The sequence below is a fragment of the Pollutimonas bauzanensis genome, from assembly GCF_900129885.1.
GTDB lineage: Bacteria > Pseudomonadota > Gammaproteobacteria > Burkholderiales > Burkholderiaceae_B > Pollutimonas > Pollutimonas bauzanensis.
In genome coordinates this window covers 1-43,479 of record NZ_FQXE01000025.1, presented here as the reverse complement: position 1 = coordinate 43,479, position 43,479 = coordinate 1, and the positions used below count along the sequence as shown (strand labels likewise).

At 66.3% G+C, this 43,479-nt stretch carries 18 protein-coding genes; 2 read left to right on the top strand and 16 right to left on the bottom strand.

The genetic code is table 11. From position 1 onward, the window contains the following. From BUB23_RS27215 to BUB23_RS25540, 15 genes are all read right to left on the bottom strand, one after another. On the bottom strand, positions 1-202 hold a 202-nt coding region (locus BUB23_RS27215; protein WP_218599164.1), incomplete at its 3' end, for a hypothetical protein. A 293-nt stretch (positions 203-495) separates the two neighbouring features. Continuing rightward, positions 496-14,145: a filamentous hemagglutinin family protein gene (locus tag BUB23_RS25605; RefSeq protein WP_073110093.1), complete on the bottom strand. Its 13,650-nt coding sequence runs from the start codon at positions 14,143-14,145 to the stop codon at positions 496-498. Positions 14,146-14,326: 181 nt separating this feature from the next. After that, positions 14,327-15,481 carry a substrate-binding domain-containing protein gene (locus BUB23_RS25600; RefSeq protein WP_073110090.1) on the bottom strand — a complete coding sequence of 385 codons (1,155 nt, stop codon included), beginning with the start codon at positions 15,479-15,481 and terminating at the stop codon, positions 14,327-14,329. Between the two features lie 172 nt (positions 15,482-15,653). Next, the gene (gene gspK, locus BUB23_RS25595) at positions 15,654-16,688 is read right to left on the bottom strand and encodes a type II secretion system minor pseudopilin GspK (RefSeq protein ID WP_084136265.1); all 1,035 of its coding nucleotides are present in this window, start codon (positions 16,686-16,688) and stop codon (positions 15,654-15,656) included. 29 nt (positions 16,689-16,717) lie between these two features. Beyond that, entirely contained in the window at positions 16,718-17,923 is a 1,206-nt protein-coding gene (gspF, locus tag BUB23_RS25590; RefSeq protein WP_073110085.1) for a type II secretion system inner membrane protein GspF, read from the bottom strand. Between the two features lie 11 nt (positions 17,924-17,934). Further along, a complete protein-coding gene (gene gspE, locus BUB23_RS25585; RefSeq protein ID WP_073110082.1) occupies positions 17,935-19,395 on the bottom strand; it encodes a type II secretion system ATPase GspE in 1,461 nt (486 codons plus the stop codon). Continuing rightward, positions 19,392-22,106: a type II secretion system secretin GspD gene (gene gspD, locus BUB23_RS25580; protein WP_084136264.1), complete on the bottom strand. Its 2,715-nt coding sequence runs from the start codon at positions 22,104-22,106 to the stop codon at positions 19,392-19,394. The genes gspE and gspD overlap by 4 nt, the downstream gene beginning before the upstream one ends. Before the next feature lie 32 nt (positions 22,107-22,138). Beyond that, a complete protein-coding gene (gspM, locus tag BUB23_RS25575; RefSeq protein ID WP_073110079.1) occupies positions 22,139-22,750 on the bottom strand; it encodes a type II secretion system protein GspM in 612 nt (203 codons plus the stop codon). Then, on the bottom strand, positions 22,747-24,012 hold the full coding sequence (gene gspL / locus BUB23_RS25570) for a type II secretion system protein GspL (protein WP_073110076.1): 1,266 nt from the start codon (positions 24,010-24,012) through the stop codon (positions 22,747-22,749). Before gspL ends, gspM begins: the two co-directional genes overlap by 4 nt. A gap of 12 nt (positions 24,013-24,024) precedes the next feature. Continuing rightward, positions 24,025-24,483 carry a type II secretion system major pseudopilin GspG gene (gene gspG / locus BUB23_RS25565; protein WP_073110073.1) on the bottom strand — a complete coding sequence of 153 codons (459 nt, stop codon included), beginning with the start codon at positions 24,481-24,483 and terminating at the stop codon, positions 24,025-24,027. Between the two features lie 61 nt (positions 24,484-24,544). Then, the gene (locus BUB23_RS25560) at positions 24,545-24,745 is read right to left on the bottom strand and encodes a hypothetical protein (RefSeq protein ID WP_073110070.1); all 201 of its coding nucleotides are present in this window, start codon (positions 24,743-24,745) and stop codon (positions 24,545-24,547) included. 474 nt (positions 24,746-25,219) lie between these two features. Next, on the bottom strand, positions 25,220-38,023 hold the full coding sequence (locus BUB23_RS25555) for a filamentous hemagglutinin family protein (RefSeq protein ID WP_073110068.1): 12,804 nt from the start codon (positions 38,021-38,023) through the stop codon (positions 25,220-25,222). Between the two features lie 211 nt (positions 38,024-38,234). Then, entirely contained in the window at positions 38,235-39,227 is a 993-nt protein-coding gene (locus BUB23_RS25550; protein WP_073110065.1) for a FecR family protein, read from the bottom strand. A 94-nt stretch (positions 39,228-39,321) separates the two neighbouring features. Then, the gene (locus tag BUB23_RS25545) at positions 39,322-39,855 is read right to left on the bottom strand and encodes an RNA polymerase sigma factor (RefSeq protein ID WP_073110063.1); all 534 of its coding nucleotides are present in this window, start codon (positions 39,853-39,855) and stop codon (positions 39,322-39,324) included. Next, complete coding sequence (locus BUB23_RS25540; protein ID WP_143161141.1) at positions 39,852-40,559, bottom strand: STN domain-containing protein; 708 nt, start codon at positions 40,557-40,559, stop codon at positions 39,852-39,854. The genes BUB23_RS25545 and BUB23_RS25540 overlap by 4 nt, the downstream gene beginning before the upstream one ends. A 364-nt stretch (positions 40,560-40,923) precedes the next feature. Here BUB23_RS25540 and BUB23_RS25535 point away from each other — a divergent pair, with 364 nt between their 5' ends. Further along, positions 40,924-41,406 (top strand): hypothetical protein, encoded by a 483-nt coding sequence (locus BUB23_RS25535; protein WP_073110058.1) that lies wholly within the window; start codon positions 40,924-40,926, stop codon positions 41,404-41,406. A gap of 263 nt (positions 41,407-41,669) precedes the next feature. Further along, positions 41,670-43,130, top strand: a complete 1,461-nt coding sequence (locus BUB23_RS25525) for a Do family serine endopeptidase (RefSeq protein ID WP_245801392.1) — start codon at positions 41,670-41,672, stop codon at positions 43,128-43,130. Positions 43,131-43,197: 67 nt separating this feature from the next. Here the strand turns inward: BUB23_RS25525 and BUB23_RS25520 are convergent. Beyond that, the coding region (locus BUB23_RS25520) for a DUF4351 domain-containing protein (protein ID WP_143161140.1) at positions 43,198-43,479 on the bottom strand (282 nt) is incomplete at its 5' end.

Genomic DNA, 43,479 nt, shown 5'->3' with positions numbered 1-43,479 from the left:
AGCGCACGGCATTGATCAGGTCGGATAGCAGATGCGGGTGAAGGCTGAATAAGGTCTTGAAAACCACGTCGTTGCACAATGATAAGCGGCGCGGCGCTTGCGCCGCACCGCGCCCCTGTGCGTGGCCAGGCGACGGCCCGGAACCGGCCTTCGCCACATCGGCAAGCGGCCCGGACTGTGAAGAAGGGTTGGAGGAAGACACGCCTGCCGTTCCAAAAAATGGTTTGCCAGCAAGCACTCTAGAATAAACCGGCAGGAATGACGATTAGGCGGAATTGTCCGGGTGGACAAGCCCGCGTCGCGTGAAGTGCCGTATTGCCGCCTGCACGCGGCACAAGTTCAGTTTGATAAGGATCACGGAGAATATTGGCGGCCTCCGCCGCGCATGCTGGCGCCCATGGGGCACCCCATCCATGCGGACGATAGCGCCAAGCTGCCACGCTATCGTCCGCCAGCCCTCCCGGCACGCACGCCAGAATCTCTTGCACCACAACACTACACCGCTTCCTCGTTGCCGAAGCCCAGTATCTGCACGCTGAAGATGGACGGCTGGTTCTGGCGGGCTTCATTGCGGGCGCGCGACACGGTTTCCTGCGCCGCCGCGGCCGCCGAAGCCGAGGCCGAACTGGCCGAGGCCAATGCCCCGGTATTGACCACGGCCGCCATCGGAATGCCCACCGAATCCCCCTTCACCTGGATGTTGGCCGCATTGACCACGTGCAGCGCCGCGATGTTCACATTGCCCGAGACGCGGATGCCGGCTTCGCCCGCGTCTATCGTGCCTTCGGGCGCGATCAGGTCCATATTGCCCGGCGGCACATCGGCGATCGGCGCCAGCGTGGCTATCCCCGCGCCCGTGGTCGGCACGTCGGACGACAGCCCGACATTGCCCCACTGGTCGTAGACGCGGCGCGGCGGCGTGTAGACCACGGTGGTCTTGGAGCCGCGCCCGGCGTTGATGTCGCCCTGCGCGGCCCACGCCAGGACATCGCCGCCGAAGGTGGTCATGATGCGGCTCTGGCCCAGCAGGATGCTGCCCAGCGAATACAACTGGATGTTGCCGAAGCCCTGCGTAATCACGCCAGCCGTCGAAGGCGGCGCGGCGCCCTCGATGCCGAACAGCTGGCGGCCGCCAGGCGTGAGCATCTGAATGTCGCCGCCCATGCGCGTATGGATGCCGGCGCCGCCGTACATCGTGATGTCGCCCTGATACACGTTAGGCTCGCCCGACGCGGAATTCGACGGGAACAGCGCCGCGATGGCGTTGCGCCCGCGCAGGTAGCTGCCGAAGCGCGGTCCATCCGCGTCGTTGTATTCGCGCCCGCCCTCGCGCAGCTCCGCAAAGTACACCTGGCGCGCAAAGATGCGCTGCTGCTCGGGGGCCAGCGCTGCAAAGACCGCCAGCGCTTCCTCAACAGTGCCCTCGAAACCGTAGCGCTCGGCCAGCCAGGCGGCCAGTTCCTCTTCGTAGCTCTTGGCCACCTTGCCCGGCTGGTCGGCCAGCGCAACGCCAGTCACCAACAGGTTGCCGGGATTCAGGTACTGATCCAGGAATCCTGCGTAGTTCACGCCGGCGCCCATGCCCGCCTGCATCACGATGCTCGCGCCGGGGCGCTTGTCGGCCGCGCTTACAGGCCCCAGGCTGGTCACGTAGTTCTGATCGTCCAGGCGAATATCGCCGCCGGCGCTGATCTCCAGCGTGCCGGGGCCGGCGATGCTGAAGCTGCTGAACAGGATGTTGCCGCCCGCAGACACCACCGACACATCGTTGGCGTCGTTGTGGACGATCAAATTCCCGATCGAGACAATATTGTTTGCATTGAGGCTGTCCTGGGCCAGATAACGCAGGCTCCCTAATGGATCACCGGACCCTACAATGTCCCGTCCCGCCTGCATTTTTAGGGGGCCGGCCGCGGCATGCAAGACCGAACCCGCCAAATCCCCACGTGTGAACTCCAAAAGCTCACCCGTGCGCAGCCCCACGATATCGCCTTCCCTTGCGTAGAAATGCGCCGCCGTCAAGGGCGGGGCATCCCACAACGCATTGCCGATATCCCCAAAAGCATCGAGAGAATTGGTTCGTGCCAGATCCATGCCGATCGCATAGACCGAGGGGTAGTTTTTCGTCGCCAGCGGAATCTCGAAACGATCCCATGCGGAAAATCGCGGCTGAAAAGGCGTCGCCAAAACGGAGGGATCCGCTCCGGACCGATCGATGGTGTAGCCTCCCGCATAAATGGATTTCCCGGCGATGAGATCCAGATACCCTGTGCCAGTGGCGCTCGGCGCCAGCATCAATGGATAGCTGTCATTAAACTTCGTGGCCCTGGCGATGCCCGAATGCCCCATATAGAGATTGCCTGCCGTTGCAGACATTGCAAACCGGGAGGGCAAGGCAAAGCTGCCATCGGTAGGCGAAGTATCGCGATAAAGGACGGGATTATTCTGTTGATACTCGAGTTCGCCCAACTGTGTCGAGAGGACGGCATCCCCTCCAACCGAATGCATACTGACGGCGGTATTGTCCGTCCACAAACTGAAACCGGTCAGGCCGCCGCCTTCATAGGGTTGGCCGTCCACCTGATAAGGCGTCGTACTCACTTGCGGGCTGCGGCCCGGGTCGGTCACCGCCCCCAGAACCATATCGCCCGCGACCGCGATACGCACTGTCGCATCGCCCGGCGCCAAGACTATGCCAGCCGTCGCGTTCGCCGCGGTCGGAGTAAAGGGATCGGCCGCCCGGCTGTCGCTGCGGTCCTTGAACTGGCTGTTATATTCTTGCGCAATCCGTCCGATGTAAGCCGCCTGGATGTCCATGCTCCCGCGCAGATTGATGATGGCGCCCTGCAATTCATGTCTAGGCGCCTGCCAGGCCTGCGCCGGATCAGCCTGCACCCGATTGATGCCGCCGCCGATACGCATCACCAGATCACCGCCGCCAGTCAGCGCCATCTGGCCATCCGCCAGCACCTTGCCGGTGCCGCCGATCGCCACGACCAGCGCGTCGCTATGTTCGGTGTTCACACCCAAATCCGATACGACCCCGGCATGGCGGCCCACGTCCACCATCACGTTCCCGCCACCCAGCGCGCCAATGCCGGTGAACCCCACTAAATGCGGCTGTCTCTTGGCATCGGAAAACTCGGGCTGCATGAATGGCTCATGCGCATAAGTGCCGAAATTCACCCACCAGGCGGTCGGCACGTCATCGGCGGAACTGCCGGCGCCTGTCCCCTGGCGCCAGGACCAATTGCCCACCCCGGCGCTCGGCAACAGCGCTGGGGCCGGACCGTCGCCCACTTGAGCGGCCCATACCGACCCGAGCAAATCGCGTCCCGCGGCAATCACGACATTGCCGCCCTGATCCGGATACCAGGCCCGGTACAGATTGGTATCGCTCTTCTCATCTACGAGCCGTTCATAATCGGCGCCGTCTGTTTTACCCTGACTACCAAGAATGGAACCCGCCAGGTCGCTGGAACGCCCTCGAGGCTGATAAAAATCCTGTGAAGAAAAACCGCCCTGCCCTACAGTGTCCGATCCCGCCGTGTAGACGCCATAAGCCGACTGCATCCACACGTCGCCCGAGGCCAGTAGTTCCAGATCCCCCGTCCCCGTGCGTACAACGCTGAAGTGAAGGCTGCTTGGCGTGCTTTCATTGCGGCCTGGGCCTGCGACGCAGTAACCCGGGTCGTAACTGCAAGCAGCTTCCGCATTCGGCTCGCCAATAGCCCCAAGGTAATCCGCCACCGGCTTGCCGACCGCGGATGGGTCCAAGCCAAAGTCCGAGGCTCCGAACTCGGTCCAGACCAGTGGACCGCCTCCCATCGCGCAATAGCCAGGATCGTATCCGCATGCCGCCTCGACACTCGGTTCACCGATTTCATCAAGATAATCCGCCACCGGCTTGCCCACCGCCGAGGGGCTCAAGCCAAAGTCCGAGGCTCCCACCGCGGTCCAGACTAGCGCGCCCCCCGCCTTGGAGTACATCACATAATGCGTGTCGGCCAGGGTCAGATTGCCCGCCTGATCACGCGGCTTCAGCAGCCGGCTGTCGGCCGCATCAGTATCCGCACCGGCCACCAGGCGCATGGACCACGACAAGGAACCTGCCTCCAGCATGGGCGCCACCGCCCAGTTCTTGCCTTGGTTTCCTCCACCCGCCGCCCGTAAGGGGATGGAAAGCTCGCCTTCGGGCAAGTCCAGCACCAGACTGGCGTTCGCCGGAATGAAGGCCCCCATGGCCAGGGTCTTGTCCTCGCCCAGTGTGATGGCGGTGGCCAAGGGCACGCCCTTGGGCCAGGCCAGCCCGTTGACCTTGGCCGCCACCGGCAGCACCGCGCCGGCGCCCAGCGCCGTGCCGCTGTTCAAGGTCAGCGCTTCGGGGAAGGGCTTGCCCGCCGGCACCGTGACGTCCCGGCCATCGGCCGCGCGCCCGGTCACCGCATCGGGCAGCACCGTGCCGGCCCCGAAGGTGGTGTTGGCGGCCAGCGTGGCCGCAGCCGGCAACTGCGCGCCGGCCGGCAGGTTCACGCCATCGGTGGCCGGCAAGTCGTAGTTCAAGGTGCTGCCCGCCGGCAGCGTCGTGCCCGCCTTGAGCACAATGCCATAGCGCGGCGTGACCACGTCGATGTCGAAGGCCTGCTTGCCCGGCGTCAGCACCCAGCCGTTGTCGTCCGGCGTGGCCACCACCTCGCCCGTATCCGGGTCTATGGGCAGCGCAAAGCCGTCGTTGATGCTGCCGTAGACATCCAGATCGCCGCCAGTACGAAGCACCAGCGAACCCGGCTCGCCCGAGCCGTAGCCCGCGTCGCCCGCTTGGGCCGTGGGCGTGTACCTGGCCTTGACCAAGGGGTTCAGGCTGTCGTAGCGATGGCCGGACAGATCCAAGTCGCCGTTGACGACCATATCCCGGTCGGTCACGATCTCCACGCCCGGGCGCAGATGCAGCACGTCGCGGTAGCTGTCATTGTTCAGCCCCGCCAGCTTGCCGTTGATCAAGCTGCTATTGCCCAGCGCGTTGTTGATGAAGGCCTGGCTTTGTGTGTCCTTCTTGTCCAGGTAGTCTTGGGTAATCTCGCGATATGGCCGCCCGCTGGCCGCCTGGCTGCCGTCGCGCAGCAGCGCATCCGGGTCGGCGTCGTCATAGCGCCAGGCGCCGATCACGGCAATGGACTTCGCGCCTTCGATCGTCACCGGCCGGCTCGCGTCGATCGCCACGTCGCCCACCGCCGGGTCCGCGCCCAGGCGCGGCGCATACAGCTCCAGCGTGCCGCGCGCCTGGCCGTCGTGCAGCGCCGGGTCGGCCTGCACGCGCGCGTCGTCCGTGCCGTGGCGCAGGTCGATGCGCGCGCCTTCGGCCAGGGTCAGCAGGCCCTGCCCGGAATTGAGTTCGACGATGGCCCGGTTGGGCGCATCGATGATCTTGCCGTAGCTGTCCAGGCGCAGCAGGCGGCCGTGCGCGTCCAGCAGCGCATTGCCGCCTATCGTCAGGCCATCGCGGGCGGCCAGCCGTATGCTGCCCACGCGCTCGCCGCCGGCATCGATGATGCCCGCCACCGTCAGGCTGCCGCCGTCGATGGAGACATTGACCTGGTTCGCCTTGAGCAGCGCGCCGGCCCCCCCTTCGGAATCCGGGTCATTGCCTATCGTCAGGCTGCCCTGCTTGATCTGGAAGCTGCGCCCCCCAAAGACGCCGCCGTCGTTCAGGCGCCGGTTCAGGCTGGCAAAGTAGCCGCTCAGGTCGCCGCTGCCGCCCAGGTTCGTGGAGTGGATGTCGACGAAGCCCGCCAGGTAGGGCACATAGGTGCCGCCCGCGTCATAGTAGCCGCTGGCCCCGCCCAGGATGCGGCCTTGCAGGTCGACCACCCCGGCGCCGGCATCGGTGGCCGCCACCGTCAGCCTGCCCGCCTGGTTGTACTCGGCCGACAGGTCGATGACGGACCCGCCCGCCTGGCGGATATTGCCCGCCTGGCTTTCCAGGATGACCTCGCCGCCCCAGCTGTACTGGGTCAGATCGAAGGTGTCGATGCTGCGGCCCGAGACGTCCAGTAAGGCCCGCTCGCCCAGGATCACGTCATCGTGCGCCGAGACCGTCAGGCGCCCGCTGGGCAGCATGACGGCGCTGTCCAGCACGATGCCGCCGCGTCCTTCGAGCGTCAGCGTGGCGCCCAAGGCATCGGAGACTGGCTGCGCCTGGCCTTCGGCCAGCGGGGAGCGGATGTCGATCGCCCCGCCCGCCGCGATGCGGTTGACCGAGCCCGCCTCGCCCGTTAGCAGCGGGGTGCTGATCAGCAGGCTGCCGCCCTGGTAATCGTAGCCCTTGCCGGGCACGTAGACGCCCTGGGTCTGGTAGACCGACAGCGAGCCTTCGTGGTTGGCCGTCACGCGGTCGGTGGCCGAAAGCTGCACGCCGGCAAAGCCCAGCGCCAGCCGGCCCACCTCGGTCACGCCGTCCGGCTGGGTCCAGGGGCCGTAGCCGAACTCGATGCGCTCGGCCTCGACGCGCAAGGCGCCCGAGCCGCTGCCCGCGCCCTGGGCTATGGCGGCGGGCGCCTTGCCGGCGCTGCCGTTCCAGACCAGGGTGCCGGTCTGGATCAGAGCCACGTCCTGCGCGCCGCCATAGCCGTAGATGGCCGGGGTGGTCAGCACCAGGTTGTTCAGGCGCGAGCGGCCCGTGGCCGGATCGAGGGTGTTCAGGGCGACCGACTCGAAGAAGTTCATCGAGCGGCCCGCGGTCAGGAAGAGGTTCTCCAGGGCCGGGGCGCCATAAGCCTGGTCGCCCCGCAGCAGGCGGTCGAGCACCTGCTGGTTCAGCGTCAGGCCGTCGGTCAGCACGCCGCGCTCGCGCGCCGCGTCCAGCGCCGGGACGCCGCCGACATTGATGCCGGCCACCGCCAGCAGGAGATTGCGCGTGCCGTAGCGGGCGCTCTCGTCGATGCGAAGGTCGCTGTGCGTCGCCAGGGCGATGGTGCCTTCGGAATACAACTGCGCCGAATTGAGCGCCAGGGCGGCGCTGGAACAATCCGCAGCACCCGCCGGGCAGGCGCCGATCTCGATGCGGCCACCGCCTGCCGAAGCGGATGGCGCCAGCAGGTTCGCCCATCCGTTGGAAACGGCCAGCACACTGCGGTCAGCCGGCGTATAGACAAGTTCATTGCCCGCCCCGAAGGCCGGTAATCCCATGCCTATCGTATTGATGCCGGCGCCCGACTCCACCGTGATGCTGCCCTCTGAACGGGTGACCAGCATCACCTCCGGCGCGCGAAGCACCGCCCCTTCGCGCAGCGTCACGTTCAGCAGGCCACGAGAGGTGGATCCGCTATCCATGAACCTCACATCATTCGTCCCGTACCGTTGGTAGGGCGCGCCGCCAATGGCGATCCGGCCAGCGCCCATGGCATTCAGATCGCTGGCGCGCACGCTGATGCCCCCGAAGTCCCGGGTCGCCGCAGCCGCATCGGAGAGGACCTCCAACTGCGCAGTGTCACCGACGAACGCAGTCGCGCCAGTCAGCACAACGCTACCGTCATCGCCATCCTTGGCCGGCTTGAAATTGACGCTGCCATCGAATTCGAACACGACCCGGCCGTCTTCCTCGGCGATCCATTGCGTGCCGTCCCACCGATAGCGCGGGTTGAAGCGCAGCAGCAAGGAGCGCGCGTCGTCCGGCGACAGGCCGCGCACAATGCCTTTGCGCGCGGCATCGGCCAGGACGAAGTCGGCGTAGCTCGTTTCGTTGTACTGCGCGTAGCGTTTCATCGTCTGCGCCGGGGTCAGGATGACCTGATAGGCGTCGCTGTCCACCATCCCGCCGCTGTTGGCCACGCCCAGGCGGCCTGCGGCCGACCACGAGCCGTTGCGCATCGGCGCCGCCGCTTGCGCAACAGGCATCGCGGACTGCGCCCCCAAGGATGTAAACCCGAGCGCCAGCCTGCCGTTCAGCTCCACCCGGAAAGCCCCGGGCAGCAGCGCGTAATCGGCCGGCATCAGGGTATAGGCCACGCCCGGCACAATACCGTCAGGCAAGCCGCTGCCGTTTTCGAAACGTATGGTCTGGCCCACCATGGGATCCAGCGCGGCCGAGCCATTGCCCGCGGGCGCGTAGCCGGCGTAATCCGGCACCAGGGCATAGACCGCATTGCTTGATCGCGACGGCGCCCTTACCACGCCGTCGCCATCCAGTTGCAGCAGCGGGCTGTAGCGCACATCGGTCGACCCCCCTCGTCCCGATACAAAGCCAAAGCCCAGCACGTCGCCCCCTCCACTCAGATCGATGCGCGCATCCGCGCCCACGGTAATCGTGCTGCCGGTCAGCGCCACGCCTGAAGTCAGGTTGGTCGAGTCTGTCGCTCCCAGCCCCTGGGGCGTGTAAGCGCTGCCCGCCGGCGTCTGCCAATCGATGCCGTCCACGGTGCCGCCATAGGGCATGACCAGGCCCGCGGCGCTGACCGAGGTCACGCTGTCGGCGCCCAGCATCACCCGTTCAGTCAGTCCCGAGGAATCCGCCGTGCCCAGGTTGATCAAGCCCAATGGCGCCAGGACGACGCCGTCCTGCCGGACTTCGGCGGCGCCGAACGACAGTTGGCCGTAAAGGGAATACGGCGCCAGCGCGGACAAGGCCGGATCGGCGCGGGACGAACGCGCCACGCGTATCAGGCTTTGCGGGTCATACATCGTGTCGCCGCCGCCAGGTCTTATCTTTGTCCCCCACGCATTTCCCGCCACAATACGCGCCCGTACACCGGTCGCGGGATACACGCGCGAGGCCAGCAGTTCCAGGCGCTGCGGAACGTACAAATCCATGGTCAGCGTTCCCTCAAGGAGCCCGCTGTTGCTGCCCAGGAAGCGGATGTCGCCGGCGCTGTCGAGCACGACATCGGTAAAGCCGCGCCGGTCGAGCGCAGGGCCCATGAAGCCGCTGCCATCGGAGTGCAGGCCTATCCGCAGCTGGTCGCGCAGGTCGATCAGGTCCGCCGAGACGCTCAGCGCGCCGCTGGCGCCGCGCGCATCCTGGGACATTCCTCCAACAGAATCGGGGTTGGCCCGCGCCTGGTATACGTCACCTAACTCGCGAAAGTTCGCGCCGGCCAGCCGCACATAGGGCGCGCGGATCACGCTCTCGCCCTGCCCCTGCGCGCCATCGGACCAGCCTATGCCGATGCTGTACAGGCGGATGCTCTGGCCGCGCTCGCCCAGGTCCAGCGCCACGCCATCGGCAAAGCTGATCATGCCATTGCTCAGCAGCGCCAGGTTGGCAAAGCCGCCCGCGGCGATCTGCTCCACGGAAAGGTAACCCTGTCCAAAGGCCACGTCGCCCGCCGCCCGGAGGTCCGCGTCGCGCTGATAGAGGGTAATTTCACGCTGAGTCAAGACGTCCATGAGATAGGCGCCGCCATTGCCGCGCCGCGTGTCGTAGACCGGGCTTTCGAGCGCCAGCGACAGGGTGCCGCCGGCGGCATTGCCGCCGCCCGAGGCGGCCACCATGCGCCCGTCCAGCGCCCAGCCGTTGTGGGTGGCCAGGCTGATCACGCCGCCCGCGCTGGCATGGCGCAACTGGCCGTTCTGATCAAAAGCCGCGCCGCCGGAGGCGTCGAGCAGCGCCCCTTGCCGGATGTCGATGAACAGGTGCGCGGCCGACGCCTTGCCCTGCTCTTCATCGATGACGCCGCCCAGGATGATCTGGCCGCCCGCGTAGCTGTAGCCAAACGCCTCGTCCAGGCCGTTGCGCGCCACGACCGCGCCGCCCGACGCATCCAGCACGGCACGCTCGCCTATCAGCATGGACAGGCGCTTGGCCGGGTCCGCATCGGCAGGGTTGGCCAGGGACGCGGTCAGTTCGCGCAATTCGATCGTGCCGCCCTTGGCCGTCAAGCGGCCCTCCACGGTGATCCCTCCTATCGAATTCAGGGCAATGCTCTGTAAGGGATCCACGGTAATGGCCCCGTTTTCGGCGATATGCACGCCTATGCCTTCGCGCCCGCCCGAGGTCGTCTGCCCCGCATTGCCGGCGGTCAGGGACAGGCTGGCGCCACGGCGCTGTGTGATCGACTGCGCAACAGGATCGACGGTGTAGAGCGGGATGTCCTTCCACAGCTCCAGTATCGGGTCGCCGTTTGCCGCCACCCCCTGCTGACGCAGGATGGGCATCATGACGTCGATGGACTCGTCCTGCGCCGACTGGCTCACGACCACGCCCTGCGCGCCACGCACATCGTAGTGTGAAAAGCCGCGCTGGAAATCCTCGGCATTCAACTGGAGTATCGGGGCGACCTTGGCGTCCCGGCTCAATTGCGTACCGGTCGGGACCAGCGCGCCCACGGGAATGGTGATCGAGGATGCGCCGACCTGGGCGAGGGATTTTTCAGTGAGGAGTGTGCCCGCCGGCAGCATGGCTTCGTACGTCGATGCCACAGGTATACCGTTAGGAAACACATCCTCAGGAAGGCGCCAGCCGATCGGCAGATATTGCAAGTTTTCGATCTTGGCAATCCTGGATCCTTTGGGAACGATCGAGGCTGCCGCTATTTGCTCTGGAGTCACACTATCCAAATACCAATTCGATGGGTATGCATAGCCAGCCTGCGTACCATCCTCCTTTACGACCCAGACAACTATCGAATTCCTGATGTTCCGATTGGGCCCCTGCAGATAAGGTATCTGCCAATCTTCCTCAGTAATCAACGTAATGTCTATCCCTGAAATCGGCAGATAGAGGGTAATCCTGCCATTCCAGCTCGGGACGGCAGGATATCTATCCCCAGGCTGCCAGATGTCGGACAGATACGAATAATCCGCCAGCAGCGTCTCGCCAAGACCCACTTCCACTTCTTCGCGCAAGGTCAAGCCGATGGGCGCCGTCTCGCCGGCCTTCAACACCCCGTTCTCCGACAGCAGTTGCGCGCCGATGCCCACCGCCGTGCCGGACTCGATGCGCAGCGTGCCGCCGCCCAGCACCCCATAGCCTCTGATCTCGCCATTCAGGTACAGGGGCGCCGCGACATTGCTGAGCGCCCCCGAGGCCAGGGTCACGTCGCCGCCGCGGCCACCTTGCAGCTTGTTATTTGCCAAGAGCACTGCTCCCGACGACACATCGATCAGGCTGCCTTCGCCTATCGATACCTCGCCGCTGCTGCGGATGCTGACCTCGCCGCCATCCACGTAGGGCAGCAGCAGCGCGTCGGCCATGTCCTTGCGCTGGCTGCCCTGGCGCCCCGTCGCATCCAGCCTCACGCCATCGGCCACCGCCACGTGCGCAGCCACGGCTGCATCGTTCGGGACGATCAGGCGCTCGCCCCACGCCGTGGAATACACCGGCAGCACATTGCCCAGGGCAATGCGCCCGCTGTGGGCCGTGAGATCGGCCTGGACGTCCACCGCCGCGCCATACAGCGCGATCTCGCCGCCATCGGCCACCGACAGGCTGCCCTGCACGTCGATGCCGTTGGTCGCCGCCACTTTGATGGCGCCCAGGTTCTGCCGGCTCAGGCGCCCGGCGTCGAGCACCAATACGCCGTCGCGCTCATCGGGCAGCGCGTCGCCGGCCGCCAGGGCGTCGCCCAAGGCATCGGGCGCGTCCGTGAACACGATCTTGCCGATCAAATCGGAAAGGTTGTGCGCCAGCCGTTTTGCCTGCGCATCATAGATGGGCGTGTAGCCGCCCACCAGCAACTGGCCGCGGCGCGCGGCGGCCGTCTGCCGCTGATCATAGCCGTCCAGGCCCTGCTCGGGCGCCCGGGTCTGGCGATCGCCCTGATAGACCTCGCCCACGATGTCGCCTTCCAGGATGGCGTTGCGGGTCGAGACCACCAGCTGGCCCGCATCGCGCCCCACGGTGTAGCCGGACTCGTAGCGGCGCCGCGGCGCGATCAAGGGATTATAGAAGCTGCGGGTGGCCTGCTCGCCCCAGCGCGCGTGCTCGTCCTGGTAGCCCTCGTAGATGCCCTTGTACAGGATGTCCCCGGGCGCGCGCGATACCTCGTAGAGCCGCCCGTCCGCCCCCCTGACCCAGCTCTGCTCGATGTAGCCGTCCTGCACGTCCAGCGTGCCGCCCGACAGGTTGATGATCGAGCCGGCCTGGGTGATGACTTCCTGGCCGGCGAAGGTGACCGTGCCGCCTTGGGCCAGCCACTCGCCCGCGCCATGGGCCTGCAGGCCGCGCCAGCCGCTGACTTCCAGCAGGCCGCCCTGGGTGTACCAGCGATCCGGCGTGCCCTGGGGGTTGGTCAGCGCATCGTAGTCGCCCTTGATGAAGACCAGGTCGCGCACGTCCACCCAGACGTCCTTGCTGCTCAGCTGGCTGTTGTTGCCTTCCGGGTTGCTGTCGCGATTGACCGGCGCATCGCGCAGTTCGTTGCCCTGCACATTGACCAGGATGTTGTTGTTCTCCATGGCCACCTTCACGCCCACCGCGCCGGCCACGTCCAGCACCGCGTCACGGCCCACCCACGTGCGTCCAGTGACTGCATTGGGCCGGGTACTGCCGCCTTTTTCGGCCTGCACGGCGATCTGGCCGCCGGTGGCCAGCGTGAGCGAATCGCCCTCGAAGGCGATGGTGCCGCCGCTGACGATTTCGATGCGGGATTGATCGCGACGGTCGGTGATGCCGCCAGCGGGTACCGGATCGGCTGTATTGAATACGCCCGGTATGGCAAGGTTGTCGAACACGCCGTCGGCCTTGATCAAGGCATCGGTGATGGTTTTGTTCGGCTCGTAGACGTCCAGATTGTTGGCCAGGGCATCGCGCTGCGCGTCCAGCGCCGTCTGCGCGCCTTCGTCGACCAGGATGGCGGTCACGCTGCCGGCGCCCAGCGTCACGCTCGCATCGCCGTCGCTGCGCGAATTCAGGAGATGGATGGTGCCGCGCTTGTTGACGGTCGTCGTCGTCAAGGCCACCCCGGCGGGGCCGGCTGCATCCGCAGCCTGCTGCACGACCTCGCGACCGGTGAGCGTAATGTCGCCCGTCGTGGCCATAATCAGGCCCGCGTTGACCACCCGGCCGGTAGTCAGGCTATCCGTGTTCAGGCGCGCGGCCACTTCATTGCCCTGGGTGCTGGAGTGCTGGTTGCCCTCGGTGCCCTGCCCCTTGCGGATGAAGAAGCTGTCGCCCGCCGCCAACGCTACCTGGCCGTCTGGCGTCGCGATCTGGCCGGCGTTGTGCAGCTCCCGGCCCATCAGCAGCACGTAGCCGCCGCCTTGCGTGGCGGAGGCGGGCGTGTGAGTGGCGATCTGGGCGCCGCGCCGGATGTCGATCCCGCCCTGCGCATTGGTGAAGCTGGCCTGCGCGCCGGCGTCCGCCCCGTACAAGCCGCGCGCACTGAATTGGTCGTCCTTGATGTCGGCGGCCGCGGCCACGAGGTTGCGCACATTGACCTGGCTGCTGCCGCTGAACACGATGCCGTTGCGGTTGACCAGCATGACCGTGCCGTCGGCCTCGATCCGGCCCTGGATCTGGCTGGGGCGGGCATTAGGATCGTTGACGCGATTGAGCACCGCCCAGCCGGTCTGCGCCGTGCGATTGCCGCCGGCGTCGTAGGTCGCCTGGTCGAAGTTCACCGTGGTGTTGCGCCCGACGTTGAAGGTCTCCCAGTTCAGGATGGCCTTGTCGGCCGTTTGCTGGATCGTGACCGTCGTGCGCCCGCCGGCCTGCGTCTGCGCCGGCGCCTTGGCGTTGAGCCACCCTGCCGTCAAGGGCTGGGCGTCGATCTTCAGGCCGCCCTCGGTCAATCCATCGGGCACGGAAGGATCGTTCTGCGGCGCCGCGCGCGCGGCGGCCTGGACGGCCTGCTGCGCGGCGATGGCTGCCGCGGCACTGCCCAGGTTGGCCACCGAGCGGTTCAGTTGCTGGCGCGCCTGCGCCTGTTGCTGGGCCGCCGGATTGATGCCGGCCAGCATGCCATTGGGCAGCCTGCCGGTGGCCGCGGCCTGCGCCTGGGCCGCGCCCTTGGCCGCCATCCAGCCGCTGCTGAAGGGGCGCGACTGGGCTTGGGCGATGGGCGAGAAGACACCGCCGGCGACCCCCACGGCAAACGCCGTGGCCAGCACTCTTGCCGCATAATTTTTTCTTTGCGACAGTGGATGATGCCGCTGCGATGCGCGGACCAACCGTGTGCTGGCGCCTGTGTTGCCGGCTGTTTTCTTGCTCATGGTCAAAAAACTCTCTTTTCTATTATTCATTACGTCGCTACTGCTGCATCCCGGCAGCCGAGGTGCAGAAATAGCGGCGCAGAAATAGCGGCGCAGGTAGCGGGCCGGCCCTGGCAAAGAAGCCGGAGCCAGCCCATACTGCGTGCCTACTTTTCAGCCGATGTCATGGCTGTACAGGCGGCTACAAAGTGAAAGCGGAAGCGGTGGCGGGACGGCCGTTCGCGCCGCAAGCGCTGGTGTTGCCGATGTCCAGACCCCTGTTGATTGAATTGGTCACGAAGGTGTCATTGATGGCATTGCGGAACGCTTCAGGCAGCGGCACAAAAGAGTGAGCGATTGTCTTGGCGTCGAAGTCGCCGTCAGCCAGGGCCTTGACCAAGGCCTTGATGCGGTCTTCCGTTGCCTGGTCTTGATAGCATTGGCCGACCAGAAAGTTGGTGTAGCCGACAATCGGATAACCAACTGTCGGAGCGGTGTCGAAAGTTGGCACCCAGCGCACCGGGTTTACACGTTGAGCCAAGGGAGGAGCTAGCGCCGTGCCCAGCGCTTCTCCCGCATTGGCAGTGGTAGGCAAATTGCCATTGACTTTAGCGACCTTGGTCGCGTCGGCCAAGTCAACAATATAGTCAGGGCTGACATAGCCTATGCGGTTCACACCCCCGTCCACCGTAGGTACAACATTGCCGCTGCCGGACGCCACCACAAACTTACCGGAGGGTAACGATGTAAAGAGGCTCTCGAACGTCGAGTTCGTCGAGAATGCGCCGTTCACCAGGTTGCTGCCACTCAGGTCCTGACCGGCGCAGATCGACGTAAGGAACCGGGTGAGCAATTCCGTCGTACCGCTGCTCCCAGCGCGGTAAACAACGTTCCAATCGGGATCCAGGCCGGCGAAAATCTGGCAAATCTGCGCGTTGGTCAGGCTAAGCTCGCCGCCACCCGTCTTATTGAACGGAAGCGTGACGCTTGTGCCCGCGGCGGGAATCTGGATCAACCGGCCCCAGCCCCTTGCGTTGTAGGTGCTGACGTAGTTGTCGTCAATCACGGAATCACTGCCGGCGAACGCAACGGGTACTTTGGGCGTAACGCCAGGGTAAATGAAATTGGAATCATTGGTGGCAAACGCGCTCTTGCCACCGCCGCTACCTATGCCCTCGGAGTACACGAAATCAGTAAAGTTCGGTAGTCCTTGGAACAGCCCGGGATTGCCCGTTGCGCCTTTGTACAGCTTTTCCGGCAGCGTCGCGCCGCCGCCATATACCTGAGCCGACGCCGCGCCGGCCACACCCATCGAAATCGCCAAAGCGATCATGTTCAGTTTGAAATGCTTACCCATGATAAAACTCCTTTGCATCCGACAAAAAAAGGAACTAAATACAAGGCGGCGGGTCGTAGCTTGAGTGAAGGACCCATCGCCTTGCGGGAATCGCCCTCTTGAGCGATGGGCTTATTTTCGTCTCCGTCCAAGACAGGATGATGGACAAAGCTCGGGTGTTTTCCATTTTTTTTCAGGCGCCCGTGCGTTGCCATACCAGGCGCGGCATGGATTTCTTGTCGTCGTGCAGCAGGGCCTGCTGCACGACGATGGCGCCCTGCTGCGCCACCACGCTGGACACCAGGAACCAGCGGCTTTCGATGCCTATGCGTATGTCGAATTCGCTCAGGTCGGGGCGCCGCAGGCGGTTATAGAAATCCCCGCGGCTGACGAACCAGACGCCGCGATCGCGTTCCTTGAGCAGCGCCGCGGCCCGCTCCAGCGAAAAGCCCGGCACCCAGGCGGCGATCACTTCGGGCGGCGCCGTATTGGCATTGATCCATGTGTAGCCGGGCAGGATGGTCGCGTAAGGCCGCAAGCGCGCCACCACCTCCGGCGTCACCCCGGGCACCGCCAGCAAATCGTCCAGGGCGCGGATCTGCGGCGCCCGGGGCGTGGCCGGAATGCCGTCCGGCAGGCCTATCCGCTGGGCGGCGCGGGCCGCCGCCTGGCGCGACTCGTCGTCATCGCCGCGGCCGGCCGCCTGCCGCGCGCGGCCGCGCACCCCTTCTTCGGACAGCGACGCCACCACGCGCTGCATGATGCGATCGGCCTGCCCGGCCTGGATGCCCAGCAGGGCGCACAAGCGGGCAAAGGCCTCCACTTCGGCGGGCACGATAGCGCCGTTCTGCGCCAGGTTGCGCAGATTGAACTTGCCTTGCTCGTCGGTGATCTGGACGCTGTAGCGGGTATCCCCCCCGCGGCCGCCGGCCGGGGGCAGCGGCTGGTCCACGAGGGGCCGGCTCCACTGCCCGTCCAGGCGCGTTACGGGGCTGCGCCGGGCGTCCTCGCGCAGCACGGCCTGCGCCCAGTGGAGGGTTCCCTGCAAGGCCCAGCGCGCCCGCGCCTGGGTTTGGTCGCTCTGCGCCATGCGGATGAATGTGCTTTCCCGCTGCGCGATGCCGGCCGCAATCACCGTGATGACGGCCACCAGCAACAGGGCGCTGATCACGGCCATGCCGTGCTGCCTGGTTTCGGGCGCATCGGCGCGCGGCATCGTTGTCATCATCCAGGGCCTCCCTCCTTCGGGTGTCGCGGCTACTGCACCATCTGGTTCAATTCCATGATGGGCATCATCACGGCCAGCACTATCATCAGCACCATGCCCCCCATGCCTACCGTCATCAGGGGCTCCAGCATGGCGGTCATGCGCAGCGCGCGGCGCTCCAGGTCGCGCGACAGGTTCTGCGCGGCCCGGTCCAGCATGGGCGCGAGCGCGCCGGTTTTCTCGCCGCTGGCCACCATATGGATCAGGTTGGACGGAAAGAGCCGCTGCGCCTTCAAGGCCGCCGCCAGCGTTTCGCCTTCCTTCACCCGCCCGATGACGTCCGAGGCGGCGCCGCGCATGCGTTCGTTGCCCATGGTCTCGCGGGCGGCTTCCAGCGCGCGCAGCATAGGCACGCCGGCATCGCGCAAAATGGACAGGGTGGACGCGAAACGCGCCGTATTCACGCCCAGCACGAACTTGCTGATCACGGGCATGCGCAGCAGCCGGCTGTGCCAGGCCAGGCGCGTGGCCGGGTTTTGCAGCGACCTGCGCCACGCCCAGAATGCCAGCCCGGCCAGGGCGGCGGTGAGCGCGCCCCACTCGCGCACGAAGCCGCTCAAGGCCAGCATGACCCGGGTCAGCACGGGCAATTCCTGGTGCGACTGGGAAAAGGCGCTGACCACTTGCGGCACCACGTAGCCCAGCAGAAAGACCACGATGCACACCGAGATCACCGCCACGATGATGGGGTAGATGAAGGCCGTCAGGATTTTGGAGCGCAGGGCGTCGCGCCCTTCCAGGTAGTCCGCCAGGCGCTCCAGCACGCGCGCCTGGTCGCCGGAATCCTCGCCGGCGCCGACCAGCGCGCGGTAGATGTCCGGGAAATCCTTGGGCCGCTGGGCCAGCGCATCGGCGAAGCGCATGCCGCCGCGCACGTTCTCGCAGACCTCGGCCAGCGTCTGGGCGACGTGCTTGCGCTCGGCCTGCTCGATGGTGGCCACCAGGGCCGATTCCAGCGGCAGGCCGGCGCTCAGCAGGCTGGCCAGCTCGCGCGTCGCCCAGGCCAGGTCGCTGTTGGAGAGCTTTTTGCCGAACCAGGAAGCGCCCGCGCCGGCATCGGCCTTTTCGGCCACCGCCAGGGGCGACAGGCCCCGGCCGCGCAGGGCCGCGCGCGCGCCGCGCGGGGAATCGGCCTCCAGCCGGCCCAGCTCTATCCTGCCCTGGGCGTCGGCGGCTTCATATTGAAAAGTCGGCATGATGTACTCCTTTACGCATCGCGCGTTACGCGCAGGATTTCTTCCTGCGTGGTGATGCCGGCATCCACCCAGCGCTGGCCATCGTCGCGCATGGTGCGCATGCCGCCTTCGATGGCGGCGGCCAGCAGAGCCTGTTCATCGGCGCGCTGGTGGATGAGGCGGCGCAGCCCGTTATCGACCACCAGCAGTTCATGGACGCCCGTTCGCCCCCGGTAGCCGGAGTGGGCGCAGGCCGCGCAGCCGACGGCGCGGTACGCCAGGCGGCCATCGGGCATTTCGTCCGCCTGCTTGCAGTCCGGACACAGGCAGCGCACCAGGCGCTGGGCCAGCACGCCCAGCAGCGTGGAGGCCAGCAGGAAAGGCTCCACCCCCATATCGACCACCCGCGTGACGGCCGAGACGGCATTGTTGGTGTGCACCGAGGTGAGGACGCCGTGCCCGGTGAGCGACGACTGGATGGCGATCTGCGCCGTTTCCAGATCGCGGGTTTCGCCTATCAGGATGTTGTCGGGATCCTGGCGCAGGACCGCCCGCAAGGCGACCGCGAAAGTCATGCCTATCCTGGCGTTGACCGGAATCTGGGCAATGCCCGGCAAGTCGTACTCGATCGGGTCTTCCACGGTCATGATGTTGTTGGTGCCCGGGTCCAGCTGACCCAGGGCCGAATACATCGTGGTGGTCTTGCCGCTGCCGGTGGGGCCGGTCACCAGCACGATGCCGTGGGGCTGGCGTATCAGCCGGGTCAGGCCGTCGCGCAGTTCCGGCGCCATGCCCAGCGAGGCCAGCTGCAGCCGCCCCGCATCCTTGAGCAGCAGGCGCAGCACCGCGCGCTCGCCATGGGCGGTGGGCACCGTCGATACGCGAACGTCTATGGCCTTGCCCCCCACGCGCAAGCCGATGCGGCCGTCCTGGGGCAGGCGCTTTTCGGCGATGTCCATCTGCGCCATGATCTTGATGCGCGAAATCAGGGCGGCATGCAGGGCCTTGCGCGGCGCCACCACGTCGCGGAACTGGCCGTCGACGCGATAGCGCACGCTGGCGCGGGTCTCGAACACATCGAAGTGAATGTCGCTGGCGCCGTCCCCCGCCGCCTGGGACAGCAAGGCGTTGATCATGCGGATCACCGGCGCGTCGTCGGTCGCATCCAGCAGGTCGGTGAGTTCCGGCATGTCCTGCATCAGGCGGTCCAGATCGATGTTGTTTTCGGCGGCCCCCATGACCGAGGCCGCATCGCCGGCGTGGGCATAGGCCGAGGCGATCAGGTCGTCCATCGCGGCTGCGCCGACCCTGCGGAAAGCCGCGGCCGGGTAGCGGCGCCGCAGCTCGACCACCGCCCAGCCGGGCGTTTGCGGGCAGACATGGACCAGCGCGCCGCCCTCGTCCCGGGCCACGCAGGCGCGATGGGCGCGCGCCCAGGCGTAGGGCAGGCTGTCGAGCGCGGGGCCCGCCCGCCCGGGCGCCGGCGCGTTCATGGCGTCACCACCAGTTCAGGCTGATAGCCCAGCTCGCGCAGCAGGCCCACGGCGGTGTCCACCGCCTGGGGGTCGCGTCCGACATCCGCGCGCACGACATAATTCAGCCCGCCCGGGCCGCTCAGGGCATAGGCCTGCAGGCCGCTGACGCGCACGCGCCTGGCGATGCGCGTGGCGTCCTGCTGCTCGCGGGTTTCGGCGAACTGGATCACGGTCACATTGCGGGCGGACTGCCCATACATGGCTTCCGGGTCGCTGGCGACGGCCAGGCCGGCGGGCAGGCGCGTGCGGACCACGGCGGGCGCTTCGTCCTGGCCGCCCGCGGAAGGCGTCTGGCGCAGCGCCGACGAGGTCTCGGTGGAAGGCGGCGCCAGCGACTGGGTCTGGTCCCAATGCTCGGGGCGCAGGTCATATGGGCCCGCGCGCCCGGCCTGCGGCAGGTCCGAGGGCGGCAGGACCGGCCCTTTCATGTCCTTGAGCAAGGGGTGCGAGCCGGGCTGCGAACGGGCCTGCGCCCGCCGCATGAAGTTGTACCGGTCCTGGGTCAGGCCGCGCCCGGCGCGCGCATCGCGCACCACGTAGGGCCGCAGGAAAACCATCAGGTTGGTCTTGACGCGCTTGCGCGACTCGTACCGGAACAGCGCGCCCAGGACAGGGATGGAGCCCAGCACCGGCACCGCATCGGTGCTGGTCTGCACGGAGTCCTCCAGCAGCCCGCCCATGACCATGATCTGGCCGTCGTCGAGCAGCACGCTGGTATCGAGCGCGCGCTTGTTGGTCACGATGCCGCCCAGGCTGTCCGATTCGAGGCTGTCGATGCTGCTGATTTCCTGGTAGATGTCCAGCTTGACCGTGCCGCCCTCGGATATCTGCGGGCGTATGTTCAGTTTCAGGCCCACGTCTTCGCGCACGATGGTCTGGAAGGGGTTGTTGCTGCCCCCGCCGCCATCGGTCACGTACTGGCCGCTGATGAAAGGCACGGTCTTGCCCACCATGATGGCGGCCGGCTCGTTGTCTAGCGTCAGCAAATTGGGGGTGGACAGGATGTTGGCGCCGCCCCTGGTCTCGAGCGCCCGCGCGAGCAGCTTCAGGTTCAGGATTTCGCCTACGCCGGGCAGGTTGATCGTGCCGTCGATCACGCCGATGTTCAAGCCGGCGGGCGCCGCGTCTATCGTCGTGCGGGCATTGGCCGACAGGCCCGAGCCGCCGAAGCGCGCCCCGCCGAACAAGCGGCCGTTGCCCGTCATCCATTGGATGCCCAGCTCCGCGGCATCGTTCTCGGTGACCTCCACGATCAGGCTTTCCACCAGCACCTGGGCGCGGCGCTGATCCAGCAGATCGATGACCTTGCGCAAGCTGCGGTACATGGGCTCGGGGGCCGAGATGATCAAAGTGTTGGTGCTGACATCGGCCTGGACGGTGACGCCGCCGGCGGAAAACGCCGTGGACTGCGCGTCGCCCGCAGCCGCGGCGCCGGCGCCGCCCGAACCGCCCTGCCCGCCGCGCAAGGACCCCGCGCCGCCCGTGCCGCCGGCCGTTGCGCGCGCATTTGCGGCGCCGCCGGCGCTTGCCCGCGCGTTGCCGGCACCGTCGCCGGCCCCGCTCAACATGCCGCCGGCCCCCAGCGCGGCGCGCACGGAATCGCCGCCCGCCGAGGCCGAAGCGTCCGATTCGCCCGTCAGCACGCCGCGCAGCACGCCGGCCAGATGCGTGGCCTGCGCATTGCGCAAATACACCACATGCAGATTGCCCGGATCGGTCTGCACATTGTCCAGCTCTATCACCAGGTTGCGCGCCAGGTCGGTGCGCTCGGGGCTGCTGGAGCGGATCACGACGCTGTTCGAGCGCGGGTCCGCCATCACCGCGATGCTATCTGTGTTCTGCCCGCCGCCCTCCAGCAAGTCGGCCGCCATGGCGGCAATATCCACCGCGATCCCGTTATTGAGCGGCACGACAGAGGTATCGAGCGAGGTGGGCGTATCGATGCTGGCGATGACCCGGGCGATGCGCTCCAGGTTGTCCGCGTAATCCGTAATGACAATGGTATTGTTGCGCGGATAAGCCGTGATCGCGCCGTCGGGCGGAACCATGGGCTGCAGCACGGGGACGAGCTTTTCGGCGCTTTCATAGCTCAGGCGGAAGGTGCGCGTGGCGATGCCGGCGGAACCGCCTTGCTGGTTGACGCCGCCGCCCTGCAGCTTGGCATCCGCCACCGGCACCACGCGGCTGACGTCGCCCACATCCACTATCGTGAAACCCTGCATGCGCAACGCGCCCAGCAGCATGCTGTAGGCGGTCTGCGAACTGACTTCGCCCTCCGACACCAGGGTCAGCGTGCCCTTCACGCGCGGGTCGACCAGGAAGTTGCGGCCTGTGAAGCGCGCCAGCGCGCGCAATACCGCGGGCAAGTCCGCATCCACGAAATTGAGCAGCACGCTTTCATCGCTCAGGCGCGGCCCCGCGGGCGAGGACGCAGCGGCGCCCGGCTGGCCGCCCCCCGCCCGGCGCAGCGGCCGGATCGCCGGCTTGCGCTCCTCGGCGCGGTCCGCGTCATTTTCCGGCGTGCGCCCCGCCCCGGAATCGCCCGAGACCTGCGCGGCCGGCAAGGGGGTGTACACACCCTCGCGCAGCAGCGGCTCTTCCTTGGGAGGCGTGGCGACACACCCGGCCAGCGCCACGCACAACAGCAATGAGCACCGATACGCCCGCATCGCTGTCCGACCCGCCACCCTATTTCGCCGCATCAGGAACCGTCCTTTGAAATGTGCGCGATACCCAGGTCCAGATGCCCGGCCACGCCGGACTCCGCGGATACCGCAGGGCCGCTGCGCTCCAGCGCAACGGCCACGACCTCATGGCCCAGCCGGTCGGGCCAGACTGTCAGCCAGGGCATCAATTGATCGATGGGCGCCCCCTTGATCTCCACACGAATGACATCCGCCCGCGGCGCGTCCGGCGCGGCGCCCTGGCCGCCCGCAAGCGATGACACCTCATAGCGGCCTTGCAGCCCGGCCGCATCCAGGCTCAGCCGAAGACGCGCAAGCTGCGCGGCCGCGTCGCCCGCGGGCGCCACCGGCGCTTGCATGGCCGCCTCGCCCAGCACATCTTCCAGAGCGCTGGCCTGCGACTGCAATTTGGGAATTTCCTGCCGCCAATGCGCAATCAGGCCCAAGGCCGGGTTCACCAACAGCAACCATGCCGACGCCGCCGACAGGCACAGCGCGGCGGCGGCCATCAGGCGCCGCTCGCGCGCCGAAAACAGCCGCCACTGCGCCGCGCCTTGCGCGTACGCCGCAGCCAGGCGCGGCATGAACGCGGCAGGCCTCTTGCGTTTCAGCGGCGATGACAGGCTCATCCCGCCTCCTTGGCCGTCGCGCCCGGCGTATTCCTGGCGGCCAGCGCGGGCGGCATGGCCTGGGGATCTAGCCTCAGCGTCCATCCGGAGGCGTCCGCCGTGGCAGCGAGACCCGCCTCGCTGGCGCGTTGCGCCAGCGCCGCCGCCTCATCCGCCGAGGCGGGTTTGCCGCCGCGCAGCGTCAGCACCAGTTCGCCCCCGGCATAGCGCATGCTTTGCACCTGCCCCGCCAGATTGTCGATCACCGCCGCCGACGCGCGGATCGTCCGGGAAAAGCGGGCGCCGTCCGGATCATCGCCCAGCGCCGACCAGGCATCGCGCTGCTGCCGGGCCTGCTGCAAGGGATTGACGACCACCGGCAAATCGGGAAACGCGGCCTTGACGCGATCCCGCATATGCGCCTGAATCGCCTGGCCATGATGCGCCAAGCGGTATGCGTAAAGATTCAGCCCGGCCACCCACACCGCGGCGGCAAGGGCGCAAGCGCCCGCCGCGCGCGTCCAGTTCTGGCGGCCCCCGCCGCGCTGGCGGCCGCCAACAGGAATGGACCAGGCGGCGCAAGGGCCGGCCCAGCGCGACGGCGCGTCGGAGGGACTGGACAAGGCCGTGGGCCCCGCCGCCTGGCGAAGGCCGGCATCCAGCCACTGAATGGGTTCGGACAGGACCGGCAGCGCCGCCGGCGGCGCATCGTTCCCATCATCCGGCGGCCCCCCTGCGCCCGCTTCCGGGAAGGGAGCGGCATGGACCGCGTGCATGAGCCCGGCATCGCGCCCGGTGCGCAACACCGCCCAGCCATCGACCAGGACGCCGCAGGAGCCGGCATCGGGCAGGGGCAGAAAGAAAGGCGCGGCATAGACGGCGCGCACGTTCAGGCCCATGGCGCGCAAGCGCGCCAAAGCGCCGTCCAGCCTATCCTGTTCCGTCCATGCGACAGGCGCGGCGCCATCGTCATTGCGGGCCCCAAACCCCACGGCCAGCCCCTCGACCTCGCCCAGCGCCAGCGCTTCCACCTCGGCCAGGATGGCGGCGCGCCGCCGCTTTTCGGGCAGGGGCGGCAAAGACACGTCCGTCAGCGAGGCGTCCTCGGGATGCAGGCAAACCTCGACGCGCATCGCGCCGAACCGCGCGGCGATCTCCCGCAGCGGCGCGGGCCCGCCATCCTGCCAGGCTCCCGCGCCCGCGCGCCAGCCGAACACGGCCAGCGCATCCGGCCGAATTTCGCCCAACCGTGGCAGCGCGATCCGCAGCAGGCCGGTTTTCATAGGGTCACGACGCTACAACTGCCAGGAGCCGATGTCGGCGTCGGCCTTTTCCCCGCCAGGCTGACCATCGGCGCCAAACGAAAAGACATCGATCTCGCCATTGGCGCCCGGGTTAAGGTATTGATAAGGGCTGCCCCAAGGATCGTTCGGCAGGCGCTCCAGGTAGGGTCGCCAGTTGTTGGGGATGGGCGCCGTGGCCGGCTTTTCCGCCAGCGCTTTGAGCCCCTGGCTGTTCGAGGGATAGCGGCCGTTATCGAGCCGATACAGTTTCAGCGCCTGCATGATGGCGCCGATGTCCTGGCGCGCGGCGACGGCGCGGGCCTGATCGGGCCGGTCCAGCAGATTGGGGATGATTACCGCGGCCAGCACGCCCATGATGACCACCACGACCATTACCTCGATCAAGGAAAAACCCGCCTGCCGCTTCGTTTCCTTCCCTGCCGCGGTAATCCGCAAGTTGCCCGCATCCATTATTCCCGCTCCATAGCACCAACGTCGGAGTGGCCTATGCTGCCTGACGCCTATGTCAGGTTTATGGAAAATCCTCGGGAGGTTTTTTCGCATAGCCGGAAACGCAATGTTCATGCGCCTGCGCCATGAACGTCGCAATGCAATGGACCGCGGCATCCGCCTTGCCGGAGCCCATCCGGCCCCGCGCCGCGACGGCTTCCATAGCGCAATTTGATGACAAAATCATGTCAATGAAGAGGCCGTTGTTTTTGAAGTAATCCATGAAAAAACAGCTTGAAAATCACGCGAGGCCTTGCAAACCCGCTGTCATTTCCCTAGAATCACAGCATGGGTTTCCCCTAGTCTCTGGCCCAAGGAAGTACGCCCCTTACCCGGCCTCTTCTGGCACGCACCGACTCAGGGGCTGGGGGGAACCCTACCCCCCTTCTGAAATTCGGCAACACTGCGGGCCTCGCGCCACACCGTTCGACACGACGCGGCCCGACGCGATCCGCCGGAACGAAGCGGACAATCGCCGCCATTCCCCGCCCCTCCCAGCCTGTCGCCGCCGTTTGCGTGGATGCCCGCGATCCACAGGGCCATCCCGCGAAGCAGAGCCTCTGCGAAGCGTTGGCAAAGGAGTACGAACAAGGCGCGATTTGTCTCTGGTACGATGGTACTGCCAGGACCGGTCAAAGCCGTTGAACCTTGGCGCGAACCGGGGCTGCGGCGCGCCATGCCCCGCAGCCCCGGCCGGCTAGAAGCCCATATGCCGCCGCTCGTCGGCCGTCAAGAGCGCGGTCTGGGCGCCGGGCGCATTGCCCCTGCCCAGCACTTGCACCATGTGATCGGGCCGATAAGCCGCCCGCTGATCCGCGCCCGCCGCCGCTGGGGAATCCGCTCCACTCGCGCCCAGGGCGCTTTCACCCCCGAAGCCCAGTATCTGCACGCTGAAGATGGAGGGCTGGTTCTGGCGGGCTTCGTTACGGGCGCGCGACACGGTTTCCTGCGCCGCCGTCGCCGCGGAGGCCGAGGCCGAACTGGCCGAGGCCAGCGCCCCGGTGTTGACCACGGCCGCCACCGGGATGCCTGTGGAATCCCCCTGCACCTGGATATTGGCCGCATTGACCACATGCAAGGCCGCGATGTTCACATTGCCCGACACCCGGATGCCCGCCTCGCCGGCATCTATCGTGCCCAGCGGCGCCAGGAGGTCGATGTCGCCGGCCGGCACTTCCGGAATCGGCGCGAGGGTGGCGATGCCGGCGCCCGAACTGGGCACGGTCGACGACAGGGTCACGTTGCCCCAGCCGTCGTACACGCGCTTGGGCGGTGTGTAGACCACGGTGGTCTTGGACCCTCGCCCGGCGTTGATATCCCCTTGGCTCGACCAGCCGAAGATGGAACCGCCGAAGGTGGTCATGACCCGGCTCTGGCCCAGCAGAATGCTGCCTTGCGCATACATCTGGATGTTGCCGCCGCCCTGCGTGATGACGCCGGAGGTCGACGGCGGCGCCTCGCCTTCGATGCCGAACACCAGCTGCCCGCCCGGCGCGAGCATCTGGATATCGCCGCCGAAGTTGGTATGCACGTAGCCGCTGCGCGGGGTGGTGACAACGATAGAATTGCCCGGGGCCTGGTATACATACTCGCCCTTGTACATGATGATGTCGCCGTCATACACAATCGCCTTGCCATCCGCATCCACCGTTGGCATCAGGCCGGCGATGGCATTGCGGCTGCGCAGGAAACTGCCAAAGCGCGGACCGTTGACATCGTTATATTCGCGACCACCCGCCTTCAGCTCGGCGAAGTAGACGTCACGGGCAAACACGCGTTGCTGCTCAGGCGGCAAAGCCAGGTAGTAGGCGCGCGCCGCATCGGCATCACCGGCAAAACCGTAACGCTCCGCCAGCCAGGCAATCAATTCCGCCTCATAGGTCTTGGCCACCTTGTCTTCCTGGTCCGCCAGCGGCGTGCCGCTATGCGCGAGGTTGGCCGCATCCAGGTAGGGCAGGATGAAGCGCAGGTAATCCAGGCCGCTGCCCACACCTGCTTGCATGACGATATTTGCGCCAGGACGGGTATCGCCGGGAACGATGGCGCCTATGCTGGAGACCGCGCCCTTGTCTTCCATCAGGATGTTGCGGCCGGCGCTGATCTCCAGCGTGCCCGGACCGGCGACATTGAAAGAGCTGTAAAGAATATCGCGACCGGCCGACACCACCGATACGTCGCTCGCGTTGTGATGCACAAACAGATTGCCGCTGGTCTTGTATGAACGCCGGCCGTCTTCGACCTGGGCCTGGTAGGTGCCGCTGCTGACGATATCGCGTCCGGCAATCATCCACACCGGCTGCGCCCCTTCATACCAGGTCAGGCCATAACGCGCCGTTGGCCTCGAACGGAAATCCAGATCGGAATAAGTCATCATGCGGCCACTGTCGACGCCGATCAGATCGCCGCTCATCGCATAGAAACGCGCCGGCTCGCTGCTACCCTCCAATTGTGTGGCCGCGCTATTGGGCCCGAAAGCAAACAGCGGGAAGTAGCCGTTAGTCACCGGATTGGCGAGAACAGAAGTATTGATCGCCACTGGCAAATCCGGGAAAGTACCGGCGATCCAGCCGGCATAAGCCGGATTATGCGGCGTCGCCATTGCAGCCGGCGCGGCACCGGACTGGCTGACGGTAAAGCCACCGGCGAAGATGGAATCGGCCGCCAGGAATTGCAGTTGTCCATTGGCCGATGGCGCCAGCAATATCGGTTCAAAGAAACCCAAGTCCGCGGCCTGCGTCTTGGACCCCTTGCCATAGAACAGGCTGCCGCTCGCCGCCACCGCCCGCAGGATCGAAGGGTAGATAATCGCATCATCACTGATGCTGCCGCCGCTAATGCTGCCCTGTGTATAAGGCGTCAGGTTGCCGCCGGCGGAGAACACATCCAGCGACGTACGATCGGTCCACAAGGTGAACCAGCTCTCCCCACGGCCATTGACGCCGGCACTATTCAGGAAGGGCGAAAAGCTCATCGTCGTCACGCGGCCCGGATCTATCACCTCCTGCACCACCTGGTCGCCCAATGTGCCGATGCTGAAAGTCGCATCGCCCGGCACCAGCGCCACGCCGCCCAGCGCCTCGGCGCGGGTCGCGCGGAAAGAATCGAAGGCGCGGCTTTCCTTCGGCACATGCTGGAAGCTGCTATTGCCGTAGATCAGGGCGATGCTGCCCAGTTGTGCGCTCTCCAGTCCGGCATGCCCGCGCAGATTGACCAGCGCGCCATTCAGTGTGCCGCTACTGAACTCACTGGCCGGGTTCAAGGCGCCGCCGACACGCACTTCCAGATCGCCGCCGCCGGTCAATTGCATGCTGCCGTCCGCCGCCACGCGACCGGTGCTGGCAACCGCCAGCACCAGCCCCTGGCTGCGCGGGTTGATGTTTTGATCGTAAGCGGATCCCGCGAGTTTCGCCACCACACCGGCATCGCCGCCTACCTGCACGTCGACATTGCCGCCGCCCAATGTGCCAAAACCGGTGAATCCAGCCATCTGATCGGCGCCGTACACGGCGGCTGTATAGCTGCCAAAGTTGATCCACCATGCGGCGGGTTGTGCCTGGGCCCCGGTCGCCACGCTGCCGCTGCCCTGGCGCCATAGCCAGTTTCCAACGTCGCCTGTCGCATAGCCCTTGTCCGTCGAAACCGGACGGGTATTGACTGAAATGCTGGTATTCATCTGCGCGCCGGTCAAGTCGCCACCCACTTTCAGCAAAAGATTGCCGCCGTGATCCGGATACCATGCGCGGTAAATGCTGTCGGCGCCGCCGTCGACCAGGTGTTCGCGCGCGCCATCGGGGTCATTGAGGACAGTCCCGCTCGCGCCCCGGCCCTTGGGCTGGTTATACGGATCGTTCGCAAAGGTGGCGGCGGATGAACTGCCCGCGGTATATACGCCGAACAGGGAATCCATGCGCAGGCTGCCGCCGCTCAGCAGTTCCAAGTCGCCGGCGCCTGTGCGTACCACGCTGAAGCGCGTGCTGCTGGCGACTGCTTCATATTCGGTTGCCGAGCCGGAAGCGCACCAGTATGGCAAATCCGCGCACATGCCCTCGATGGTGTCGTACCCGACCTGGATTTGCACATATTCCAGCTCCATGGGTTGACCGGTCAGGGAAGGATCCCCCATTTCCGCGGCCCCGTCCGCAGTCCATATATAAGCGGATTGCTCGGTACACAGGCTTGGATCAGCCGCACACAACTCAGCGACAGTGAGGCCTGTCACCGAGTAGACATACTCTTCGGTCATTACATCACCCGCGTTGACGGCGCCGCCCGTGGCATCTGCCCCATCCTGGCTCCATAGAAAGGTGCCCTTGAATGGCAGCGCCTTGCCAAACATCCCGTAGTGACTGTCGGCCAGACGCAAATCGCCGTTTGCCGGCCTGGCCTGGACGATGCGGCTGTCCGCCGCCTCCGTATCGGCGCCTGCCACCAGGCGCAGCGACCACGATTGCGAACCTTCCGCCAGCATGGGCGCGATGGCCCAGATTTTTCCCTGGCTGCCGGCAAGCTCGGGGCGCAGTTCAATCGATGCCACGCCGGCCGGCAGCTTCACGTCAGTGCCGGAAGGAATCAGCGCGCCAACCGCCAGCGCCTTGTTGCCGTCGAGCAGCAGCGTGCTCCTGTCGCCCGCCGCTCCCGGCAACGGTATGCCCTTGGGCCAGATCACCGCGCGCAAAGCAGTTCTTCCAGCCAGCACACTGCCGGCATCCAGCCTGCTTCCGGCATGCAGCGTCTGCTCCGCAGTCAGCAAGGTGCCGGCGGCAAACAAGATATTGCCTGCGGCATCTCGCAGCGCCGCCGCCAGCACGGTGCCCGCCGGCAGCGTCAGATCCTGATCCAGCGTCGCCGCCACCGGCAGCGTGCCAGCCTCCATGCTGAACGCCTTGATGGGTAAGTCGTAGTTGAGCGTCGAGCCGCCCGGGAACGCGGTGCCATCGGCCAGCGTCACGCCGGCGCCGGGCACCACGATATCGCCGCCGGCAAAGTCCCGGCCCGGCAACAGTATCCAGCCCTTGTCGTCCGGCGTAGGCGGAGGCGGCGCGAAGCCGTCATTGATGCTGCCGAAGATATCCAGGTTGCCGGCGGCGCGCATCGTCAACGCGCCCGCCTCGCCGGAACCGTAGACGCCGGTTTTCGCTGTATGCGGGTTCAGGCTGGCATAGCGATAGCCGGACAAGTCCAGGTCGCCCTGCACGATCATGTCGCCACCCGGATTGGTGCTGGCGTTGCTGACGATTTCCACACCCGGGCGCAGATGCAAGGCATCGGCATAGGCCGCATTGTTCAAGCCGGCCAGTTTGGTATTGCGTAAATTTCCGTTGACTAGTGCGTTGTCGATGAACTTCGTACTGTCGCCATGTATCTCATCCAGGTAGTCCTGGTTGATGACCTGGTAAGGACGACCGCTGGCAGCCAGATCCAGCACTGGCTTGCCATCCGGATCCAGGACCGCGTTGCCGCTGGCATCCTTGACTGTGGCCAGTGGCGCATCGTCGTAGCGCTGCATGCCGTTGACGGCAATCGACTTGGCGCCGCGAATATTCACCGCAGCGCCCGCATCCATCGCGATGTCGCCGTAAATGGCGGCATCCGCATCGTCATAGGCGCCATTGCCGCCGATACGCGGCGCGTTCAATTCCAGCGTACCGCGCGCCACACCATCGTGCCGCCCGCTGCCGCCGCCGGCTGTGGCATCCGTGCCGTGGCGCAGATCGATTTGCGCACCGCTGGCAAGGGACAGTGTTCCATTCCCGGAATTGAGTTCGACAATCGCGCGATTCGGACTGTCGATGATCTTGCCGTAGCTGTCGACGCGCAGCACGCTGCCGTGCGCGTCGAGCACGGCATTGCCGCCTATCGTCAAGCCATTCTTGCCGGCCAGGCGTATATTGCCGACGCGCTCGCCGCTGGCATCTATAGTGCCGATCACGATGAGACGACCATTGTCGACCGAGACATTGATCTCACCGGCCTTGAGTTCGTTGCCGATCGTGAGGTCGCCCTGCTTTAACTGGAAGTTGCGGCCGCCGAATATGCCGCCTTCGGTCAAGCGGGTATTGAGCGCTGCAAACTGGCTATCCAGCGTGCCGCTGCCGCCGAGCGCCTGCGCGCGCACCTCGATGGTGCCCGCCTGGTATGGCACCAGGGTGCCGCCCGCATCGTAATAGCCGCTGCTGGTGCCGACGATGCGGCCTTGCAGGTCGACCATGCCGGCGGCGGCATCCAGCGCCACCGCGCTCAGGCTGCCGGCCCTGTTGTTCACGGCGGACAAGTCCATCGTCGATCCCGCCGCCTGCCGGATATCGCCGCCGCGGCTCTCCAGGATGATGTCGCCGCCCCAGCTGTATTTATCGAGATCGTTGAAATTGATCTTGCGCCCCGCCATATCGATCTGTGCGGCATCAGCCAGGGTCAGGTTTTCTTCCGCAATCAAGGTCAGCTTGCCGCTGGGCAGCATTACCTTGCTCGCCAGCGTCAGGCCATTGCCATGCAGGCTAAGCTCGGCGCCGAGCGCACCGTTGGCAATCTTGGCATCGACTGTCGCCGTTCCGGCCGGGGCAAGCACATTGATTGCGCCGCCGGCCGTGATGTCATTCACCGAGCCGGCCGCGCCCGTCAACAGCGGCGTCGTGATGTTCAGATTGCCGCCGCTGTATTGGAATCCCGTGCCGCTTTCATAGGTCCCCTGCGTCTGGTACACCGACAGGCTGCCCTTGTGGTTCGCGGTGATGCTCTCGCTGGCATTGAGGTTGACACTGGCAAAGCCCAGCGCCAGGCGATCATAGGATTTGATGTTGCCCGGCTGCGTAAAGGGACCGAAGCCGAATTCAAGGCGCTCCGCCACCAGATTCAGCGTGCCGCTGCCGGTGCCCGCGCCATTCGCGATGACGCTGCCCCCCGCCGTCTCGGCGCCGCCCCAGATCAGGTTGGCGGTGCGTATCGTGGCAACCGCGCCGGCGTCGCCATGGCCGTAGATGGCGGGCGTGGTCAGCACCAGCCGGTCGAGTGTCGATTGGCCGGTGGCGCTGTCATAAGTATCCAGCGCCACATCGCCATAGAAGTTGACGCTGTTGGCGGCGCTCAATACCAGGGTTTCGAGCGCCGGCGCGCCGGCGCTGGCATCGCCTCGCAGCAGGCGATCCAGCACGTTCTGGTTCAGCGCCAGCCCGGCGGAACGGATACCGCCGGCTTGCGCATCGGCCAGCGCCTGCTCGCTGCCGATATTGATCGCACCCACTGCCAGGGTCAGGTTGCGTGTGCCATAGCGCACCGCATCATCGAGCACGAAACTGCCTTGCGTCGAAGCCAGCACGGTGCCTTCCGAGTACAGCGTGGTCGCGCCTGAGCATGGCGCCAGGGTACATGTGCCTATCTGGATGCCGCCGCGCGTACTGCCAGTGCCTTGCGTGACATTCAGCAAGCCGTTGGATGCCGCCAGCATATGTCCGCTCGTGCGGTAGACGAAGCCATCATTCGAGTCATACGCAACGTTGCCGCGACCGAGTGTGTTGATGCTCGCACCTTGCTCGACATTGATGAGACCATCGCCCTGCTCCGGATTATTGGGATCAGCCGCCACCAGGAAGACTTCCGGCGCCGACAAGTGCGCGCCGGAACGCAGATTGACTTCCTTCACCCCGCCTTCAAACGTAATGTAATTGCCACCCTGGCCGTACAGCACGGCCGGCATGCCGCCAATCACCATGCGACTCGCGCCGATGTTATTGAGGCTATCGGCATCCAGTGTGATGCCGGTAAAGCCGGCTGTGGCTTGCGCTCCGGCTGCCACAACTTCCAGTACCATGCCTCCGATGGCGGCATCGCTCATTGTCACCGCAACCGTGCCGCCGTAACCGCCCTCAGCCGCATTGAAACGCCCCTCGCCGTCAAAGCGGAAAGCATCGGCGCCCGCGGCGGGCAGCAACTCGAGCTGCAAGGTTCTTGCATCGGCTGGCAGCATAGGACGCGGGATGCCGCGCCGCGCCGCATCCGCCAGCGCAAATCCGGTGTAACTGGTTTCGTTGTATTGCGAGTAAGTGCGCAAGACATCGGCCGGCGTCACGATCAACTGGCTGGCCAGATTATCGCGGATGCCGGTGCCGGCGATCGACAAGGCGCCGGAGACTGACCACGAACCGTTGCGCATCGCTTGCGCCGCGGTGATTGCGCCTTGTCCGGCCGCGCCATTGATCTCCACGCGGAAGGCGCCCGGCAGCAAGGCATAGGTAGAGGGCATCAACGTATAGGTGCCGGCCGGCAAACCTGGCACGCCGGCGCCTATGGTTACCTGACGGCCCATCGCTGGATCCACCGCGCCATGTTCGCCGCCACTTGGCGCATAGCCTTGCGCGCCGGGCACAATGGCGTAGACGGGGTTGGTGCTTAAACCCGGCAGGCTGAAACCGCCGCTGGCGCCTGCCTGCACCAGCGGGTGATAGCGCGCGTCGGTAGAGCCGCCGCGGCCGGAGATGAAGCCGGCGCCCGTCAGCTCGCCGCCGCCGGAAAGATCGAGCACGGCGCCTTCATTCACCGCCACCGCGGCGCCCGACAGCTTCACTCCAGTGTTCAGCGCGCGACCGCGGGCGCCACCGACGCCGGTGAGTGTCACGGCCTTGCCATCGTAGTTCCAGCTCTGGCCGTCTATCGTGCCGCCATAAGGCATGACCAGGCCGGCGCCGCTGACCGAAGTCACGCTGTTGTCCAGCAGATTGACGCTCAGTGTCTTTTCATTGTCGTAGCCAGCCACGCCGAGGCCAATATAACCCAATGGCGCGCGCAGCACGCCGCCCTGTTCGACATGCGCCGCATACAGTTGCAGGAAGCCGAATGCAGAGTAAGGCATGGCGGGCAGGTCGGAGGTGCTGCGTCCTATGGTCAGGCTGCGCGCCGGATCGTAACTGGCGCCGCTGCTGCCAGTGCCAGCGGTGTAGCCGGCTAGCACGGCTGCGCCGGCGCCGGTTTCCGGATAAAGCTGGGCCGCTTTCAAGACGATGTCGCCGGAACTCGCAAGGAGCGTAACCGGATTGACGCCGTCCCAGCCATCGCTCGTATTCTGGAAACGCAAATCGCCGCGACTGGTCAGTTCCACGCGATCCGCATTCAACCCTACGAGACCGCGAATGTCGATCAGGTTCGCTTGCGCGCTGAACTGTTCGCTGATCGCCCTGGACGAGGTATCCGCCGGGCGCGCTGAAATATACTGATCACGGAATGCCGGTTTGACACCGGCCAGGCGCAGATAGGAAGACGCAAGCTGGACTTTCGAGCCCGCCGCCGCGCCGTCCGCCAATGCGTAGCCACCATAAATCCGCAGGCTTTGATCCAGCTCGATCGCGACATCGCCGGCGTAACTCAACAAGCCTGCGCTCAGCAGAGACAGGTTGTCGAAACCACCGGCCTCCACTTGCGCCACCGACAAGCGGCCATGGCCATAGGTCAATGCGCCGGCCGCCTGCGCCGCGTCCCCCACACCCTGCAAGGCACTGGCGCTTTGATCTTGCTCGATCACCAGTTCGCGGGGATTGAGCACGCTGCCGGCCGCCGTTTTCAAATACACCGGCGATTCCAGGGCGACAGACAGCGCACCGCCGGCCGCGCCGGCGCCGCCCGCCTCGGCCTTGAAGGCGCCATCCAGATACAGGCCATGGTTCGACGCCAGCGAAATGCCGCCGCCGTGGCTGGCCACATTCGTCGCGCCCTGCCCGGCAATATCCAGCGTTGCCTGCGTGCCCGATGCATCGAGCAAGGCGCCGTCGCGCACGACGACAAACAGATTCGGCGCCGACGCATTGCCGACGGCGTGATCGATCTCGCCGCCTATCACTATGCTGCCGCCGTCGCGTACCAGGCCGTAGCGATTGCCGCGCGCGTCAAGGCCGGTCGCCGCTCTTGCCGCCACATCCAGCACGGCTTGCCCGCCAATCCAGATGGAACGGCCATGGCCCGCCGCCTCGACCGGCTCCGATGCCGGCCCGGTACTCACGCCGCTCAAGGTGATCGCGCCGCCCCATGCGTTCAAGATGCCTTCCACCGTGAGTTGACCGATGCTGGCGACCCTGATGCTCTGGCCGGGATCGACGCTGATCACCGCATTCTTGCCGACGACCGCTTGCGCCAGCGCCATGTCGGCGGCGCTGGACTGAACTGTGCCCGCCTGCAGGCTGATGCCCGCGCCCTTGCGCTGCGTCAATTGCCCCTGGACGGGGTCCTCCTGGTATACCGGCGGCGTCCACAAGACCAGCGCCGCGCCGGGCCCGCCGCCCGCGGCGCTGTCGCGGGCGGCCTGGCCGAAGCGCAACACGGGCATGCCGACATCGACCCGGGTGCCGTCGGCCACCGTCACGCCCTGCTCGCCGATGACGTCATAGTGGCTGAACCCCTTATCGAAAAAGTCCCCGCCAAGCAGCAAGGTATCCGCTTGCGGCGCCCGGGAATCGGCGGCATCGCTGATCAATACCTTGCTGGCTTGCAGCGTCAAGCTGCCGCCGCCCTGGACGCCATAGGCACGCAGTTCGCCGTCGAGCGCGAGCGAACCGCCAGGTCCGCCGGCGGCCGGGGTGGGCATCGAGGCCAGAACGGCGCTGCCGCCCTTGCCGCCCTCGAGGCTGCCGTTGGCCAGCACGGCCGCCCCCGAGGACACGTCGACCAGGGTGTCTTGCGCCAGGGTGATGTCGCCTGTGGCCCGCAGCGACACGCTGCCGCCATTCTGGTAGGGAAGGTTCGCAATGTCCATCCGGTCCAGCAGCAGGTTGCTCCACAGACCGCTGGCATCCAGGGCCACTCCCCGCGCGACCGCAACGCCGCCCATCGTTCCGGCCGGCGCGGCCAGCACGGTATCTTCGATCCGGGCATTGCCGCTGACCTGCGTCAACACATTGCCCAGGTGGATGGTGCCCGAGCGGGCGATGAGGTCCGCGTTGATGCCGATGTCCGGGCCATACAGCGTAATGTCCCCGCCCGCTGCGGTCTGCAGAACGCTCTCGACGGCGATGCCCTGGGTGGCGGCGATTTTTATGCTGCCCAGCCCAAAACCATTGAGCTGGCTGCTGTCCAGGTACAGCGTGCCTTGCCGGTCATCGGGCAGCGCCGTGTCCAGCGCCAGGCCGGCGGCGATCTTTTCCACCGTGGCGCCCAGCACCACGTTCTTGATGGTGTCGGCGCCGGCGCCCAATGCGTATTGCAGGGCGCCCTTGTCCTTCACGTAGTAGGGGGCGTAGGCGCCGACAATCAGCTGGCCGCCCCTGGCCACGGCGTTTTGCGACTGGTAATAGCCTTCCAGGCCCTGCTGCGCGGCCCGCGTCTGGCGATCGCCCTGGTAGGTGTCGCCCACGATCTCGCCTTCGAGGACCGCGTTGGCGGTGCTTACGACCAGGCGGCCCGCATCGCGCCCCACCGTATAGCCGGTCTCGAAGCGCTCGCGCGGGCCTATCAGCGGGTTGTAGAAATGCCGGGTCACATCCCAGCGCTGGCTGTGAGCCTCGTAGCCTTGATACAAGCCCGTGTACAGCAGGTCGCCGGGGGCGCGCGAGAGCTCGTACAGGCGATTGTCCGCCCCTTTGAGCCAGGTCTGGCGGACGATCCCGTCCTGCACATCGAGCGTGCCGCCCGAGACATTGATCTGCGAGCCGGCTTGCGTAACCACGTCGCGGCCCGCAAAGCTTACCGTGCCGCCCTGGGCCATCCACTCGCCCACACCGTGGCCGCTGGTGCCCAGGTAGCCGCCCACTTCCAGCAGGCCGCCGGCGGTGTACCAGCGGTCCGACTCGTAGCCATTGGCGCCGGCCGGCACGAACACCAGCTCGCGCGCGTCCACCCAAACTTCGCTGTTGTTCAGGTTCTTGCTGTCGCGGTTGATGGGCGCATCGCGCTGCTCGTTGCCCTGTACGTTGATCTTCAGGCTGTTCGATTCCATCGCCACCCGCACGCCGATGGCGCCCGACACATCAAGGATGGCGCCGTCGCGCACCAGGGCGCGCGCGCCCGCCTGCACCCCGATTTGCCCGCCCGTGGCGAGCGTGAGCGACCCGCCCTCGAAGTCCACCGCGCCGCCGCTGGCGATCTCTATCAACGACAGGTCGCGCCGGTACTTGTCGCCCGGCACGATGTTGTTTTCGATGGCGTCCACCGCCGGCTGTTGCAGGCTGTCGCGCTGGCCGTCCAGCGCCGTGGCCCGGGTGTCTTCCAGCAGGATGGCGGTCACGCCGTCACGGCCCAGCGTGACGGTGCCGCTCGCGCCACTGGCAGCCAGGTGCACCGCGCCGCGCGCATTGACCGAGGTGCTGGCCAGCGCCACGCCCGCCTGCGTCACCTCATTGCCGGTCAACGTGATGTCGCCTTCGCGCGCAGTGATCAGGCCCGTGTTGCGGACCACACCCGCCGAGCCGCCAACCACGAATTGCGGCGTAATCTCATTGCCGCGGGTGGTCGAGGCCTGGTTCCCGTCCGTGCCCTGCCCCTTGCCGATGGCAAAGCTGTCGCCCGCCGCCAGGACTGTCTGGCCATTGGCCGTGGCGATCTCGCCAGCGTTGCTCGCCTCCTTGCCCATCAGCAGCACGTAGCCCCCGCCCTGGGTGACCGAAGCCGGCTGGTGGGTGGCTATCCGGGCGCCCGCCTTGACTTCGACTCCGCCCAGGGCATCGGTGAAGGTGGCGCCGCCGCCGTTGTACAGGCCACGGTCCTTGAACTGGGGATTGTTGATGTCGGCGGCCGCGGCCGCCAGGTTGCGCACATTGACCTGGCTGCTGCCGCTGAACACAATGCCGTTGCGGTTGACCAGCATGACCGTGCCATCGGCCTCGATCCGGCCCTGGATCTGGCTGGGAAGGCCCGACGGGTCGTTGACGCGGTTGAGCACCGCCCAGCCGGCCTGCGCCGTGCGATGGCCGCCGGCGTCGTAGGTCGCCTGGTCGAAGTCCACCGTGGTGTTGCGCCCGACGTTGAAGGTCTCCCAGTTCAGGATGGCCTTGTCGGCCGTCTGCTGGATCGTGACCGTCGTGCGCCCGCCGGCCTGTGTCTGTACTGGTGCCCTGGCGTTGAGCCACCCGGCCGTCAAGGGCTGGGCGTCGATCTTCAGGCCACCCTCGGCCAGCCCGTCCGGCGCCGAGGGGTCGTTCTGCGCCGCCGAGCGCGCGGCGGCCTGGGCGGCCTGCTGCGCGGCGATGGCCGCCGCGGCCGAGCCCAGGTTGGCCACCGAGCGGTTCAACTGCTGGCGCGCCGCCTGCTGTTGCCGGGCCGCAGGATTGATGCCGGCCAGCATGCCATTGGGCAGCCTGCCGGTGGCCGCCGCCTGCGCCTGGGCCGCGCCCTTGGCGGCCATCCAGCCGCCGCTGAAGGGGCGCGGCTGGGCGTGGGCATTGGGCGCGGCCAGGCTCCCCGCTATCGCCAGAACGGCGATGGCTGAGGCCAATGGCGTCAGGCGCGGCGCCGCCGTGGACGCGGCGGCGCATTTTGCGCGTGAACGGTGGCCAAGGGTAGCGGTCTTGTCGTGGGCTGGCGTAGGCATGTCCTGTCAATTCCAAATCAAAGCGGTAGGGCGAAACCAAACCCGCGGGTGCGAGTCCAGGCTACCAACTCGACGTTTGACCTCCGCTTTGCGGCACTGAAATCGCGTGAAATTTTTATGACATCCACAAAAAAACGCCGCCCGGGCGAACCTGGACGGCGCCCCCGGCATTCCGGCGCATCGATGGATGCCGGCCCCCGCACTGCCGCGGCTAGCCGAGCAGCACCAGATCCCCGACACGGCGCACGCGCACGTGATGGACTGCCTCCAGCAAGTCTATGGCCTCGTCCAGCGCGGCAATCTTGAGCCGCGCGCTGAAACGCCGGTTGGCGGCCGCACTGTCGAGCAGGACGACGCGGCCGGGCCGATACCGGTTGATTTCTTCCACCGCGTCGGCCAGAGGCATATTGTCGAAAACGACGATGCCCTGGCGCCAGGCATCATCCTGCGCCGGCAGCGCGGTCGGCGTACCGGCCTGGCGGCGGTCATAGATCAACTGCTGGCCGGCCGCGAGCGCGACAGCGCGCGCCGGGTGCCGCAATTCGGCCTCGCCGCGCCGGCACCTGACCCGCACCCGGCCATGGGCCAGCCGCCGGATTTCCACATCGGCGTCGCTCATGACAAGGCGGGAGTCCTCGGCCAGCAGCTCGCAAGCGGCGCTGTAGGCCGACACGGCTGCCTCGCCGGCAATGAGCGAGATGCGCTGCACGCCGCCCCGATGCGCCACCGCGATGCTGGTCTGCGTATTCAGGGACATGCTCACGTTCTGGCCGAGACTGACCGCGCGCTGTTCGCCGGTGCCGGTACGGTAATCCGCCCGCAGTTCCGACCACGAGGGCCACAAGCCCATAGGCGGGCGCAGGATGCCCACGACGGCCAGCGTTCCGAATGCGGACGCGGCGGCGCCAAGAAACAGCCTGCGGCCCCGGCGCGGCGCATCCGGCCGAGCCGCCCGCGGGCGGCGCAAGGCCGCGAAGGCCTGCGTCGTTTCATCGACCGTCTTCCAGTCGCGGGCAGCCGCCGACCAGGCTTGCGCGTGGGCGGGACTTTGGCCGCGCCAGAGCTGGAATTCCGCCACGTCGTCCGCGCTGGGCCGGCCGGTCTTGAGCTTGATTGCCCAGGCGCGCGCCTGCTTGCGCAGCATAGGCATGTCGGCCGTATCCATGTCGTTGCCCGATGGGGGGGAAGGAAAGTCCAGGTTCATCCGCGGCATTCCGGCCCCCATGGCAGGGGCGCTTTAGCTATAGACGTTTGGCGCCGCGGATACGGAACCGCCGGGACAGGAAATAGGCTGGGCATCATTCCTGACCGCCCTTGCGGTCCAGTTTTTCCAGCGCGGCCAGGCAAGCGTCGTTGGCTTTCTGGATTTCCCGGCGTATCATGCGGGCCGAAATACCCCAGCGCTTGGCCAGCAGCTCGGTCTCTTCGCCATGCACGCGATGGGAAACCAGCAATTCGCTTTGACGCGGCGGCAGCTGGTTCAACACCGCCATCACCTGCGCCATGCGCTCGCGCCCAAGCAATTCGCGCTCCTGCCCGGGGCATTCGTCGCGCGCCTGCTCGAAAATGGCTTCAATATCGTCGTCGTTGACCAGGCGCACATCTTTCCTGATACGGTCAATGGCCGAGTTCACGGCCGTATTGACCAGATAGGTCCGCGGGAACTTCACGTCGTCCAGGTCCGCCTGCGACGCCAGCCGGACATAGGCGTCATGCAGGGCATCCGCCGCCATCTCCTGCGAACCGCCCAGGCGATGGGCGATCTGCGCCCTCAGGGCGTCGTAGCGCGACATCAGCAGACGCTGCAGGCGGACCAGCCCCTGCCCGCTCATGAAGGACAGCCTCCCCGGCGGGCCGCCGCTACCGGGGAAATCATCAGCATCACCGGCTGCGCCACGCCGGGCGGCGGCGGGTCGATGGCCAAGGCCGTCAACACCTCGCGCACCCGCGGCTCGAGTTCCGGCTGCGCCGCAATACGCACGCGCAGGCCTTCGACGCGCCGCCGGGCATTGACCGAAAAGCGCAGAATGATGCGCCGCCGGTCCGCATGAAGATCGGGCCATGCGCAAAGCGACTGAAAGACCAGGCCTTGCAGATAGCCATCGTAAAGCTGCTGGCTATGCCGGGCTTGCGCCGCGGCGATAGAGAGCGACGGCGCCGAACCCTTGTGCGTGGAAGCAATAGGCGCCACCGTGACAGAGTCAGAGCTGAGTGCGCGCGCCACCAGGCCGGTGTCTTTGAGCAGCGTATTCAGGGCCGCGTCCAGACTGAATCGCCCATGTACTGGCGTTGAGTATCTGTCGGCCACCTGGCGGGTTTCATACAAGACGGAGCGATCGCTGATTTCGCCATAGCGCCTAAGCGCCTGGCCCACGGGCAAGCGAGGAATATCGAAGGCAAACGTATCATTTGAAGACGTCTGGCCCGATGGGCGCAAGGCCGCCTCTGGATTCGTTCCCGGCGCGGCCCATGCGGCCCCTGTCCCTGCCCCGGCGCTTACGCCCAACATGACGATCAGCGCAACACGCGCAGGCACGCGGGCAACACCGAAAACGACTTGAGCGGAGGGTACAGTGACAACATCATGCGCGGGCGAATCCGATGAAATAAAACTGGCTGCGGCGTGAACCAGAGTGGCGCCAATGTTACGATTTGATAATGAAAGTATTATGACAAAACCGAGGCAATGCGCTTATTGACTGTCGTTATTGCTGCCCGAGAGACTCCTCTGGACAACGCACCGCGGCGCGCACTATGCTCCACTACGGCATGCCGCCCCGATTCAAGGCAAAGCGACACCACGGGATCACACCGTCCGTCGACTTTCAACGGGTCGCGCCCGCGACATTCGACCGTCGGCCAACCCTTTCACCACAGCGCACACCATAAGGAAAAGAACAATGAAATTCAAACGGGAAGCCTGGCGAGCCCTGCAGCCGCCGCCCTTCCATGAGGGCGAGTACGAGGTCAAGCTGGACAACGGCGAAGTCATCCGCGCCGTGTACCGGCAAGAGCAATGGACGCAGGATGCCAGCCGCTTTGCCCGGTGGCGCGGGCGGCGGCTCAAAGGCCTGAACAAACCCAAGCCGCCTCGCCGCAACCTGGGCCGGTATCGCGCCGATAAGCCAAAGACCCACGCTCCCGCGGCTGACGGCGCCCATTTCCTGGCGCGCCGCGCCGTCTCGCTCGATGCCCCGCTGCGCGCCTACCGGTATTACCTTGTCCTGCAGGGCCTGGACCCGGCCCGTCTGGCCGAAGTCGACACGCGATGGATAGAGCGCTTCCTGGCCCGCCCCGCGCTGGCGAAAGAAGAAATCGAAGCCGGGCGGCACAAGGTGGATGCCTTCTTCAACAAGCGTGGCGGCCGTCCCGCGCCAAGCTGAGCCAGGCACCATTGCGGTCCCGGCTTGTGTGGACGGCGCCATCCCGCTGCCGGTGGCGGGCGGGCTCGCGATCGAGCCGGCGCCCAAGCTCAAGCTCAAGCTCAAGCTCAAGCCCAAGCCCGTGCCGTGCCCGTGCCTGCAGCGCGCCATATCAAAACGGCCTGTGACGCCCTGGCCTGTGCCACCCTATTTGGCGCTTTTTCATGCAATCTTCATGCAAGCGTGTTTCTATAATCGTCTTTCAAGATGGCAGCCGCGGAAAAATGCCCACGCCTGATCACACCTCGCGCCTGACGCCTTGCCTGCACGGCAAAGTTGCTCCCTCGATGCCCTATTCGAAACCTCATAAGACACGCGCCCGCCACAGCCGGCTCGTCATCGCCGCCCTGCTGGCCGCCATCCATTTCACGCTTCCCGGCGCCGTGTCCCCGGCATCCGCCGGGCAATGGCCGCAAGGCGAACAGGCGCCCCTGCCGTCCCTGGCTCCGATGCTGGAACACGTCACCCCCGCCGTCGTCAATATTTCCAGCGAACAGCCTGTCGTCCGGCCAAGCTGGGGCTATCCCGCGCCCGGCGGCGCCTTCGCGCCGCCCGAGCGGGCCGCGCGCAGCCTGGGTTCCGGCGTCATCGTCGATGCCGCGAACGGCTACGTGCTGACCAATCACCACGTGGTGCGCAACGGCCGGACCATTACCGTGACGCTGCAGGATGGGCGCGACCTGGAAGCCCGCGTGGTCGGCAGCGATCCCGACACCGACCTGGCCTTGCTGCGTGTCAACGCCTCCAGCCTGCAGGCCCTGGCGCTGGCCGATTCGTCCGAATTGCGGGTGGGCGACTATGTGGTGGCCGTGGGCAACCCCTTTGGCCTTGGCCAGGCGGCCACCTCGGGCATTGTGTCGGCCATCGACCGGTCGGGGCTGCAAAAAAGCGGCTACCAGAATTTCATCCAGACCGACGCCTCCATCAACCCCGGCAGCTCGGGCGGCGCGCTCGTCAACCTGCGCGGCGAGCTGGTAGGCATCAACACCATGATCTACACCCCTTCCGGGGGCAATGTCGGCATCGGCTTCGCCGTCCCCTCGGACGTGGCCGCCTCGGTCATGCGGGACCTGCTTCAGCACGGCAAAGTGCGGCGCGGCAATCTGGGGCTGGACACGTTCGACATCGGCCCCAAGCAGGCCCGCGCCATGAACCTGCCCAATGGCGGCAGCCGGATCATAGTCACCGGCGTACAGGCGCATTCGCCGGCGCAAAAAGCCGGGGTGAAGGCCGGTGATATCGTCGTCGCCGTGAACGGCAAGCCGGTGCGCACAGTCAATGAACTGCGCAATCTGGAGGGCCTGCTGCCCTTGGGTTCCACGGCGCAGCTTTCCATTCGGCGCCAGGGCCGCCAGGAAACGCTTTCCCTGCGGGTGGCGGCGGCGGAACGCCAGCGGCTGCATGCGGGCGATCTGGACAAGCGCCTGAATGGCATAGGCCTGAGCGACCCGGACGACGGCGCCCCGATCGGCCCCCAGAGCGGCATCGCGGTGACCGGGCTGTATCCCGAGCGCAGCGCCGCGGCCGCGCGCCTGCGCCAGGGCGACATCCTGCTGAGCGTCAATCATGCGCCGGTCAGCCGCGTCAGCGATGTGCGCAGCCTGCTGGAAAACGCCCCGGCGGGCCAGCAACTGCTGCTGACCTTCAGCCGGAAAAACCAGCAGTTCTATCTGTTGCTGAATTGAGCGATAGGTGTTGACCGCCAACCCCTTGCGCCACAGCCTCTCGGCGCTAAATAAGCGCCATTCGGGTTTAGTTGAACACATCCTCGATGCGCTGGGCATCCAGCACATTCAGCGACCAGGTTTGTAGTTGTTCGGCACCGGCCTGCGAAAGCCGGACTTGATAATGTTGGGGCATGGGGCTGAACTTGCGCTCCAGCATACGCAACAAGACCTGGCGCTGTTGCTCCAAGCCTTGCTGGATTCCCTTCTGCAACCCCTTCTGCAGCCCCTTCTGTTCCCCCTCGTAACGCGCCTGGTCCAGCATGTCTTCGGCATCGACCAGCGCCTGTTCACGGCGCTCGGCCATCAG

Bases quoted from the DNA above. Each gene is read 5' to 3' on its own strand.
- gspF (WP_073110085.1), bottom strand. From the start codon at position 17,923: ATGCCGACTTTTCAATATGAAGCCGCCGACGCCCAGGGCAGGATAGAG.
- gspM (WP_073110079.1), bottom strand. From the start codon at position 22,750: ATGAGCCTGTCATCGCCGCTGAAACGCAAGAGGCCTGCCGCGTTCATG.
- BUB23_RS25600 (WP_073110090.1), bottom strand. From the start codon at position 15,481: ATGGGTAAGCATTTCAAACTGAACATGATCGCTTTGGCGATTTCGATG.
- gspE (WP_073110082.1), bottom strand. From the start codon at position 19,395: ATGAACGCGCCGGCGCCCGGGCGGGCGGGCCCCGCGCTCGACAGCCTG.
- BUB23_RS25560 (WP_073110070.1), bottom strand. From the start codon at position 24,745: ATGGATTACTTCAAAAACAACGGCCTCTTCATTGACATGATTTTGTCA.
- gspG (WP_073110073.1), bottom strand. From the start codon at position 24,483: ATGGATGCGGGCAACTTGCGGATTACCGCGGCAGGGAAGGAAACGAAG.
- BUB23_RS25535 (WP_073110058.1), top strand. From the start codon at position 40,924: ATGAAATTCAAACGGGAAGCCTGGCGAGCCCTGCAGCCGCCGCCCTTC.
- gspL (WP_073110076.1), bottom strand. From the start codon at position 24,012: ATGAAAACCGGCCTGCTGCGGATCGCGCTGCCACGGTTGGGCGAAATT.
- BUB23_RS25545 (WP_073110063.1), bottom strand. From the start codon at position 39,855: ATGAGCGGGCAGGGGCTGGTCCGCCTGCAGCGTCTGCTGATGTCGCGC.
- gspK (WP_084136265.1), bottom strand. From the start codon at position 16,688: ATGATGACAACGATGCCGCGCGCCGATGCGCCCGAAACCAGGCAGCAC.
- BUB23_RS25605 (WP_073110093.1), bottom strand. From the start codon at position 14,145: ATGAGCAAGAAAACAGCCGGCAACACAGGCGCCAGCACACGGTTGGTC.
- BUB23_RS25550 (WP_073110065.1), bottom strand. From the start codon at position 39,227: ATGAACCTGGACTTTCCTTCCCCCCCATCGGGCAACGACATGGATACG.
- BUB23_RS25555 (WP_073110068.1), bottom strand. From the start codon at position 38,023: ATGCCTACGCCAGCCCACGACAAGACCGCTACCCTTGGCCACCGTTCA.
- gspD (WP_084136264.1), bottom strand. From the start codon at position 22,106: ATGCGGGCGTATCGGTGCTCATTGCTGTTGTGCGTGGCGCTGGCCGGG.
- BUB23_RS25525 (WP_245801392.1), top strand. From the start codon at position 41,670: ATGCCCACGCCTGATCACACCTCGCGCCTGACGCCTTGCCTGCACGGC.